The sequence below is a fragment of the Paramagnetospirillum caucaseum genome (genome assembly GCF_000342045.1).
Taxonomy (GTDB): domain Bacteria; phylum Pseudomonadota; class Alphaproteobacteria; order Rhodospirillales; family Magnetospirillaceae; genus Phaeospirillum; species Phaeospirillum caucaseum.
In genome coordinates this window covers 1-55,074 of record NZ_AONQ01000022.1, presented here as the reverse complement: position 1 = coordinate 55,074, position 55,074 = coordinate 1, and the positions used below count along the sequence as shown (strand labels likewise).

The window sequence follows — 55,074 nt, the reverse complement described above, 5'->3', positions numbered from 1 at the left end:
GGCGCTTCTCCCAAGACGGCCAGTGGTCCGTTCCGTGGCGGCCTTTCCGGCGGCTCGAAGGATCTCGGCGTCGGCGTGTGGCTGAATGGCGGATACTCCAACATCCAGTACAACAAGACCGGCTCTGAATTCAACGGTACCGTGTGGACCGGCATGGGCGGCGTGGACTACAAGTTCACGGATGCTCTGATGGTCGGTCTGGCCGCCGGTTACGAAGACACCCAGTTGAAGACGACCTTCAACAACGGCAACCTGAATGCCTCCGGTTGGACCATCGCCCCGTACGCTCTCTACAAGTTCACCAAGAACTACAGCGTCGATGTGAGCGGCGGCTATTCCGGGCTCAATTACACCATCGACCGCCTCGACCCCCTGGTCGCCACCAAGATCACCGGCAAGACCGACGCCGATCGCTGGTTCGCCGCCGCCAACCTGAATGGCGTGTGGAGCGAGGATGCCTGGCGCTTCTCCGCCAAGTTCGGCGGCCTGTGGGCGAATGAGAGCAAGAACGCCTTCAACGAGAGCAACGGCGTCGCCACCTCCGCCCTGAGCACCAAGCTCGGCTCCGTGAACCTGGGCGGCAAGGTCGGCTACAACCTCGGCTTCATCGAGCCCTACGTCGGCGGCACCGGCCGCAAGTGGCTGGGCGACGCCGACGACAAGGCCGACTTCCTGGCGCAGGCCGGCACCTTGCTGTATATCGGCGAACTGGCTGTCGGCACCATCGAGGTTTCGACCCCGCTGGGCGACTCCAACCTCCGGCAGATCAACGTGGTGACGAACATCCGGTTCGACTTCTAATCCCACCATGTTTTCTGGAAATGGGGCGGCCAGGGTTACCTTGGCCGCCCTTATTCTTTTCCTGTTGAACGGCTGCGCCGGCTCTCCGTTCGCCGACCGCGCGTCCTCGGCCCGCGCCATAGCGTCGGAAAAAGGATGGACCGGCCTTGTCCTGGCGGATTCCGCCTTCCCGTTGCAGGCCTATATGGCCCCGCCGCGGCCGACCGAACTCCTGACCATCTACATCGAAGGCGACGGGCTGGCGTGGCGCAGCCGCTACGTGCCGTCCGCCGACCCCACGCCGCGCGACCCTGTCGGATTACGGCTCGCCGTGGCCGATCCGGCGTCCGCCGTCGCTTATCTGGCCCGTCCGTGCCAGTACCAGACCTCCAGCATGTGCTCGGTCGCCGCCTGGACCAGCGACAGGTTCTCTCCGGCGGCGGTCGCCGCGACCAACAGCGCCATCGACCGCCTGAAGATCCTGTTCTCGGCCCGCCGGGTGCTGCTGGCCGGCTATTCCGGGGGCGGAGTGATGGCGGCGGTGGTCGCCGCCGGCCGGACCGACGTGGCGGGCCTGCTCACCATCGCCGCCCCCCTCGACGTGGGTGCGTGGGTACGCCATCACGACGTGGCCCCCCTGAGCGGGTCCCTGGACCCCGTCCAGTGTTGCGCCCCCCTCCTGGCGCGCCTCCCCCAGCGGCATGTGGTGGGGCTGAGGGACGATGTCGTGCCCCGTTCGGTGGTGGATTCCTACCGCCGCGCCCTGCCCGCCGCCGCCGCCGCCGGCGTTCTCGGGGTCGATTCCGACCATCATTGCTGCTATGTGACCGTGTGGCCCGGCCTGGCCCCCCGGCTGCGGCAGGCGATCCTGGCCAAGGAGGAATGATGAGCGCGGCGTCCGACTCCCATCCATCCCCCCTTGCCGAGGGACAGATGGCGGCCTGGGCCATCGCCGCCCTGCTGGCCGCCGGACAGTTCACCTTCCTGCTGGCGCTGGCCCCCCTGGCCGGTATCGGCATCTGGTTCCAGTCCGAACCGGTGAGCGCCGCCAATGCCGGGCTAGCCGGGCTGGTGCTGGCGATCCTTGCCCTGAACCGCGCCGGGACGCGCCGGCCGCCGCTCAGCGTGCTGGTTCTTCTTGCCATGGCCGGCTGGTCGGCGGCAGCCCTGCCTTTCGCCGTTTCCGCCGCGGGAAGCTGGCTGGGCACTCCCCAGAGCGGCCATGGCGTCGGCTGGCTCCTCACCGTGGCCGCCCTGGCCATGGGGGCCTCGTCCCTGCGGCACCGCAAAGCCCCCCAGGCCCTGCTGGTGGCGGCCATGGCGGCGGGGGCGGCCGTCATGATCGCCCTGAACCGTTGGGCCCCCATGGCCTGGCGCCCGCAGCACTTTACCGACGCGGGAGCCTTCAACGCCCTGTTCGCCTGGATGGCGATCATGGCCTGGCGGCCGCGCCGGCCACTCGTTGCCGGACTGGCCGGATTGGGCCTGGTCGGGCTCGTCTTCCTGTCCGACAACCGTAGCGCCTACCTGGCGCTCCTGGCCGGTGTCCTGTGTTTCGCCGGTGCCGCATGGGCCAACCGCAAGCCCTTCGGCCGATGGGCCATGGCGGCATTGCCGCCCCTGGCAGCGGTATCGCTGACCCTTGGCGTCTTCGTTCTTGGCCGCTACGGCATCCTGCACGACGTTCCCCATTCCTTGCGCGATACCGTGGTCTCGCGGGCCAATATGATCCGCGTGGTCGCCGAGGAACTGAGGATCGACCCCCTGGCCCTGCTGACCGGCCGGGGCTGGGGAAGCTTCGATGTGGCCCTGGCCCGCTCCATGGCCTTGGACCATGTGGCGCTGCAATCGGAAGCCAGCGACGAGTTCCTGTTCTGGGATGCTGCCCACCGCAACGACTTCCACCCCCACAACGAGGTGGTCGAGGCGACGCTGTCGGCGGGAGTGCCGGCCGGCATCGCCGTAGCGGCATTTCTCGGCCTGCTGGTTCATGGTGCGTCCCGCCGCTTCCGCCCCGCCGCCACGGGGTTTTCCGTCGCCCTGGCGGTCCTGTCCTGCATGTGGTTCCAATTGCCCACCTCGGTGCCGGCCTTTGGGGCCGCGGTCGGGCTGATCGGCCTGTCATGGCGGCGCGCGGGGCATGGGCAAGCGCTGCGCCGTGCCCTGGGAGCCGGCGCCGTCCTGCTGGTCGCCACCTCGGCAGCGTTATGGCTCCGCGCCGAGGCCGGCCGGCGGGAATTCGCCGCCATTCCCCCCGACGATTGCCGTCCCCTTCTGGCAGGACAGGCGCGCATTCATGCGGTCTGGCTGATCCAGACGCAATGGCACCATCTGAGCGACGTGATCAGCAGCAAGGCGCCAACCGACGAGGTCGCCGTCGCGGCCGAACACATGCGCCGGCGCCTGTGCGCCGCAGACACCATGGCCCTGGCGCGGGACGGCCTTCCCCTGGCTGTCGAGGGGACCATCATCCGCTCCGATCTCGCCGCCCAGTCATGGCCGGCGGCGAGCGCCGGGCACAGGGCCGAACTTCTCTCGCCCCTGAAGGACGGACTGGTGCGTACCTTGGCGATGGCGCCCCGGCGAAGCGATCTGGCGGCACCTTACCTGTCGTCCCTGCTTGCCGGAAAACGGGAGGCCGAGGTCTCCGAATTCGTCGCCCGCCATCTTCCGGCCGACGATCCGGTCGGCCTGTGGTACGCCGGCATCGTCATGCTGGGAAACCGGGAGAGCTTCCCCGAGGGTATCCGGAAGCTGCAGAAGGCCATGCATATGGGGGTGGAGCGCTTCATCATGATTCCGCCGGAATTGAAGACGCAGATCGCCAGTTACAGATAGGCGCCCCCGCCCCATCATGACCGACCATCAGGAGAAACCGACCATGGCTGACGAGAATCTGAGCCCCGGCAACATCGCCAAGGCGCTGGACGTGTCCGACGGCAAGGTGAAGAAGGCCATCAAGGATCTGGGCCTGGAGCCCGCCGCCAAGCGCGGCGTGTGCAGCTTCTACGCTCCCGATCAGGTGGCCAAGATCAAGACGGCCGTCGGGGCCTGAGCCCCGGACATCCCACCGGCGGGCGCCGAGGAACCGCTTATCCTCTCCCGCCCGGACGCGCCGTCCCCAACAGGCCGGCGACGAAGCCGCCCACGAACCACAGGGCCACCGGGGACTGCGCCGCAACCGCCAGGGCGGGGGCCGGACACAATCCCGCCAGCCCCCAGCCGGCGCCGAAGACCGCCGAACCGATCAGCAGGCGGGCGTCGAGACGCGACGGCGGCACGGCGGGCATCCCGGCACACAGCATGGGCCGACCCCGGCGGCGCAGCAGCCACTGGCCGAGCGCCGCCACACCGACGGCACCGCCCATGGTGGCGGTCAGCCGGGGGTCCCAATGCCCGAAGAAATCCAGGAAGCCGATCACCTTGGCCGGATCGGTCATCCCCGACAGGGCCAGTCCGGCGCCGAACACCACGCCGCACAGCAGGAAAAGCGCGGCGCGGCTCATGGCGCCGGCACTCCCGCCAGGGCAACCATTCCCGCTCCCACCGCGATGAACAGCACGGTGGCGACCAGCGAGCGCGGCGACAGCCGGGCGATGCCGCACACCGCGTGGCCGCTGGTGCAGCCGTTGGCCAGCCCGGCCCCGATTCCCACCAGCAGGCCGGCCAGGACCAGCCGCCCCGGCGAAGCGAAGGCGGTCACCGGCGGCGACGCCAGCAGGGCCTGGACCAGCAGGGCGCCCAACGGCAGGCCGAGCACGAAGGCGATGGCCTCGACCCGTCCCGCCAGGGCGTTGCGGACCAGCCCGCTGACCCCGGCCACCCGGCCGAAAGCCAGCATCAGGCCAGCCGCCGCCAGCCCGATCAATCCCCCGCCAGCCAGGGCAAGACCCCAATCGGCGGCCGACAGCGCCACCATTATTCGGCGGCCTGCTTCCTGACGGCGAACTGGTCATAGGCTTCCAGCGCCAGGGCGCCGTACATCAGCGATGGGCCGCCGCCCATGTACACCGACATGGCGATGGTCTCCATGACCTCCTCGCGGGTGCCGCCCAGTTCCACCACCGCCTTGGCGTGGAAGGCCAGGCAGCCGTCGCAGCGCGCCGCGATGCCCAGCGCCAGGGCGATCAGCTCCTTGGTTTTGCCGTCCAGGACACCGTCGGCGGTGGCCGCCTTGGCCATGGCGGAAAAGCCCTTCATCACCTCGGGCACCCCGCCGCGCACCTGTCCGACCATCTTGGACAGCCCGTTGGCCAATTCGTTCCAGTCCTTGAGCATCACGCACCTCGCCTTGGGAAGAATAATATTTTAGGTGAGGCTAATATATAGATACGGCGGCGGGTTTCAAGGGGAGGGTCCGCATGGCGGTACCGCCCGGCGGCCGGAGCGGGGCCGCCGGGGCGAAGGGAAGCCCTGTGGTCGACGTCAGTGACCCTGCGACCGGCTCGGCGGACGCGCGGACGGCGGCGGCGGGGCGCTGGGCGGCGGCCGGCGGACCGGCGGCACGTCGTCGGCATCCTCGTCCGCCACCTTCTGGCGGATCACGAACCCCTGCAGGGCCCAGCCGATCACGTAGAAGGTGCCCACGAAGAACCACAGTCCGGCCAGGGTGAAGATCACCGTCCGATGCAGCGCGTCGTCTCCCGCGCCGAACACCCCCAACGACCACAGCATGGGGGCTCCGAACAGAACAGCGACGGCTCCAGCCAATCCCAGCCGTGTCCACCCTGTCGAACGTATATACGATATCCTGTATGCCGACATGGCCTCAGTCCTCCCCCGGCCCATTCCCCATGGGTCCGTCAAGGATTCTGGACGTTTGCGCAGCGAACCGCAACCCGGCTTATCTGCATGCCTCCCTGGAGACTATTCGAATAATCCCGTGACACAGTGTGTCGCCAATGGTTATTTTTCTTGAATACGTCCAGAACTGGAGGGTTCGGGCGAGAAACAAATATAAGTGGCGGGCGAGGACCAGAATGGTCTCAAGTCGAGAAAATTTCGAGGTTCAGGTCAACAAGGGCGGCCGGTGGGCGACCGAGACGGTCGTTCCCAAGGAAGTGGAAGCGCGGGCGCTGGCCAAGAAGTTCCTGGCCGACAAGAAGTGCGAGGGCGCCCGGATCGTCCGCAACTGGATGCGCTCCGACGGCACCATGGACGAGACCGAGATCTTCGCCCAGACCCGGGCGGGCGCCGATGACGGCCCGGTCCGCATCTCCCAGATCGACGAAGTCCCGGAAAAGTGCGAGACCCCGGAAGAGTTCATGGGGCCGCAGGGCCGCAATACGGTCAACCGCATCTTCCGCAGCTATCTCGACAAGGCGATCCTGACGCCCACCGAGCTGATGCACAATTACAAGGAACTGAAGCGGCTTCAGGACAAGGATACCCTGGTGCCCTCCGCCGTGGACCGGGTGTCCCAGTTGCAGACCAAGGATTCCGAGCAGGATTCCAAGTCGCGCAGCCAGGAGATCTTCAAGTCCATCGACGACATCTCGGCCCGCGCCAAGCGGGTGGAGAACGTCAAGCTGCCCAAGCTGGACGGCTGTTTCTCCGACGCCATCAAGGAAATCCGCGCCCAGGCCGGGGGCGAGGACGTCGATTACCTGGCCATGGTGCTGCTGTCGCGCGACCTGATCAACGCGCGCTCCTGGGTGGGCAAGCTGGAGTTCCTGTGCAAGCTGGCGGTGGAGGATTCCGATCCCCATGCCGTGGAATTGCTGGACGGCGTCATCGCCGACGTGCTGGGCTCCGCCGTGGTGCAGGAGATCCTGGGCTGGCAGCCGGGCCTGGGCGCCGCCATCTGCCGCATGTTCGATCTGGCAGACGGCAAGTTCCCCACCGAGAAGAGCGAGGCCGGCGAATCCGCCGAAATCCTCAACCGCCTGTTCGCCGAGAAGAAGCTGCCCATCAGCCGCGCCTGCATGCTGGACCGCGCCCACCGCCAGATCAGGTCGCCCAATCCGCTCTACCGCAGCGAAAGCGGCAAGGAACTGGAGGAGCTGAAGAAGCTGGTCGAGCGCACCATGACGCCCACCGGTTTCATCTCGGGCTCCGAAACCGCCGAGGCGTTGACCATCCGCTATTCCCGTCAGATCGAGCAGGGCGGCGCCCCCGGCCGCAAGGCCACCGTCAACGGCCTGTTCCGCATGCTGCCCGACCGGGCACAGGGCCTGGTCTATCTCTGCGACCTGGCCGGCTCGCCCTGGGGCGGCACCGCCACCCCGGAAATCGCCGAGCTGGTGGATTACTGCCTGTCGGCCCGCCATCTGGGCGATTTCTGCGTGCGCTCGCTGCCGCCCAAGGAAAAGATGCTGCGCGCCACCCTGGCGCACAAGATCGCCGCCGCCGCCGCCTTTCCGCCGGCGGTCCGCGAGAAGATCTGCGGCTTCATCGACACCATGCTGGAGGCCTATCTGGTCACCGAGCAAATCGTCGAGAAGCTGGACCACCAGGATTCCCACCTGCGCGACCGCGCCGTCCGTCTGGTGCAGTTCTGCGCCGCCGGCGTGCTGCCCGAGGGCAAGGCCATGAACCGCGCCCGCCAGCGCATCCTGTCGCTGCTGCGCCAACCCAATTTCGACGCCCATTTCATCGACGGCTTCACCGACCCGGTGCGGGCCCAGAAGGCGCTGCGCGACTTTCACATCCTGCTGGTCAAGGCCGGCTTCGGCTGACCGGGCGGACCGGAATGCGGCCGGGACGGCCGCGTTCCGGGAAAGAGGGCGCCTTGGAGCGCCCGCTCAATCCTCTTCCGGATGGGAATGCGGCCCCCGCAGCGGCTTGGCGCAGTGGGGGCATACGTGCCCCGTCTCCACCGACTGCCGCAGGATCAGCGACGCCTCCTCCTCGGACAGCTGCAGGGTGCGCCGGGTGCGGTCCAGCAGGCGGCGCTCCGAACGGTTGATGGAGCCGTCCTCCAGGGCCTTCTCCACCGCCTCGCGGTATTCCTCGCGGCGGATGCGCATCTGCTCGGAAAAACCCGAGGCCAGCACACCGGCGGGCAGGGCGATCATGCCGACGCCCAGGATGGCGGTCAGCGCGCCGAGCAGCCGGCCCAGCGGGGTGATCGGCACCATATCGCCATAGCCCAGCGTGGTCAGGGTCACCACCGCCCACCACATGGCGGTGGGGATGTCGCTGAACACGTGGGGCTGGGCCCGGTGCTCGAACAGGTAGATCAGGCTCGACGTCAGGACCAGGATCACCGCCATCACGAACAGCACGGCGCTGATCGAGCGCGCCTCCTGGCGCGCCACCGCCGCCATGACGCTCATGGCCAGGGAATAGCGCCCCAGCTTGAAGACCCGCAGCACGCGCAGCACCCGGATCGCCCTGAGGTCCAGTTCGACGAACATGCCCATGTAGAAGGGCAGCACCGCCAGCAGGTCGACGATGGCCATGGGCGACACCGCCCAGCGCAGCCGCCCCCACAGGGGATGGCGGAAGCGGGGATCGTCGATCTCCACCGCCGTCCACAGGCGCAGCAGGTATTCCAGGCTGAAGATGGCCACCGAGGCCAGGTCGAAGGCGTGGAAGACCGGCCCGTGGGCGATGGACAGATGCTCGATGGATTCCAGCACCACCGCCACCACGTTCAGCACGATCAGGGCGATCAGGAAGGCGTCGACCACCTTGACCAGCAGGTCGGAATGGCCTTCGCCGCCCAGCATGTGGTAGACCGTGCGCCGCAAGGTGCGCCGCCGCCGCACATGCCGCGGGCCCGGATGCGGATGCCCCGGTTGCGGTTGTGACGGCTGCGGATGGGCGGAATGGCTTTGGGTCACAAAATGGCCGATGTTAAAGACGCTATTTTGCGCCACCATATCCGAGCAGCCCCGGCGAGGGAAAGGGCCGGACGGTGACGGAATTTCATGGCGCCGACCGGATGCGTTACTTTAGTGTATATTAATATAATAGAGCCGGAGACACGATGAGCGTGGCCACGCTGGATACCAGGGCTGGAGATGCCAAGGCTGGACGGGTTTTTCTGATCGGTGCGGGGCCGGGCGACCCCGACCTGCTGACCGTCAAGGCGCTGCGCCTGATCCAGGGCGCCGCCCTGGTGGTCTATGACCGACTGGTCAGCAAAGAGATCATGGAGCTGATTCCCGCCGCCGCCGAGCGGATCTATGCCGGCAAGGCGCTGGGCAACCACCATCTGGTCCAGGACGAGATCAACGACCTGCTGCTCCGTCTGGCGCGTTCGGGCCGCGACGTGGTACGGCTCAAGGGCGGCGACCCCTTCGTCTTCGGGCGCGGCAGCGAGGAGGCCCTGCATCTGGCCCGCCACGGCATCGCCTTCGAGGTGGTGCCGGGCATCAGCGCCGCCGCCGGCTGTTCCACCTATGCCGGCATTCCCCTGACCCATCGCGGGCTGGCCACCGGGGTGCGCTTCGTCACCGGCCATCTGCAGGGCGAGCGCTCCCTCGACCTGGACTGGACCAAGCTGGCCGATCCCGAGGTCACCCTGGCGGTCTATATGGGCCTGCAGGCCCTGCCGGAGATCGCCGCCCGCCTGATGGCCGCCGGCCTGCCGGCCGACACCCCCGCCGCCGCCGTCGAGAGCGGCACCACGCCGCGCCAGCGCCGGGTGGTCGGCACCCTGGCCACCCTGCTGGACCTGACCGCCGCCGCCGGCCTGCAGGCCCCCACCCTGCTGATCATCGGCCGGGTGGTGGGGCTGGCCGACGAGTTGGACTGGTTCGGCCCGTCATGACCCTTTCCGATTCGGCCCTGGTCCTGGTGGGACATGGCTCGGGTAATTATCCCGACGCCGCCCGTCCCATCCTCGCCCTGGCCGAATCCATCCGGCGCCGCCGGCTGTTCGCCGAGGTGGCGGCGGTGTTCATGAAGCAGAACCCGCCGCTGGCCGCCGCCCTGTCCCTGGTCGCATCCCCGACGGTCTACGTGGTTCCGGTCTTCGCCGGGCGCGGTTTCTATACCGGCACCCTGATCCCGCGTGAAATTGGACTGACCGGTCAGGTTACAGAGCGCGGCGACCGCCGGGTGATCTATACCGAGCCGGCCGGCACCCATCCCCGCCTGCCGGGCTTGCTGGCATGCCGCGCCGACGGGGTGTCGCGGGGCTGCGGCTGGAGTCCGGCGGATACCAGCCTGCTGCTCATCGCCCACGGCTCGGCCCGGCCGGGCGGCGCGGGCGAGACTCCCCGCGCCATCGCCGCCGCCCTGGAGGGTATGGCCCATTTCGCCGAGGTAAGGCTGACTTTCCTGGAACAGGAGCCCTTTGCCGGCCAATGGCCGGAGATGGTCCGGGGCCGGCGCGTGGTGGCGCTGCCCCTGCTGGTGGCGCAAGGGATGCACGCCGGCCGCGACATTCCGCCGCTGTTCGGCCTCGCTCAGGGTGAAACCGGCCCGGTGACCAGCCATGGCCGCCAAGTGGCCCTGGGCACCGGCCTGGGCGCCGAACCGGAACTGGAAGAAATCATCCTCGACCTGGTCAGGGGACGGTAGCGGCAACCGGCCGCGCCGCTGCCGCCTCGGCCATGGCGACGCCGTTGCGTCCCGCCTGCTTGCGCCGGTACATGGCGGCATCGGCGGCCGTGGTCAACTCGTCGGGCGATGCGCCGTGATCGGGATAGAGGGCGATGCCGACGCTGGCGCCGATATGGGCCACGTTCCGGCCGATCACGAAGGGCTCGGACAGCCGCGACACGATCTTCTCGGCGATGGCCAGGGCGTCGGCCTGGCGGTGCAGGGCGGGTATCACCACCGCGAACTCGTCGCCGCCCAGGCGCGCCACCACGTCGTCGGCGCGCACCACCTCGTGCAGGCGCTTGGCCACCACGATGAGCACCGCGTCGCCGGCGGCGTGGCCCATGGTGTCGTTGACCGCCTTGAAGCCGTCCAGGTCGATGTAGAGCAGGGCGAGACCGTCCTGCCTGTCGCGGACCTCGGCCACGGCCACCGCCAGCGAGGTCTCGAAGCACGAACGGTTGGCCAGGCCGGTCAGGGCGTCATGCTCGGCCTGCCAGCGCATGCGGGTTTCGCGGCGCTTGCGCTCGCTGATGTTGCTGAAGGTGGCCACATAGCCCTGGGCCTGGCCGCCGCGATCCTTGATGGCGGTGATGGACAGCCATTCGGGATAGGTTTCCCCGCTCTTCGAGCGGTTCCATATCTCGCCGTTCCAGGTGCCGGTCTTGGCCAGATGCTCCCACATGGCGGTGTAGAAGGCATCGTCGTGCCGCCCCGAGGCCAGGATGGACGGCGACCGGCCGATCACCTCGTCGGGACCATAGCCGGTGATACGGGTGAAGGCCGGATTGACCAGCTTGATGTGGTTGCGGGCGTCGGTGACCATCACCGCATCGCCGATCAGGTTGAAGACGGTGCCGGCCTCGCGCAGGACGCAGTCGTGGGCCTCGCGGAACTGCTCCTTCTCGGCCAGATGCCGCTTGAAGGCGGCCATGGCCCGCATCAGTTCCCCCACCTCGTCGGCGCGCGAGGTTTCCGGCACCCCCACGTCCTGCCCCGAGGCCAGCCGGGTCATGTGGCGGGTGATCTGGCTAAGCGGCCGGGTGATGGTCGACCCCACCAGCCAGACCACCAGCGCACTGGCCAGCCCGGCCAGCAGGGCGAACAGGCCGAAGCGCCGCGCCGCCGCGTCATAGGCGGCGTCGATGTCGTCCACATAGACGCCGGACCCCACCGTCCAGTCCCAGGGCGCGAAGCCCTCCACGTACGAGATCTTGAGGCGCGGCACGTCGTCGTTCACCCGTGGCCACTTGTAGGTCACCGTGCCGTGGCCGCTGGCGGTGCTGATGCGGATGAACTCGCGGAACAGCGGGCGCCCGTCCGCGTCCCTGAGGTCGCCCACATTGCGGCCGACCATGGCCTCGATGGGATGGGACAGCACCACCGGACGGGAATCGTTGACCCAGACATACTGGTCGGGACCGTAGCGCAGGGTATCCGCCGCCCGCAGCGCCATCTTCTGCGCCACCTCGCGCGAGATGACGCCGTCCAATTCCATGGCGTGGAAGCGGACGATCTGGGTCAGCGCGCCTTGCACCATGATGCGGGTCTGGCTCTGGCGCTCGGCCAGCAGGCGGTCGCGAATCTCGTGCAGGGCGTAAAACGACACGCCGGCCAACGCCGCCAGCAAGATGACGACGATCAGGGACAAACGGATGCCGATGCGCAGATTGACGATCACTCAGATGCCCCCGAAATGCATCTTTACCAAGCGGCGCACAATACACGGAAGCATCGGAAAGTTAAGCGATATTCACTCAATACAAGGCATGGCAAAGGGCAATACTTTGCCATTACCGCCTATGCCACAAGTAGGCATAGCCACGGCAACAGACTGTTATAAAACGACTTTCAAGACATCACGTTCGGCGATACCCCATGGTGCCCCGAATAAAATTCATCAACCGATGATTTAGATAGAAGCCGACAGCGATAACCCTGGGGAGATATTTCCAGACTTCCAAGAGTAGCTGCCGCCACCACCAAATTATGGCCGATGATTTTTCATTCCGCGGCGCCGAGTGGTCTTACCATTTACATGGATATCTTGCCCAAGGCCGCCTGGGTGGCCGCCGCCTTTTCGCGGGCCTTGGCCAGATCGGGCTCGGCCGCCCCTTCCTTGGCCATCTTCAGCGCGGCCTGCAGGGCCGGCATCTTGTCCATGGGGGCGTCGGGAATGGCCCCGAACCCCTGATCCTTGCAGGGATTGGCCTGGGCGGGATCGAATCCCTCGCCGGCCGGGCCGACCAGGCAGTTGATCACGTGCTGGAGATGGCCCTTGACCATCTTCATCTCGGCAGAGGCGGCCGCCATGCCGGCATGGGCGGCGGCGGTGGCCGCCTGCTGCTTGACGTCTCCGGCGGCGGCGGGAAGGACAAAAAGCGCCAGCGCGCCGGCTGCCACGATCGTGGCCGACAGTTTCCGGATCGTAATCATCGTGATGCCTCCCAAGGAGGAATTACCCCAACCAACCCTGACCTAAGCCGTCCCAATCTCCCTTTCAACCGGCATATACCACCGCATAGGGGAAATCGCCGCCGGGTTCCGATCGCATATTGAAGCCCGGCCGATTCGCGTCCATATTCGAAGAGAATTGGAAGCATAAGGAGATGTTCCATGCGTAACCGGAAGGCTCGTGCCCGCGTTGCCGCGCAGGACAACTCCCGCTTCATCTTCGCCGCCGCCGCCGCCCTGGTGGTACTGGCCGCCGCCGCCCTTTCCCTGGCCGGATAGGCGAGAATTCTCTTGGCCGGACGGCCCCTGGCGAGTCACCATGCCCGCCCCCGTCCCGGCCTGTAGAGAATCATGAAGAAGAGCACCCGCATCCTCCATGCCGGCCGCAAGCCGGAGCTTTTCCACGGCGCCGTCAATCCGCCGGTCTACCACGCCTCGACCATCCTCCACCCGTCGGTGGAGGCCATGGAGAAGAGCGGGAGGACGCCGTTCGAGGGCGTGCGCTACGGCCGCTTCGGCACGCCGACCACCTTCGCCCTGGAAGAGGCGGTGGCCGAGCTGGAGGGCGGGCACCGCAGCGTCGCCACCTCGTCGGGGCTGGCGGCCATCACCGGCGCGCTGCTGGCCTTCCTCAAGGCCGGCGACCACCTGCTGATGGTCGACACCGCCTATTTCCCGACACGCAAGTTCTGCGACACCGTGCTGAGCGGGCTGGGTATCGAGACCACCTATTACGACCCGCTGGCCGGCGCCGGCATCGAAGCGCTGATGCGGCCCGAGACCAAGGTTGTATTCACCGAAAGCCCCGGCTCGCTGACCTTCGAAGTGCAGGACATCCCGGCCATCGCCGAGGTGGCGCATGCCAAGGGCGCCATCGTCATGATGGACAACACCTGGGGCGTGCTGCACTTCCAGCCCTTCACCAAGGGCGTCGACATCTCCATCCAGGCGGCCACCAAGTACATCGTCGGCCACGCCGACGCCATGCTGGGCACCATCACCGCCGCTACGCCCGAGTTGTGGCTGGCCGTCAAGACCTCGCTCGCCGCCTTCGGCGCCTCGCCGGGGACCGAGGAGATGTATCTCGGCCTGCGCGGCTTGCGCACCCTGCCCGTCCGCCTGCGCCAGCATGCCGAGACCGCCCAGCGGCTGACCCGCTGGCTGGAGGCGCGGCCCGAGGTGGAGCGCGTGCTCTATCCGCCGCTGGAAAGCGACCCCGGCCATGATTTGTGGAAGCGGGACTTCACCGGCGGCTGCGGCCTGTTCGGGGTGATCCTCAAGCCGGCGGCCAAGGCGGCGGTGGATGCCATGCTGGACGGCTATTCCCACTTCAAGCTGGGCTTTTCGTGGGGCGGCTTCGAAAGCCTAGTGATTCCCACCTCCGGCCATTCCATCATCCGCACCGCCAGCCCATGGTCGCCCGCCGGCCCCTCGCTTCGCTTCCACGCCGGGCTGGAGGATGCCGACGACCTGCAAGACGACCTGGAACGCGGTTTCGGACGGTTGGCATGCGCCGCCTCCTGATCCTTCTGCTCTTGGCCCTGCCCGGCCCGGCCCTGGCCCATCCCCATGTGCTGGTCGACGTCCACGCCCTGGTGGAGTTCAAGGACGGCAAGATCGTCAGCCTGTTCATGGGCTGGAAGTTCGACGCGGTGTTCAGCGCCTCGCTGCTCAAGGATTTCGACAAGAACGGCGACAACCGCCTGGACGCCGCCGAGATGGCCGACCTGGAGCGCGAGGCCTTCCGCGACACCAAGCCCCAGGCCCATTTCACCTATGCCCGCATAGGGACCGACCCGGTCGTCTGGCCGGACGCCACCGACTTCCGGGTGGTCGCCGTCAAGGATACGCTGATGTACGCTTTCCGCCTGCCCCTGCCCCGCCCGGTGGACCCGCGGCGGGAGGCGTTCAGCGTCACCACCTATGAAGAGACCTTCTACATCGACATGGACTTCCCCACCGACAACGCGGTCACCCTGACGGGCGAAGGGTCGGCCGGGTGCAAGGCGACCATCGCCCCCGACCACGGCAACACCATCTTCGGCGGCGCGGTAACCCCGAAGCGGGCCACCATTATATGCGGCTGATCCTCTTGGTCCTGTCGCTGCTGCCCGCCTCGGCCTGGGCCGCCCTGGTACCGGGCGGCGGAGCGCCGGCCGCCGGCTCCGACCTGCCCGAGCCGCTGCGCAGCATCGCCGCCTGGGGCTTCGCCCTGCAGCGCAGGCTGACCGGCGAATTGCGCGAGCAACTGACGGTGATGAAGGACACCGGCTCGTGGGAACCGGCCGCCGCCATCATCCTGGCCGCCTTCCTCTACGGCGTGTTCCACGCGGTCGGCCCCGGCCACGGCAAGGTGGTGATCGGCGGCTGGTTCGCCACCCGCCGCGCCCGCATCGTCCACGGTCTGGCCGCCAGCCTGATCGCCGCCATGGTCCAGGCCGGTTCGGCCATCCTGGCGGTCGGCATCCTGGCCGGAGTGCTGAGTCTGGCGCCGCGCGCCGTCACCGCCGGGGCGGCCTGGCTGGAACTGGGCTCGTTCGCCATGATCGTCGCCATCGGCGCCCTGATGACCTGGCGGACCCTGACCGGCAAGGGCTGCGGCCATGATCATGGCCATCATGAACATGCGGATCACCATCATGACGGCACCTGCTGCGGCCATCACCACCATCACGAGGCGGGGGCCGCGGGCGGGAAGGCCGAGCGCAACGCCCTGTTCGCCATGGCGGCGGCGGTGGGCTTCCGCCCCTGTTCCGGCGCCATCCTGGTGCTGCTGTTCTGCTTCGCCAACGGCATGATCCTGATCGGCGTGCTGGCCACCCTGGCCATGGGAATCGGCGTCGCCGTCACGGTGGCGGCCATCGGGCTGGGAGCACTGGGCCTCAACCGCCTGGTGGAGCGGGGTTTCGGCGGTTCCAGCCTGGGCGGACGCATCCGTTTCGCCCTGGCCCTGGCCGGCTCGCTGTCCATCACCGTGCTGGGTGCGGCGCTGCTGATCGGCACCATCGTCAACGGACCGACAGCAACCGGCTAGAAAATTGAGAAATAATCAAATTCGTCACAATCCGTTCACACCAAGGGAGCCAATGTTAGAACGGTCTGATATGATAATCATTTCAGCCCACTGCGCCGCAGCAATCGTGCCGCCCGATCCCCAGGAGGGCGGCGCCGGGATACCTTCGCATAGGTAACAACCCGAATGGGTTAAGGGGGGGGCCCGATTGTTGAGCGCCCGATCTCCAGCTTAGAATCCCCTCATCGCCAAAGGGATTCAGATGCGATTGGAGATGGCCATGGCCCCGCTGGATTGCACGATGGATCAGACATCAAAACTCGCCTGCAAGCAGATCAGCTACCGCTTCTTCACCGGAGCGCAAGCACCGCTCAAGGCGGACCTGTTCTTCGACCGCAAGACCTTCCGCCTGGACATCCCGCCGACGGCCCCCAAGCCGGAATGGGCCAAGCTGGAGCACCACCGCTGCCCCAACTGCACCCTGTCCGACGATTGCGCCTATTGCCCGGCGGCTCTTGGCATCGCCATGTTCCTGCCGACCTTCAAGGATTGCGTCTCCCACACCAAGGCGGTGGTCGAGGTGGATACGGACAACCGCACCATCGTCGCCAAGACCACGCTGCAATCGGGGCTGGGCTCGCTGATCGGGCTGGTCTGCGCCACCTCGGGCTGCCCGCTGACCCGCTTCCTGCGGCCCATGGCCCGCTTCCACCTGCCCTTCGCCGACGAGCAGGAGACTCTGTTCCGCTCGTTCTCGTCCTGGCTGCTGTCGGCCATCGTGCAGCAGCGCATGACCGGCACGGACGGGCCGGTGACCCTGGACGGGTTGAAGCAGCACTACCAGGACCTGTCGGTGATGAACTCGCACCTGGCCGAGCGCATGCGCAACAGCGTCAGCCGCGACGCCCTGCTCAACGCGGTGATCATCCTCGACCTGTTCGCCCAGATCGCCCCCGACAACATCGACGGGGGCTTCGAGGACATCCTGGACGCCTTCACGGTCGAGGATGAGTGACCGTCACGCCAGCTTGAGGCCGGCGATGCCGGCGACGATCAGGGCGATGCAGCCCAGGCGGAGCGCATCGGCCGGCTCGGCGAACAAGATGATGCCGGCGATCACTGTTCCCACGCTGCCGATGCCGGTCCACACCGCGTAGGCGGTGCCGAGAGGCAGAGAGCGCATGGCCATGCCCAACAGCACCACGCTGCCCACCATGGCGGCGCCGGTCAGCACCAGGGGGATGGGCCGCGACAGGCCGTCCACGTATTTCAGCCCCACCGCCCAGCCGATTTCCAGCAACCCGGCCAGCAACAGATAAATCCACGGCATTTGGCAATGCTCCGTCCAGCCCGGGCCGTCCCGGAAGTGAGGAAAGAGAGAGCCGGGTCGTCCCGGCCCTACCGCTGATCGAACCTGATCTCGATCCGGCGGTTCTTGGCGTAGGCCGCCTCGTTGTCGCCATTGTCCACCGGCTGGAACTCGCCGAAACCGGCCGCCGCCAGCCGGTCCTTGGGGACTCCGTTGGCGGCCAGGGTGCGCAGCACGGTGATGGCGCGGGCCGTAGACAATTCCCAGTTGGAGGGATAGCGGCCCGAGACCATGGGACGCTTGTCGGTGTGGCCGTCGATGCGCAGCACCCAGTTGACGCCCTGGGGCATGGTCTTGGCGATGTCCTTCAGGGTGGCGGCCAGACGGCGCACCTGCTCGACGCCCTCGGTCCCCAATTCGGCCGAGCCGGTCTGGAACAGCAGTTCCGACTGGAAGACGAAGCGGTCGCCCTCGATGCGGATGCCGGGATGGTCGCCCAGCACCTTGCGCAGCCGCCCGAAGAATTCCGAGCGGTATTTCTGCAGCTCCTCGACCTTGCCGGCCAGGGCGACGTTAAGGCGCTTGCCGAGATCGGAAATCTGGGCCTTCTGCTCCCTGTCGCGGGCCTCGGACGCCTCCAGCGCGGCGGTGACGCGGGCCAGTTCGTCGCGCATGGCCTCGATCTGGCGGCTGAGCAGGGCCAGTTGGGCACGGCCCTCGTCCGAGATCTTCTTCTCGGCGGCCAGTTCGGCCTCCTTCTCGTCCTTCAAGGCCAGCAGCGACGCCATGTCCTGGTTGACCCCCGCCGCCCAGGCCTCCAGCTTGTCCTTCTCCGCCCGGCTGCTGACCAGTTCCGCTTCCAGGGCGGCGTTGGCCCTGGTCTGCAGGTTGAGCCTCTCGGCCAGGGCGGCCATCTCGCGTCCCAGATCGTCCAGGGCCTTCTGCCGCCCCGACAGCGCCTGTCCCAGGAAGAACTGGGCCAGCACGAAGATCATCAGCAGAAAGACGATGACCATGACCAGCGTCGCCAGGGCATCGACGAAGCCGGGCCAGATATCGACGGATCGGCGGGCGCGGCGGGCCAGCGGCATGGGCTAGCGCTCCAGCGGTTCCTCGGCGATGGCGGCGATGGTGCGCGCCAGCAGCCGGATTTCCGAGCGCAGTTCCGCGGTCAGTTGCTCGCGGCTGACCACGGTTTCGTCCACCAGCCGTTTCAGCGAGCCGTCCAGGCTGCGCAGATGGTTGCGGCTGGCGTCGTCCATGCCGCCGCCGGTGCCGCCCTCGACCATGCGGGCCATCAGGGAGCGGGTCTCCAGTTGCCCCTCGCCCAGCTTCAGCAGCAGCGACTGCTCGACCTTCATGTGGTCGGTCAGCGTCGAAAGCTTCTCGGTCAGCTGGGTCAGCGAGGCGTTGACGCTGCCCCGGTTGTCCTCGCCCCGTGCGATGACCCGCTGCAGGTTGTCCAGGCTGTCGGCGGTCTGCTCCAGCAGGGCCTGGATATAGGCGGGTACCGACTGGCCGCCGCCGCCGTCCTCGGCCGAGGTCAGGGGGCCGCCGCTGCCCAGACGGGTCTGCCCGGCCAGCCATTCCTCCAGCTCGTTGTAGAAGGCGTTCTGCGCCTGGCCCGCATTGAGGTCGAGGAAGCCCAGGGCCAGCGACCCGGCCAGACCGAACAGCGAGGTGGAAAAGGCAGTGCCCATGCCGGCCAGCGGCTTGGCCATGCCGGCCTTCAGCCCCTCGAAGGCGGCGGCCGGATCGGCGCTGCCCACCGCCAGCGAGGCGATCACCTCGCCCACCGAACCCACCGTCTGCGACAGTCCCCAGAAGGTGCCGAGCAGGCCGAGGAAGATCATCAGCCCGACCACGTAGCGCGACAGGTCGCGCTGTTCCTCCAGACGGGCGGCGATGGAATCCAGCACCGAGCGCAGCGCCATGGCCGACAGGCTGACCCGGCCCTGGCGCTCGCCCAGCATGCCCGCCATGGGGGCCAGCAGACGCAATTGCCCGGACAGAGCCGGCTGGCCCTTGCGCCAGGTATCCAGCCACTCGACCTCGGGGGTGAGCAGGATCACCTGACGGAAATTCAGCACGATGCCCACCACGAACACTCCGACCAGCAGGGCGTTGAGCGCCGGATTATGGGCGAAGGCGGCCAGCAGCCCCTCGTGCAGCAAGGCGGCGATCGCCGCGACCATCACCAGAAAGGCGGCCATGCGCAACAGGTAGCGGGTGGGACGGATCATGGGCGGCACTCGGTCATGGGCGGCGGGCGGAAGGGCTCGCGCGCCGCTTACCCTGGCACGCGATCATGTCCGAAATAGGGCGGATGGCCGCCGCTCAGCGCGCCACCAGCATGGCGTCGACGCGGTCGGCGGCACCGCCCTCCACCTTGTTGCCCAGGGCGCGGACCTCGATGCGGGTGGAGCGCACCCCCATCTCCATCAGGTACTTGCGCACCTCCAGCGCGCGGGACAGCGACAGGCGGCGCGCCTTGCTGGCGTTGGCCTCGTCGCCGGCGGCATAGGCCAGCAACTGGAGATTGAGGTTCTCGTCCCGGTCCATGCGCTGGGCCAGGCGGTCCAGTTCGGCGCGGGCGGCCTCGGGCAGATGGGAGCTGTCGGTGGCGAAGGGCACTGTCAGGTTGTCGCCCTTGCGGCTGGGTCCCGCAGCCGCAGCCGGGGCGACAGCAACCGGCACGGCGGGCGGCAGGGCCGCCACCTGGGGCAACGGAGCGGGCGCGGCGGCGGGCGGCGGGGCCACCGGCAACGGCGGAGCGACCGGAGCCTGGACGACGGGGGCGGGAACCGCCGGAGCGGGCGGCGGGGTCTTGACGAACTGGACGGCGGAGGGAGCCTCGGCCGCCTTCACGGGTTCGGGGGCCTTGGGAGCCTCGGCCGCCTTGACCGGCTCCGGCGCCTTGACCGGTTCGACGGCCTTGACGGGTTCGGAGGCCTTGACCGGCTCGGGGACCTTGACCGGCTCGGGGACCTTGGGGGCCTCGGTCACCTTGACCGGCGCGACCTTGGCGGGTACCGGCACCTCGGCGACGATGTCGGGCTTGGCCGGCTTGGGGGCCGGTCCCGACGCCTTGGGCGCCTCGGCGACCTCGACAGGCTTGGCGGCCTCGACCGCCTTGGGCGGCGCGGCCACGGGAATCTCCGCCTTGGGAACGGCCGGAACGGCCTTGGGGGCGGCGGCAACCTTAGGAGCCGCCTCGGCATAGGGCTTGAAGCCCGAGGGCGCCTTGGCGGCGGCGGCGGGACGCGTCACCGGGCGCGGCACCCCCGGCACGGAAGCCGATGGCGGACGGGTCACCAAGCCGGGCAGGGTGGGTTCCGGGCCCAGCTTGTCCAGTACGTCCCAGTTGACGTCGACGCTGGGGCGGTACTCTCCCACCACCACCTGGGCGGATGCGGGCGCGGCCACGGCGGAAACAAGCGCTCCCAGCGCCAGTAACGCGACCTTTCTCCCCCTGTTCATCACGCCACTCTCCCGGCTGGAATCCCTCGTTTTTCTCGCGACCAAGAATCTAGCCGAACCGGAGTCCGGCCACAACCCTATCCCCGCGCCGTCTTCAGCAGTTTCAGCAGCGGCTGGTGCAGATGATCATTGGCCGCCAGCACTTCGCCGTTGTCCAGCATCTTCGAGCCGCCCTGGAAGTCGGTGACGTAGCCGCCCGCTTCCTTGACCAGCACGATGCCCGCCGCGATGTCCCACGGCTTGATGCCGGTTTCCCAATAGCCGTCGCAGCGCCCCGCCGCCACATAGGCGAGGTCGAGAGCCGCCGAGCCGAAGCGGCGGATACCCGCCACCTGGCCCATCACCGCGCCCAATTCCTTGAGGAAGGTCTCGTGGCCCGGGCGGCCGATGAAGGGGATGCCGGTGGCGATGACGGTCTCTTCCAGCTTGCGCCGGGCCGAGACGCGCAGGCGGTGCTCGTTCAGGAAGGCGCCGGCGCCCTTTTCCGCATGGAACATCTCGTCGCCCAGCGGCTGGTAGACCACGCCGGCGACCAGTTCGCCGTCACGCTCCAGCGCGATGGAGATGCAGAAATTGGGAATGCCGTGCAGGAAGTTGGTGGTGCCGTCGATGGGGTCGATGATCCAGCGCTGGCTCTTGTCGTCGCCGGCGACCTCGCCACCTTCCTCGAGCAGGAAGCCGAAGCCGGGGCGGGCCTTCTTCAACTCGGCGCGGAGCGTCTTCTCGGCCCGAAGATCGGCCGAGGAGACGAAATCGGCGGGGCCCTTCTTGGACACCTGCAACTGCTCGATCTCGCCGTAATCGCGCACCAGGTTACGGGCGGCCTTGCGGGCCGCCCCCATCATGACGTTGAGCAGTGCGGAGCGAATGATCACCGCTCAGCCCTTGAACCGCTCGACATAGGTGCATTCGGTGGTGTTGACCCAGATCACCTCGCCCTCTTCCAGGAAGGGGGGAACCAGGATCTTCATGCCGTTTTCCAGCTTGGCCGGCTTGTAGGACGACGACGCGGTCTGCCCCTTCACCACCGGGTCGGCCTCGACCACCTTCATCACCACCTTTTCCGGCAGGGTGATGGAAACCGGCGAACCTTCGACGAAGTCCACCTCGACCACCATGCCGTCCTGCAGGAAGCCGATGGTGTCGCCCAGGGTGTCGTTGGGCATGGTGAACTGCTCGAAGCTCTCGGAATCCATGAAGGTCATGATCGAATCGTCGCGGAACAGGAAGGTGCACTCCTTGGCCTCGACGTTGCACTTCTCGACGGTGTCGGCGGTGCGCCAGCGCTCGTTGGTCTTGTTGCCGGTGCGGATGTCGCGCATCTCGACGGTGATGAAGGCGCCGCCCTTGCCGGGCTGGACGATCTGGATCTTCAGCACGGCGTACTGGCGGCCGTTGTGTTCGAGAATGTTGCCGGGACGAATCAGGTTGGCATTGATCTTCATGGGAGTTCCAACAGGGCTGACGGAAATTTGGCGCGGACCCTATCAGGTCACCCACGGGAAGGCAAGAATACCCGTCATTCCGGCGGATAGCGGTGCGCCCCGCCCGCCGGATCGGTAACCGTCCCCCCTCCCCGTCCCAGTAGCCGGGTCCCACCGGCACCTTGCCGGCGCCGCCGGGAATGTCGAGCACGTAGGTGGGCTGGGCGATGCCCGACAGGCGGCCGCGCAAACGACGCATCAGCGCCTGGCCCTCGGCGACGGACGGGCGGAAGTGGGCGGTGCCGGGCGCCAGGTCGGGATGGTGCAGGTAATAGGGCCGCACCCGGTTGCGCACCAGGGCGCGGAACAGTTCCTCCAGCACCTCGGCCCGGTCGTTGACGCCCTTGAGCAGCACGGTCTGCGACAGCAGCGGCACCCCGGCCCGCGCCAGCCGCTCCAGGCCGGCGGCGGCCAGGGGAGACAACTCGCGCGGGTGGTTGACGTGCACCGCCAGCCACACCGGCTTCGCCCCTCCCCCCCAGCACACGGGCCAGCCCGGGCGTGACCCGGCGGGGATCGCTGACCGGCACGCGGGAATGGATGCGGATCAGTTCCACATGCGGGATGGCGTTGATACGGCCCAGCAGCGCCGCCAGCCGGGCGGCGGGCAGCATCAGCGGATCGCCGCCGGTCAGGATCACCTCGCGGATTTCCGGACGCTCCGCCACATAGGCCAGGGCCGCCTCGATCTCCGCCTCGCCCATGGTGGCCCCGGAATCGCCCACCCGGGCACGGCGGAAGCAGAAGCGGCAATAGACCGGGCAGACCAGCAGCGGGGTCAGCAGCACCCGGTCGGGGTAGCGGTGGACGAGGCCCTTCACCGGGCTGTAGGCTGCGTCGCCGATGGGGTCGGCCCGTTCCTCCGGCGCCGTGGCCAGTTCCTCGGCCGACGGCACGTATTGCCGGGCGATGGGATCGTCGGAATCGGCGGGATCGATCAGGTCCACCACCGCCGGAGTCAGCGCCACGGCATAGGCCTCGGCAACCCGCTCCACCGTCCCGGCGGAGCGGATCAGCCCGGCGTCAAGCAGGTCTTGGGCGGTGCGAAGGGTGCGGCGGCGGGACATGGGCCACTTGATAGAGGAAAAGGCCATGACAGGTAAAGAATGGTGGCGGCCCGAGGTGTTCGCCGCCCGCAAGGCGAACCTGGAACTGCGCGCCCGCGCCGTCAATGCCCTGCGCGCCTTCTTCGCGGCGCGGGACTTCGCCGAGGTTGAGACGCCCTGCCTGCAGATCTCGCCGGGACTGGAGCCCCACCTCAAGGCCTTCGCCACCGCCTTCGCCGACCCTTTCGGCGGGCCGGACCGGCCGCTCCATCTCCACACCAGCCCGGAATTCGCCATGAAGAAGCTGCTGGTGGCCGGCGTGCCGCGCCTTTACCAATTGGCCAAGGTGTTCCGCAATGCCGAGCGCTCGCCCACCCACCACCCGGAATTCACCATGCTGGAATGGTACCGGGCCGGGGCCTCGCTGGAGGAGTTGATGGCCGATACCGAGACGCTGGTCCGGGACTGCGCCCGCGCCGCCGGAGTGGAACGGCTGCGGCGGGGCGGCGCGGCGTGCGATCCCTTCGCCCCCTGGCGGCGGCTGTCGGTGGCCGAAGCCTTCGCCGAATACGCCGGCATCGACCTGCTGGCCACCGCCCCCGACCCCTGGTCGCCCGACCGGGCGCGCCTCGCCGCCGAGGCGGTCCGCATCGGCCTCTCGGTCAGCCCGTCCGATACCTGGGAGGACGTCTTCTTCAAGGTGATGCTCGACCGCGTCGAACCCCATCTCGGCTTCGACCGGCCGGTCATCCTGCATTCCTATCCGGTGTCCATGGCCGCCCTGTCGCGGCCCTCGCCCGCCGACCCGCGGGTGGCCGAGCGCTTCGAGGCCTATGCCTGCGGCGTGGAATTGTGCAACGCCTTCGGCGAACTGACCGACGCGGCCGAGCAACGCCGCCGCTTCACCGCCGACATGGATCTCAAGGAGCGGCTTTACGGCGAGCGCTATCCGCTGGACGAGGATTTCCTGGCGGCGCTGGAATACGGCATGCCGGACGCGGCGGGCATCGCGCTGGGCTTCGACCGGCTGGTCATGCTGCTGGCCGGGGCGGAGCGCATCGACGACGTGCTGTGGGCGCCGGTGGCCGACTGAATATTTTCCGCCCTCATCCCGGGCGAAGTCAGGGGATCTCATCCTGCTCCGGCAGAGCCAGTCCTGAAGGGCCGTGCCAGGGCGCCCCCCGGCTTCACTCGGGATGACGGGAATACGGGGCCTACTTCTTGCCCTTGCCCTTGGGGGCTGAGGGAGCCATTTCGCCGCCCAGGCTCTGCCACAGCTGGGTCACGATCTCCATGTTGCGGCTTACCACCGCCTGCAGGATGGCCGGCTGGGCGGTGACGAATTGCTGCGGATCGCGAATGGCGGCCAGTTGCTGGAACGCCTTGGCGTTGTTCTCGGTGATCTCGCGGGCCGCCTCGAAATTGGCGCGCTGGAACTCGGCCACCTTGCCCAGGAAGGACGCCGGATCGGCGGTAAAGGCCTCGAACATCTTGGGATCGAACGTGGGGAACATCGGGCCCTCCTCTCCTGAACGGGAACCATAGGAAGTTTGTCACGTTTCCAAGTCGGCGGCAACGGATGCGCGGACGCGGGCTATTCCGCCCCCTGCAGCTCGGTGGCGAGGCGCTGCTGCAGGGTCTGGGCCTCCTGCTGGCGACGCCACATGGCGGCATAGTGGCCGCCGGCTTCCAGCAATTGGGCGTGGCGGCCGCGCTCGACGATGCGGCCGCCGTCCAGCACCACGATCTCGTCGGCGTCGACCACGGTGGACAGCCGGTGTGCGACGATCAGGGTGGTGCGGTCCCGCGACACCTCGCGCAGGGATTCCTGGATTTCCTTCTCCGTCTGGGTGTCGAGCGCGCTGGTCGCCTCGTCGAAGATCAGAATGGAGGGGCGCTTGAGGATGGTCCGCGCGATGGCGACGCGCTGCTTCTCGCCGCCCGACAGCTTCAGGCCGCGCTCGCCCACCCGGGTGTCGTAGCCCTGGGGCAGGCTTTGCACGAAATCGTGGATGCGGGCCAGCCGGGCGGCCTCCTCCACCTCGTCCTGGGCCGCGCCGGGGCGGCCATAGGCGATGTTGTAGCGGATGGTGTCGTTAAACAGCACGGTGTCCTGGGGGACGATGCCGATGGCGGCGCGCAAGGACCCCTGGGTCACCTGGCGGATATCCTGGCCGTCGATCAGGATGGCCCCGCCGTTGACGTCGTAGAAGCGGAACAGCAGGCGCGACAGGGTGCTCTTGCCCGCCCCCGACGGCCCGACGATGGCCAGGGTGTTCCCGGCGGGAATGGTGAAATCGACGCCGCCCAGAATCCGGCGGTCGGGATTGTAGCCGAAGGTCACGCCGTCGAAGCGCACCTCGCCGCCGGCCAGGGCCAGGGGCTTCGAGCCGGGAGAATCCTCGATCTCGGCGTTTTCGCGCAGCAGGCGGAACATGGATTCCATGTCGGTCAGCGACTGCTTGATCTCGCGGTAGACGAAGCCCAGGAAATTGAGCGGCAGGTACAGCTGGATCAGATAGGCGTTGACCAGGACGAAATCGCCCAGCGTCATGGTGCCGTCGGCGACCCCTTCGGCGGCGCGGATCATCACCAGGGTCAGACCGATGGCGATGACGGCGCCCTGGCCCATGTTGAGCAGCGACAGGGTCACCTTGCTCTTGCTGGCGGCGTATTCGTAGCGGGCCAGGGCCTTGTCGTAGCGCCCGGCCTCGTGGGCCTCGTTGCAGAAGTACTTCACCGTCTCGAAGTTGAGCAGCGAGTCGATGGCCTTGGTCGAGGCCTCGGAATCCGTCTCGTTCATGGCGCGGCGGAACTTGGTCCGCCACTCGGTGACGCCCAGCGTGAAGGCGATGTAGACGGCGATGGTCGCGGCGGTGATCAACGCGAACACCCCGTCGTAGAGCCCCCACAGGATGGCGGTGACCAGCCCGATCTCCAGCAGGGTGGGCAGGATGTTGAACAGCATGAAGTTCAGCAGGAACTCGATGCCCTTGGTGCCGCGCTCGATGGCGCGGGACACCCCGCCGGTCTGGCGGTCCAGGTGGAAGCGCAATCCCAGACGGTGCAGGTGGGTGAACACCCCCAGCCCGACCTTGCGGATGGCGCGCTGCGCCACCTTGACGAAGACGATATCGCGCAACTCGGCGAAGCTGCCGGCCATGACGCGCGCCGCGCCATAGGCCGCCAGCAGGGCCAGCGGCACCAGGACCGGCGACACCGAGAGGACATCCACCGCCTGCTTGTAGAGCAAGGGAATGCCGACGCCCACGCCCTTGGCCGCCACCAGGAGGATCATGGCCATGACCACCCTGAGGCGCAGTTCGGGCTCGCCCGGCGGCCACAGATAGGGGAACAGGGTACGCAGCGTGGACCAGTCGGCGCCCGGCCCCTGGCCGCGCCCCTTGTCCCACGAGGAGGGATCGCGTCGTCTCATCCGCTTAAGATGAGGGCTTGGCGGCCCTGCCGCAACCTCGGAACGGGGGCACCAAAGGTTCATCGGCGGTTCATGTTTGCGCGGCTAGGGTCGGCGAACCCCACCAACCCGGAGAAATACACCATGTCCCGTATTCCTGCCCTTGCCGTTCTGCTGGCCGTCTTGGCCGCCTCCCCCGTGCTGGCCGCCTCGCCGTCCCACGATCACTCCCACGAGAAGGCGGCCCCGGCGGCGGGCAAGCTGACCCTCGACCATGGGCGGAAGTGGCAGACCGACGCCCCCCTGCGCCAGGGCATGGCCGCCATCGGCGGCGAGTTGCGCGCCGCCCTGGGGCCGGTGCACGACAAGCGCTACAAGGCGGCGGAGTTCGACGCCCTGGCGGCGTCCATCGGGCGGCACATGGACGGCATCGCGGAGCAGTGCAAGCTGCCCGAGGCGGCCGACGCCCAGATTCATATCGTGCTGGCCGACCTCATCGCCGCCACCGACGCCATGAAGGGCAAGGGCGGCGACCGGAGCCGGGGCGTGGTCGCGGCGGTCAAGGCGCTGGACCGCTATCAGGCGCATTTCGACCATCCCGGCTGGGCTCCGGTCCGCCACTGACGCACAGCCGCCAGATTACGGCACTCTTCGACGATTGCTCCCGCCCGGGCCTATGACTATTGTAGCCGGGCGGGAGAGATGAGGGCTCATACGTAGATGCGGCATCCGACGGCGACACAGTCGGTCGAGGGCACCGACTGGAAGAAGGTCAGGGTGCTGGTGTTCGGCCTGGACGATCAGTTCCGGTTCCTCGCCCGCCAGACCTTTCGCAAGCTGAACGTGCGCGAGGTGGCGTCCTTCGACCAGCCGGGCGATCTCGGCCGGCTGCTGGCCCAGGGCTTCGACATCCTGCTCATCGACTTCGCCGCCAAGCCCGAGGAAGGCCTGCGGGTGCTGGAAAGCGTGCGCCGGCCGCCGGGCAATCCCAACGAGACCCTGCCGGTGCTGGCGGTGGCGCCCTCCACCCTCAAGGATATTATCGACCGGGCCAAGATTCTGGGGATCGAAGGCGTGGTGCCAAAACCCATCTCCGGCCATGAACTGGGCCACCGGGTGGGCGAGACCCTGGCCAGGCCCGAGCGCATGGCGCCGCCGGCCCGGCGGGACGACGCGCCCAAGCGCAACTTCATCAAGGAGGCCGATCCGTTGCCGGAACTGGCCGGCGACGACGCCGAGCCGGCCGTATCCAGGGCCACCCCGCCCGAGGCCATTCCCGAGGTGGCCGCCCTGATGGCGCGGCTGGAGGCCAGGACCGGCGTTTCCGCCTCGCCCTCCGATCCGCGCCCGTCGCGCAATGGCCCGGCCATGGCCCTGACCAGCCCCCCGCCCACCGCCTCTCCGCCCGTTCCCGCTCCCAAGGCGGCCCCTGCCGTCGCCCCCGCGCCCGCCCCCAAGGCCACGCCTGTCTCCGCGCCCGGTCCGGTCGGGAGTGGCCGTGGTTTCGCCTCCGCCTCGGGCGAGGCGCCGGTCCGCCGGGTGTCGGGAGGCAAACTGTCCGATGACGACCTGGCTCCGGCCCGCAAGCTGTCCGACGGTCCCATCGAGGTGGCCGGCCTGCGCCCCGATCCCGATGCCGAGGAGGCCAGGCGCCGTGCCGCCAAGCGCCGCAAGCAATGGGAAGAGGCCATGGCCCAGGCCGGACACAAGGCGCGCAAGGGCCGCGACGTGGCGACGCTCGACGTTTCCGCCGTGGTCGCCGAGCACGGCAAATGGCTGCAGACCAAGGGGGCCGAGGGCAAGCGCGCCACCTTCACCGGCATGGACCTGGCGGGGGTCGATCTGTCGGGGGCCGTTCTCGCCAACGCCACCTTCCGCGAAGTGGATCTGTCGGATGCCTGCCTGGCCGAGGCACGGCTCGACGGCTCGGACTTCCGCTATGCCACCCTGTCGGCGGCCAATCTGGGCGGGGCCAATCTTGGGGTGGCGGCATTGCGCCACGCCAAGCTCGATCTCAGCAACCTGGAAGGCGCCACCCTGCGCGGCACCGACCTGTCGGGGGCCTCGTTATGCGGCGCCCGCACCGCCGGCGCCGATTTCAAGGGCGCCATCATGATGGGCGCCGATCTCCGCGATGCCGACCTGTCCCGGGCCGAGAACCTGACCCAGGCACAGGTCGACAAGGCCATCTGCGACAAGGCGACCAGGTTGCCGCCGGGAGTGTTCCGCCCGCTCGCCGAAGGGGAGCGCCTTTCGTAGGCGCATCCAGTTAAGAGTGCGTTTCACTGGCGCCGGACTGCGCCACTTGAATTCCCACGCGCCACCTACAACATTAAGCCTGCTTGGCAGCGCGACCTTTGTATGGTAGGTCGCCGTCTGGAAAAGGGTTGGGGGACCTTTATCCACAAAGTTCACGTGTGGAGGCTTGCCCATGATCCGGCTGACCGATATCAGAATTTCGGCGAAGATCGCCCTGTCGTTCCTCTTCCCGATCATCCTGATTCTCGGGCTGGCGGGCTATGTCATCAGCGACAAGGCGCGGGTGGTGTCGGAAACCTCGACCCTGGCCGGCATCGCCCCGCTGACCGCCGACATCAGCGCCCTGGTGCACGAGGTGCAGAAGGAGCGCGGCGCCTCGGCGGTCTATATCGGCAGCAAGGGCGAGAAGTTCCGCGACGAGATGCAGGCGCAGCGCAAGCTGACCGACGAGGCCCGCGCCCGGCTGGTCCGTTCGCTGGCCGGCGTCGACCTCGCCGCCCTGGGCTCGAGCTTCCCCCCCAAGGTCGAGGCGGCGGCCAAGCGGCTCGACGCGTTGATCGCCACCCGCGGCGCCATCGATTCGCTGGGCATCGACGGCCGGACCTCGCTGGGCAACTTCACCGAGACCATCCGCTTCCAGTTGGACGTGGTCAACCAGATCGCCCTGCTGTCCAGCGATATCCGGGTCGGGCGGATGATCGGCGCCTATCTCAAGCTGATGGAAGGCAAGGAGAAGGCCGGGCAGGAGCGGGCCACCGCCGCCGGCGCCTTCGCCGCCGGAAAGTTCGAACCCGACGTCTATCGCCGCTTCGTTTCCATCGTCGCCGAACAGCAGTTGTTCCTGGGCGAGTTCCTGACCAATTCCGCCGCCGCACAGGCTGAATTCTACCGCGCCACCCTGGAGGACGAGGCCAGCCGTACGGTGGAGCGCATGCGCAAGGTGGGGCTGGACAGCACCGCCACCGGCTCCATCGGCGACGTCACCGGCCCGGCTTGGTTCGCCGCCTCGACGTCACGCATCAACCTGCTGAAGAAGGTCGAGGACCGCATGGCCGCCGACGTTCAGTCCCTTGCCGCCCAGGTCAACGGCGACGCCAGGGGCGTGCTGATCACCACTATCGTCGGCGTTGTCGCCGCCCTGGTGATCGCCCTGGCGGTGGGCTGGACGGTGGTGCGTCAGATGACCTCGGCCATCGGCTCGCTGGTCGGCACCATGGACCGCCTGGCCGCCGATGATTTCTCGGTCAGCGTCGGCGGGACCGAACGCGGCGACGAGATGGGGGCCATGGCCCGCTCGGTGCAGATCTTCAAGGACGCCATGATGCGCGGCCACGATCTGGCCGACAAGCAACTGGCCGAGGCCCATCAGCGCGAATTGCGCGGCCAGGCCATCGAGACGCTGGTCAACCGCTTCCAGGGCTCGGCCGAGCGCATGGTCGAGGCTGTCTCCGCCGCCGCCCAGCGGCTGCAGGGCACCGCCGCCTCCATGAGCCGTGCGGCCAGCGACACCAACAACCGCGCCACCGTGGTGGCCGGCGCCACCGAACTGGCCTCGGCCAACGTCCAGACGGTGGCCGCCGCCGCCGAGGAACTGACCTCGTCCATCCAGGAAATCGGCCGCCAGGTTCACCGCTCCGCCGAGATTTCGGTCAACGCGGTGGCCGAGGCCGGCGAGGCCCAGGGCACCGTCACCGGCCTGGCCACCATGGTCGGCAAGATCGGCGAGGTGGTGACCCTGATCAACGATATCGCGTCGCAGACCAACCTGCTGGCGCTGAACGCCACCATCGAGGCGGCGCGGGCCGGCGAGGCGGGCAAGGGCTTCGCCGTGGTGGCGGGCGAGGTGAAGAACCTCGCCAACCAGACGGCGCGCGCCACCGGCGAGATCGGCCAGCAGATCGCCTCGGTGCAGCAGCAGACCGAGAAGGTGGTCCAGGCCATCTCGGACATCGTCGCCATCATCCGCGAGGTGGGGGAAATCACCGCCGGCATCGCCAGCGCGGTGGAGGAGCAGAGCGCCGCCACCCAGGAGATCGCCCGCAGCGTCGAGCAGGCCGCCGCCGGCACCGCCGAGGTCTCGGCCAATGTGGGCGGGGTCCAGGACGCCGCCGGCCGGACCGGCGCCGCCGCCGACGAAGTGCTGGACGCCTCGAAGGCCATGGGGAACGAGGCGGTGCGCCTCAAATCCACCATCGACGGCTTCCTGGGAGAAATCCGGGCGGTTTAGGGTCTTCCCGCCATCGTTGTCCCGGCCTTGGGCCGGGACCCGGGCCTCAGCGGTGCTTTTCCACCAGCTTGATCATGGTATCGAGCGTGATGGAGGCGAAGGTGGCGCGGGCCGTATCCTCGATCTCCATCAGCACCTGGCACAGCCCCTTGCCCTCGGCGGTATCGTCGCCGTCTTCCCGCTCGCCGTTGCGGATGGGGTCGATGGTCTCGAACAGCTGGATGATATCCAGCAAGGTGGTGCGCCGCCGGTTGCCGGAAAAGCGGTAGCCGCCGCCGGCGCCACGCACCGCCTCGACCAGTCCGACCCGGCCCAGCGAGCGCAGCACCTTGGCCAGATGGTTGGTGCTGATGCCGTACTTCTCGGCGATCTCGTTGGCCGACAGCTGGCGATCCTGGCCCGAGGCCAGCTCGAGAATGGCGAACAGGGCGCAGCGGGTGGCTTTCTGGAGCTTCATCAGAGATCCTTCTCGAACTGGATGAAGGGACCGGCCATCATGCCCTGGCTGCGGAAGAAGCTCATGATCAGGGTGTCGTCGCGCGCCAGCATGGTGCGGACCTTGGAGACGCCCGCCTTGCGCAGACGGTCGTTCAGCGCCTCGAGCAGCGTGTGGCCGACACCGCCCTGGCGGATGTTGTTGCGGACACCCACCGCGAAAATCCAGCCGCAGGGCGGCGAACCGAACTCCCAGGCGCGGACTTCACCGATGATGAATCCAAGAACGGTATCCCCGTCGCAGGCCACCAAGAAAAATCGGTACCGTTTTACGGATTTAGGTTGGGCATCATCATCCATATCATTCGAGCGGTTGTTGTAACGCTCGAACAAATCTTCCCAATACTCGGCCTTGGATAGACCAGTATTCTCCGTATCGATGGCAATCACTTGCGGAATGTCTGTCGCCTTTGCGAGACGGACAGTAGGTTTTCTTTCGGATTGCCTAGCCTGTGGATTTGCCATCGAGACCGCCTTCAGTACTGGTAAAACCGTTCTACTGCAGCATTCCGATGATTACAACGCCATTTCTAATTATGCATCTTCAAGCCCAGCAATGACGTCCTTTCAGCCATGAGCCGGTGGCGGGCGTCGCCGACATGTGCCGGGTTGGCGAATGTCCTCGCCGGGTGTAGGCTTTTTGAGCCTGGTCAAATCCGGGCACCGGCCGTGAACGGGTGGGGAGAACTCGAATGCCCAATGGCAATTCCAACGGCTCTGGCGACAGCGCCGTGGTAGAGGCGGCCCTGCTCCGCCACGGGGGCGACGGCACCCGGCTGATGCAGATTCTGCGCGAGATTCAGGAACAGACCGGCTGGCTGTCGCCCGACATCCTGACCAGGGTGGCCGAGGGCACCAGACTGCCCCGCGGCCGGATCGAGGGGGTGGCCGGCTTCTACCACTTCTTCCACACCGAGCCCCTGGGCCGCTATCGCGTGCTGTGGAGCGACAACATCACCGACCGCATGGCCGGCAACGCCGATCTGATGGCCCGCATGTGCAAGAAGCTGTGGCTGAAGCCCGGCCGGGTATCCGAGGACGGGCTGGTCAGCGTCGACACCACGTCGTGCACCGGGCTGTGCGACCAGGGGCCGGCCCTGCTGGTCAACTACCGCCCCGTCACCCGCATGACCGCCGAGCGGGTCGATCAGATCGTCGAACTGATCCGCCACCAGACACCCCTGGCCGAATGGCCGGCCGAGTTCTTCACGGTGGAGGACAACATCCGGCGCAAGGACGCCCTGCTGGGCGCCGATTTCCAGCCGGGCGACGCCCTGAAGGCGCTGAAAAGTCCGCAGGAAGTGCTGGATGCCGTCAAGGAATCCGGTCTGCGCGGGCGCGGCGGCGCCGGCTTCTCCACCGGCCAGAAGTGGGATTTCTGCCGCGCCGCACTGGGCAGCGGGGCCAATCCCGCCCATTACGTGGTGTGCAACGCCGACGAGGGCGAGCCCGGCACCTTCAAGGACCGCGTCCTGCTGTCCTCCTACGCCGACATGGTGTTCGAGGGCATGACGGTATCCGGCTACGTCATCGGGGCGAAGAAGGGCCTCGTCTATCTGCGCGGCGAATACCGCTACCTGCTGGAGCCGCTCAACGCGGTGCTGGAGAAGCGCCGCGCCGCCAAACTGCTGGGGCAAAGCATCCTGGGCCGCACCGGCTTCGACTTCGACATCGAGATCCACATGGGGGCCGGCGCCTATGTCTGCGGCGAGGAAACCGCCCTGCTGGAAAGCCTGGAGGGCAAGCGCGGCGTGCCCCGCAAGCGTCCGCCCTTCCCCGTCACCTCGGGCTATCTCGGCCAGCCCACCGCCGTCAACAACGTCGAGACCCTGGCCTCGGCGGCGCTGATCACCGCCAAGGGCGCCGCCTGGTACAAGGCCATCGGCACCCCCAAATCGGCGGGCACCAAGATTCTCTCCATCTCCGGCGATTGCGAGCGGCCGGGGATCTACGAGTACCCCTACGGCGTCAAGGTGAGCCAAGTGCTGGCCGATTGCGGCGCCCGCGACACCCAGGCCTGCCAGATCGCCGGCGCCTCGGGCCTGTGCGTGGCGCCCAACGAGTTCGGGCGACGCATCGCCTTCGAGGACATTCCCACCGGCGGCTCGTTCATGGTGTTCGACAACACCCGCGATATGTTCCAGGTGGCGCGCAACTTCGCCCACTTCTTCGTGCATGAAAGCTGCGGCTTCTGTACCCCCTGCCGGGTGGGCACCACGCTGCTGGCCAACGCCATGGACAAGATCGACGAGGGCCACGGCGGCGAGTACGACATCAACGATATCTGGCGGGTCATCCGCACCCTGAAGACCGCCAGCCATTGCGGCCTGGGCCAGACGGCGGGCAATTGCGTCGCGGACACCTTGCAGAAGTTCCGCCCCTCCTACGAACTGCGGCTCAACGTGCGCGACTTCGAGCCGGCCTTCGATCTCGACAAGGCGCTTTCGAAGATGCGCGAGGTGACGGGCCGCGACGATCCCGGCGCCCACTTCCACATTGCCCACCGCAAATCCCGGGCCGGTCTCGGCACCAAGGCGGGAGACCCCTCATGAGCGATCCCAAGACCTTCTTCCTCGATGAAGAGGAAATCCCCTTCGAGGAAGGCCAGACCATCATCCAGGCGGCGCTGAGTGCGGGTAAATTCATCCCGCATCTGTGCTACCACCCGGAGTTCAAGCCGCACGGCTCGTGCAAACTGTGCACGGTGCGCATCGATTCCCGCACGGTGACCACCGAGGACGGCCAGAGCGTCAAGATCCCCGGCCGCGCCGCCGCGTCCTGCACCACGCCGGCCCAGGAAGGCCAGCACGTGGAAAGCGAGGTGCCGGAAATCCTCGACCTGCGCCGCACCCTGGTGCAGATGCTCCTCGTCGAGGGCAACCATTACTGTCCCTCTTGCGAGAAGAGCGGCAAGTGCATGCTCCAGGGCCTCGCCTACGATCTGGGGGTGATGGACCCGCACTTCCCGCAATACTTCTCCAAGCGCGAGGTGGACGCCAGCCATCCCGACGTGCTGCTGGACTTCAACCGCTGCATCCTGTGCGAGCTGTGCGTGCGGGCCAGCGCCGAGGTGGACAAGAAGAACGTCTTCGCCCTGTCGGGCCGCGGCAACACCAAGCACCTGATCTGCAACAGCGAGAGCGGCAAGCTGGGCGACACCAATCTGGCCGCCACCGACAAGGCCGCCAATGTCTGTCCGGTGGGCGTCATCTTGCACAAGCGCCACGGCTTCGAGGTGCCCTACGGCCAGCGCCGCTTCGACATCGCCCCCATCAGCGACAATCCGGTGCAATACGCGCCCGTCAAGGAGCAGGTGTGATGAACGCTCCCCTCCCCAAACGCAAGCTCAAGGTCGCCACCACCTCGCTGGCCGGCTGCTTCGGCTGCCACATGTCGTTCCTCGACATCGACGAGCGCATCCTCGATCTGGTGGAACTGGTGGAATTCGACCGCTCGCCCATCACCGACATCAAGCATTGCAGCCCCGATTGCGACATCGGCATCATCGAGGGCGGCGTGTGCAACGCCGAGAACGTCCATGTGCTCCACGAGTTCAGGAAGAACTGCAAGATCCTGATCGCCATGGGGGCCTGCGCCATCAACGGCGGCCTGCCCGCCCAGCGCAACAGCCTGGACATCAGGGACATCCTGGCCGCCGTCTACGCCCAGCCGGGGCGCGGCGTGCACATTCCCAACGATCCCGAGATTCCGCTGCTGCTGAACGAGGTCCACCCCCTGCACGAGGTGGTGCGCATCGACTACTTCCTGCCCGGCTGCCCGCCATCCGGCGACGCCATCTGGAAGTTTCTCACCGACCTCCTGGCCGGCCGCACGCCCACCTTGGGCCACGGCCTGATCCATTACGACTGAAGGAACGCCCGCAATGAGGCACCAATTCGAACTGGAAACCGCCAGGAACCCCGAGGCGCTGAAGCGCATCGTCATCGAGCCCGTGTCCCGGGTCGAGGGCCACGGCAAGGTCACCATCCTGCTGGACGACGACAACCAGGTGCATCAGGTACGCCTGCACATCGTCGAGTTCCGCGGCTTCGAGAAGTTCATCGAGGGCCGCCCCTATTGGGAAGTGCCGGTGCTGGTCCAGCGCCTGTGCGGCATCTGCCCGGTATCGCACCACCTGGCCGCCTCCAAGGCCATGGACATGATCGTCAACGGCGGGATTCTGACTCCCACCGCCGAGAAGATCCGCCGCCTGATGCATTACGGCCAGATGCTGCAGAGCCATGCCCTGCACTTCTTCCACCTGTCCTCGCCCGACCTGCTGTTCGGCTTTGATTCCGACGTGGCCAGGCGCAACATCGTCGGCGTCGCCGCCGCCAATCCCGACGTGGCCAAGATGGGCGTGCTGCTCAGGAAGTTCGGCCAGGAGGTGATCCGCGTCACCTCAGGAAAAAGGGTTCACGGCACCGGTTCCATCCCCGGCGGCGTCAACAAGTCGCTGAGCCTGGAGGAGCGCGACTATCTCCTCAAGGATGCCGATCAGATGATCGCCTGGAGCCGCGACGCGGTGCGCATCATCAAGACGCTGCACCGTTCCAACCCGGCGCTCTACGACGTGTTCGGCGACGTGCCCACCACCATGATGAGTCTGGTGGACGACAAGGGCGACCTGGACTTCTACCACGGTGCCCTGCGGGCGCGCGACAAGGACGGCGAGGTGATCTTCGATCAGGTCAGCTACCAGGGCTATTCCTCCCTGCTGACCGAGGGCGTCAAGCCGTGGAGCTACATGAAGTTCCCCTACATCACCACCCTGGGTGAGGAGAAGGGCTGGTACAAGGTCGGCCCCCTGGCCCGCGTGCAGAATTGCGACCGCATCCCCACGCCCCAGGCGGAGGAAGAGCGTCTGGAGCTGATCGCCCACGGCAACGGCAAGCCCATGCACGGCTCGCTCGGCTTCCACTGGGCGCGGATGATCGAGATGCTGTGCGCCGCCGAGACCATCAAGGACCTGCTGCTCGATCCCGACATCATGGGCGCCGAACTGATGGCCACCGGCCCCCGGCGCGAGGAGGGCATCGGCGTGATCGAGGCGCCGCGCGGCACCTTGTTCCACCATTACCGCGTCAACGCCGACGACGTGGTGACCTACGCCAACCTGATCGTGTCGACCACCAACAACAACACCGCCATGAACGTGGCGGTCAGGGACGTGGCCAAGAACTACCTTCAGGGGCACGAGATCACCGAGGGGCTGCTGAACCACATCGAGGTAGCCATCCGCTGCTTCGACCCCTGCCTGTCCTGCGCCACCCACGCGCTGGGCAAGATGCCGCTGGAGGTGACGCTGGTGGACGCATCGGGCCGCGAGATCGACCGCATGACCAAGGATTCCGAGGGGCGGGTGGGCAAGGGGGCGGCGTGACCGCCCCCACCCTGATCTTCGGCTGGGGCAATCCGTCGCGCGGCGACGACGCCCTGGGTCCCGCCTTGCTCGACGCCGTCGAGGCCTTGCGCGACGCCCATCCCGAATGGGGGCCGGTGGAGCTGCTTACCGACTTCCAGTTGCAGGTGGAGCATGCCCTCGACCTGGAGGGCCGCGACCGGGTGCTGTTCGTCGACGCCTCCGCCGCGCCGGATGATGCGCCGTTCCGGGCCGCTCCCATCCTGCCGGCCAAGGATGCTTCGTTCACCAGCCATGCCCTGTCGCCCCAGGGCGTCATGCACGTTTTTACCGAGATCAAGCGAATGCCGCCACCGCCCTGCACCCTGCTGGCCATCGCCGGCGAGGCGTTCGAACTGGGCGAACCGCTGAGCGCGGCGGCGCAAGCCCATCTCGACGCGGCCCTGGCCTGGACGAAGGCCTGGCTTGCCGCCGAATGACGGAGCGCGGCCGCCCCGGCCGCAAGGCCCCGCCTGAAAGGGTTGGGAAATCCATTCCCTGCATGGCCGACCGGTTCATAGAACACGGGCATGCCGCCCGGTGCGGGACTATGCTGGCGACGCATTCAAACAGGGGTATTCCATCATGTCCGACACCGACCTGATTTCCCGCCTGCAGGGCTTTCCCGCGCCGACCTGCCGCTGCGCCTCGGCGGCAGAGACCGGGCGGCATGACGGCAATTGCCTGGCCGGCATGCTGGCCGAGGCGACGGCCGAGATCGGACGCCTTCGGGCCGAGAATTCCCGCCTGTCCGCCATGACGGTGACCGGCGCGCCGGGACGCGGCGGCGATCGCCAGGTCTGGGTGCGCCTGATGTGCTATTACGGCTCGGACGGGGTGTGGAACAGCGACGACGAGACCGCCGAGCCGGCCCCGGTGCTGCTGTCGCCCGGCCTCAAATCCGAAATCGTGGCGTGGAAGCAATCGCTCGACCGGGTCGAGGCGGTGACGCCGGCCGTGACCGAGGCTTTCCAGACCCGGGCGCTGAACATCGCCCGCCGCATCAAGGAAGAGATGCCGGGCTGGAAGGTGGTCTATATCGACCGCACCAAATCCGGCGCCGACATCCGCAACAAGGACTACTTCGAACACGAAGTGACGCTGTGACGCCCCCCATCGGCCATTGCGGGCGGGACGCTCGCACTCTACAAAGTTCCGCTGTTGCGGAGCGCGGGCGGGACGCCCGCATCCCCCGTGAAGGTCGGACTGCACGCCGAGGCGCCGCCCAAGCCGGAATACGGCGCGATGTGCAACGGCTGCGGCCTGTGCTGCGCCGTGGCGACCTGTCCCCTGGGAATTGTGCTGTTCCGCTGCCGCAAAGGCCCCTGCCCCGCCCTGCACTGGCAAGACGGGCGCTATGTCTGCGGCGTGCTGGCCGAGCCGGCCCGCTTCGCCCCCCTGCTGCCCCGCCGCTGGGCGGCAAGGCTGGTGGCGCGCTGGATCGCCGCCGGCCAGGGCTGCGATTGCCGCCACCAGATGGAGAGCCGCTAGTCGTCGCGACGGTTCTTGCCGCGTCCGGGATTGTCCTGGGCACCCCGCCCGTCGCGGCGGTGCTCATAGGATTTGCCGGGGGCATCACCGCGGTCACGGTCGCGGTAGTCACGACGATCGCGGTCGCGGTCGCGGTCGTCACGGCGGTCCCGATCATCGCGGGCGTCACGGCGGTCGCGGTCATCGCGACGGTCGCGGACGTCCCGGTCACGGTCGCGGCGGTCGCGGACATCGCGATCCCGGTCGCTGCGCGGCGCCGTCTTGTCGATGGTGTCGCGGGCCGCCTGCCCGGCGGCGTCGGTGGCGGCATCCTTGAGGACGGTCCCCAATCCGCCGCTATCGGCGGCGGAGACCTGGCCAACGGCCACACCCAGCATCAGGGGAACCAGCAGGAACCAGACTTTCATGGACGGCCTCCATTGGTTGCTATGCCCCAAAGCCTACGACGTTTCTCCATGACGGTATAGGACCTAATCCACAGACGCCACGTCACCCCGTGCGATGGTCAGGGCCTTGATCAGGGCATGGACCCGCATGCCCGGCATCAGGTTCAGCTGGGCCTGGGCCAGGGCGGTGATCTGCACCCACAGCCGGGTGGCGCCGCAGGCCAGCACCACGTCCACCAGGAAGGCGTCGGCCGCCGCCACCGAGACCACGCTGGCCGGCAGCACGTTGCGGATGCTGACCCGCTCGGGCGCCTCGATGGCGATGGCCACGTCGCGGGCATGGATGCGCACCCGGACCTTCGCCCCCACCGCCAGTTCCGAACGGCCGACGATCAGGGTGCCGCCGTCGAAGGCCAGGCGGCTGATGCCGAATCCGGCATCGTGGCCGGCCACCACGGCGGCGATCACCGCGCCCGCCTCGTAGCGGCCGGTCAGCGGGCGGAGGCCCGGATCGCCCATCAGGCTTTCCAGCGGCCCCGAGGCCGCCACCGCGCCACCATCCATCAGGGCCAGGGTATCGGCGAGGCGCAGCACCTCGTCCATGGAATGGCTGACATAGAGGATGGGAACCCCGAACTGCCGGGCCAGTTGGGCGATGAACGGCAGCAATTCCGCCTTGCGCGCCGGGTCCAGCGCCGCCAGCGGCTCGTCCATCAGCAGGATGCGGGGGCTGGCCAGCAGGGCGCGGCCGATGGCGACGCGCTGCTTCTCGCCGCCCGACAGCCTGGCGGGACGGCGGTCCAGCAGGTGTTCGATCCCCAGCAATTGGACGACCTTGTCGAAGGATTGGGTGCGCTCGGAGCCGGGCAGCAGCCTTTCCCCGAATTCCAGATTGCCGCGCACCGACAGATGGGGAAACAGCCGGTGCTCCTGGAAGACGTAGCCCAGGCGCCGCGCCTCGGGAGCCAGATCGATGCCGGCCCGGGAATCGAACAGCATCCGCCCGTCCACGCGGATCACCCCCTCGTCGGGGCGCGCCAGCCCGGCCACCATGTTGATCACCGAGGTCTTGCCCGAGCCCGAGCGGCCATAGAGCGCCGTCACCCCCGGCCCGGCCGAGAGGCGGACATCCAGGTTGAAGTCGCCCTGGCGGCGGCGGACGTCCAGTTCCAGCACGCGCCCCTACCCTTTCAGCCGGGCCTGGACGCGGCGCGCCAGGAACTCGGAGGCCAGCAGGGCGGCGAAGGCCACCACCACCGAGATGACGCACAGCCGGAACGCCGCCTCGTCGCCGCCCGGCACCTGGGTCAGGGCATAGAGCGCGATGGGCAGCGTCCGGGTCTCGCCGGGAATGTTGGAGACGAAGGTGATGGTGGCGCCGAACTCGGACAGCGAGCGGGCGAAGCCCAGGATCACCCCGGTCAGCACCCCGGGCAGCATGAGCGGCAGGGTCACCGACCAGAAGGTGCGGACAGGGCCGCAGCCCAGCGTGCGGGCCGCCTGTTCCAGGCCGCGGTCGACGCCTTCCAGGGCGAGGCGGATGGCGCGGACCATCAGGGGAAAGGCGATCACCGCCGAGGCCACCGCCGCCCCCTTCCAGGTGAAGGCCAGGGTGATGCCGAACCAGTCGTGCAGCCAGGCCCCCACCACGCCGCGCCGGCCCAGCACCACCAGCAGGCCGTAGCCCACCACCACCGGGGGCAGCACCAGCGGCAGGTGGATGATGCCGTCCACCACGGCCTTGCCGGGAAAGTCGAGGCGGGCCAGCACCCAGGCGCAGCCCACCCCGAACGGCAGCGACGCCGCCACCGCCCAGAACGACACCAGCAGAGACAGGCGCAACGCCTCGATCTCGAGCGGCGTCAGGGTGAACATACCGGTCTCCATCCCTTGGGTTACGGGGCGGAGGCTAGGACATCACGCATCCAGCGGATAGACAAGCCGTTCCGGCATCTCATGGAAGCCGAAATTGTTCTTGCCCGATCCCTTGACCGTGTACATGGCCCGGTCGGCCAGACGGATCAGCAGAGCGGCGTCGTCGGCGTCGTCGGGGAAGACGGCGATGCCGACGCTGGCCTGGACGCCGGCATTATGGCCGTCCAGGTCGAAGGGCTCGGCCAGCCGCGAGACCACCTTGGCCGCCACGTTGCCGATCTCGTTGCGCCCCTCCACGTCGTGGAGGATCACCGTGAACTCGTCGCCCGACAGCCGGGCCACGGTGTCCGACGAGCGCACCGACAGCAACAGCCTTGCCGCCGCCTCCTGCAGCAGCAGGTCGCCCACCGCGTGGCCGAAGGTGTCGTTGACCGACTTGAAGCCGTCCAGGTCGATGAACAGCAGGGCGAAGCGGGTCTTGTCGCGCTTGGCCGCCTTGACCGCCTGGCCCAGGCGGTCGAGGAACAGCGAGCGGTTGGGCAGGCCGGTCAGGGCGTCGAAATTGGCCTGGCGCCACACCTGCTCCTCGTCCTCCTTGCGCGCCGTGATGTCGCTGAAGATGCCCAGCATGTGCGACACCGCCCCGAAGGCGTCGCGCACCGTGGCGATGGACAGCCACTCGATGAACACCTCGCCGGTGCGCCGCCGGTTCCACACCTCGCCCTGCCACTGGCCGGTGTCGAGGATGGAGCGCCACATGTCGCGGTAGAAATCGTTGTCGTGGCGGCCGGACTTCAGGATGTTGGGTTTCCTGCCGATGGCCTCGTCCAGGGAAAAGCCGGTGATGCGGGTGAAGGCGGTGTTGACCGCCTCGATGGTGCCGTCGGGGCCGGTGATCATGATGCCCTCGTTGGCGGTCTCCACCACCTTGGCGGCCAGTTGCAGCCGCTCCTCCGAGTTCTTGCGGTCGGTGATGTCGTAGACCCAGGCCAAGTTGACCGGCTCGGTCCCGAACAGGGATTCGCGGATGGTCAGCAGCGTCCAGAACGGCGCGCCGTCCGAGCGGCGGAACTGCACCTCGGCATGATCGACGCTGCCGTGGCGCTTCATGTAGTTGATCACCGTGGCGCGCTGCTGGTCGTCGACGTAGTAGTCGCGGGCCTTGGAACCGATCACCGTGGCGCGCGGCACGCCGATCAGCTCGCAGAAGGTATGGTTGGCGAAGACGATCGCCCCGTCGCGCTTGCGCGATATGGAAACGCCGATGGGGCTGTCCTCGAGCACGCCGGCCAAACCGGAGGGGTCAAGTTCCGTCATTGCCACAACCAAGAATCACGATGACGCATGCTCTCCCCCCTCCTTCGGCTCCCCCCGGAGCCTCGGACTCTCGCCCGATGGGAATGCTCATCCCGAACCAACGACAATATATGGCGAATCCCCCCTCCAAGCCTATACGCATTGTTCGCAAGGGGCGTTTCCTGTTGACCGGACCGGCCGAGGGGGCATAGTCGGAGCCATCGGTCCACCACACGGAAAGCGGCGCATGCTCACCTATGCCCTGGTCGCCCTGGGAAGCGCCATCGGCGGCACGCTGCGCTACTGGCTGGCGGCGGTGGTTTCCGCGTCCGGCGCCGGCACCTTTCCCTGGGGAACCCTGGTGGTCAACGTCAGCGGCTCGGCGGCCATCGGCCTGTTCGCCACCCTGACCGCGGCGGATGGCCGCCTCTACGTCCCCAGCGAGTGGCGGACCTTCTTCATGGTGGGCATCTGCGGCGGCTACACCACCTTCTCGTCGTTCAGCCTGCAGACCCTGGCCCTGGCCCAGGACGGCGAATGGCTGGCCGCCGGGATGAACGTCATGGGATCGGTGGCGCTGTGCCTGGTGGCGGTGTGGCTCGGCCACGCGGCGGCCCTGATCCTCAACAGATAGGAGAGCGGCCATGCGCATTCCCAAGGACGCCACCCTGCTGCGGGTCTTCGTCGGCGAGCAGGCCCGCCACGACGGCAAGCCGCTGTTCGAGACCATCGTCCGGGAAGCCCGGCACGCCAACCTGGCCGGGGCCACCGTGCTGCGCGGTCCGCTGGGCTACGGCCATTCGTCGCGGTTGCACAGCGCCAAGATCCTCGCCTTGTCCGAGGACCTGCCCATGGTCATCGAGATCGTTGATTCCCCGGAAAAGATCGAGGCATTTCTCCCCATCCTCGACGTCATGATGGGCGACAAGGGCCTGATCACCCTGGAACGGATTCAGGTCCTGCGCTACGGCCCCAACCCATCGTCATAGACAAAAACCAGCGAAGTCAGGATGTCACGCCCGGTTTCCGAATGATTCCACAGGGTATCTGGACAAATTCGCCCATGGGTATAAGCTGAATGTCTAATGCGTGGGGTCACCACGACCCCATGGGGCATCGGGGGATGCGCATGAAGAAAGTCCTGATCGCACTGGGCGTGCTGGTCGTCGTGATCGTTGGCGCCCTCGTCGCCCTGCCGGCCATGATTCCGGCGGAGCGTATCCAAAGTGAAGTGGTCGCCGGCGTCAAGGGCGCCACCGGCCGCGACCTGTCCATCCAGGGCAAGGTCTCGGTGTCGGTATTCCCATCGCTGTCGGTGCAGGTGGGCAACGTCGCCCTGGCCAATCCGCCGGGCTTCACCACCAAGGACCTGATCCGCCTGGGCGCCGTCGACGTGCGGCTCAAGCTGATGCCGCTGCTCGGCGGCAAGGTCGAGGTGGACAGCTTCGTCCTGGTCGATCCGGTGATCACGCTGGAAACCGACCGCCAGGGCAAGGGCAACTGGGTGTTCGACACCCCGCCCGACGGCAAGCCGGCCGCCGCCGCCAAGCCCGCCGACAAGCCCGCCGCCGCGCCCTCCTCCTCCGGCCTCAACGACATCCGTCTGGGCGATGTGCGCATCACCAACGGCAAGCTGACCCAGATCGACGGCAAGACCGGCGCCAAGCAGGAGGTGAGCGAGATTAACCTCCAGGTGGCGCTGAAAAGCCTGTCCGAGCCGCTGTCGGCCAAGGGCAGCCTGGTGTGGAACGCCAAGAAGATCGAGCTGAACCTGGGCGTCGCCAGCCTGAAGGCCCTGATGGACGGCCAGAGCAGCGCGCTCGACATCGCCATCGCCTCCGAGCCGGTCAAGCTGGGCCTCAAGGGCAATGCCACCGGCGGCGCCAAGCCCGGCGTGGACGGCATGCTCGACCTCAGCGTGCCGTCGATCCGCAACCTGGCCGCCTGGGCGGGCTCGCCCATCACCATGGCCGGCAACGGGCTGGGGCCGCTGGCCATCAGCGGCAAGCTGGTCGCCGGGCCGACCCAGATCGCCTTCACCCAGGCCGCCATCGCCATCGACGCCATCAAGGCCAGGGGCGACGTTACCGTCAATACCGGCGGTTCCAGGCCTTCCATCAAGGGCCGCCTGGACGTGGACATGCTCGACGTCAATCCCTACCTGCCGCCGGAAGGCGGGCCGGCCAAGGGCGGCGACGGCAAGGCGGCGCCCGGCGGCGCGGCCCCGCCGGCCAAGGCCCAGCAGGGCTGGAGCGACGATCCCATCGACGCTTCCGGCCTCAAGGCCGCCGACGTGGACTTCTCGCTCTCCTGCGCCGGCATCCTGGTCCGGAAGATCAAGGTGGGCAAGAGCGCGCTGAAGCTGGTCATCAAGGACGGCAAGCTGGCCGCCGACCTCACCGAACTGGCACTTTACCAGGGCGCCGGCAAGGGCCGCGTGGCGCTGGACGGCTCGCAGGCGTCCATGGTGGGGGTCGACGCCTCGTTCCAGTTGAAGGGCCTGCAGGCCGAGCCGTTCCTGACCGACGCCGCCGATTCCGACCGCCTGTCGGGCACCGGTAATTTCGACGTCACCGTGGCGGGCCAGGGCAAGACCCAGCGCCAGATCGTCTCGTCCCTCAACGGCAAGGGGGCGCTGACCTTCCTCAACGGCGCCATCAAGGGCATCAACCTCGCCGCCATGGCCCGCAACGTCGCCACCGCCTTTACCGGCGGCGCCAAGTCGACCGAGAAGACCGACTTCGCCGAGCTGGGCGGCACCTTCACCATCACCAAGGGTATCCTCAGCAACAACGACCTGGCCCTGAAGTCGCCGCTGCTGCGCGTCGAGGGCAAGGGCACCGTCGATCTGCCCCAACGGAGCGTCAATTACCGCATCGACCCCAAGGTGGTCGCCAGCCTGGAAGGCCAGGGCGGCGGCAACGCGGCGGGGATCGTCGTGCCGATCCTGGTGAGCGGTCCCTGGGACAACCTCAGCTATCGCCCCGACCTGGAGGCCCTGCTCAAGCAGAACGTCCAGAACGTGGGCAAGGCGGTGGAAAGCCTGATTCCCGGTACCGGGGGCGGCAAGCCGTCGGGATCGTCGCCCACCGACGCCTTGAACCCCATGAAGCTTTTCGGACGCTGACGTATTCAATAAATCAATGAATTCAACGGAGACAACGACGATGAAGTTCCTGCATCTGGCCGCAGCCATCGGCATGACCGCCCTGCTGGGCGCCTGCGCCACTCCCTGGGAAGTGGCCGAGGTCAACGAGATCCTCGAAGCCCCGGCGCCCACCGCCGGCTCGCCCTTCACCAAGGCGCTGTTCACCGAGTACAAGGCCTATGCCAAGCACGAGGCGACCGTCGAGCACGAGTGGGATCACGCCGTGCTGTTCGCCCGCAAGGGCATGGCCGCCGCCCAGGGCAAGATCAGCGACCCCGAGGTGACCTCCGACTGGCCGCTGATGCCCGACCGGGTCAAGGAACTGGATGCCGCCCGCGCCCGCCTGGTCGGCTATTTCGGCAACGGCGCCCGCGAGCGCGTCCCCGCCGCCGCCGCCAAGGCCCAGGTGATGTTCGACTGCTGGATCGAAGAGGAGGCCGAGGGCGACACCAATTCCCAATGCCGCGCCACCTTCCTGAAGACCGAGCCGGAACTGCAGGTCAAGGCCGCCGCCCCCGCCCCCAAGATCGTCAAGACCTTCATCGTCTATTTCGACTTCAACAAGTCGAGCCTGACCAAGGAGGCCCTGAAGACCCTCAAGGACGTGGCCGCCGCCGCCGGCGAGATCAAGCCGACCAGCATCTACGTCGCCGGTCACACCGATACCGTCGGCAAGGCCGGCTATAACGACAAGCTGTCAAACGCCCGCGCCGCGGCGGTCGAGAAGCAGCTGGCCAAGATGGGCATCAAGTCCATCGACGCCAAGTCGTTCGGCTTCTCCAAGCTGGCGGTGCCCACCAAGGCCAACACCAAGGAAGCCAAGAACCGCCGCGTCGAGATCTACTTCGAGAAGTAGGACCGGCCGGCGCTCCTGAACGCCAAGGCCCCCTTCCCGATCGGGAAGGGGGCCTTTTCCTTAAGAAGAGGGGCGAGAGGAACAGGGATGCGCGAAGGGATGAATCCTTCGCGCCCTTTCCTACAGCCTCAGCAGCTGAACAGAACCGGGATGCTGGCGTGGGCCAGGATGTGGCGGGTACCGGCGCCGGCCTTGCCGGAGAACGACAGGGTCTTGCCCACATGGCCGCCGATGACCAGCAGATCGGCGTCGATGTCGTAGGCCCGCGACAGCAGCGAGTCCATGACGCCCAGACCCTCGGTGTTGACCCGCTCGCCGGTGACCGGCAGCCCGTGGACGCGCAGGTGGTCGATGATGTCCACCTGGGGCATGGTCTTGTCCATGGGGGAGAAGCCGCGCACCGAGGCGACCAGCACCTGCTCGGCGCCGTCCACCAGGGGCAGGCAATCGTGCAGGGCGCGGGCCGCCTGCTTGCCGGAACGCCAGCCAATCACCACCTGCTTGCCCAGCGGACGGTGGGTGTATTCCACCGGCACCACCAGGACGGGGCGGCCGGAATTGAGGATGATCTGCTCGACCATGGTCTCGGGGATGTTCTTGCCGTAGGCGGCGGGCTGGGAGACCACCACCAGGTCGACATAGTGGCTGCAGAACACCGCCTCGCTCAGCAGGTCGGCCTCGGCGCCGTGGACGATCTGCCACCAGCGGGTCTCGAGGCCGGCGGCGGCCGCCTCGAACGCCTTGCGGGCGGCGTCGGCCTGGGCCAGCAGGGTTCCGCTGGGCTGGCGCGCCACCATGGCGGTCGTGCTGATTTCCTTGCGGGCGAACAGGCCGGTCAGCCGGGCGCCGAAGCGCTTGGCCTGGGCTACCGCCAGGGCGAGAGTGCCGCTCTCGACGTTGTCGCCGTCCAGATGGACGAGAATGTCCTTGATCTTCATAGCCCCCACCCTGTTTACCCGGTCCGTTGATGTTGCCGGTCAGGATAGTTCACCCCCAGCCGGGCCGCGCGTCAAGCGAAATAAGTAAATCGGTATTGGTTTGCCGCTTTACGAAGACGCCCAGCCGCACCCCTGGAAAACCGCAAGCATATGCTCGGGGACCGGGGCCTCGGCACGGATGGGCGGCTTGCCCGCCGCCAGCGGCAGGACGATGGCGCGCGAGTGCAGCATCAGCCGGTCGCCGGCCAGGGTGCCGGTGCCGCGGCCATAGATGGCATCGCCCACCAGGGGATGGCCGATGGCGGCGCAATGGGCGCGGATCTGATGGGTGCGCCCCGTCAGCGGCCGGCATTCCAGCCAGGACAGCCGCCCGTCGCTGCCCCGCAGCCGCCATTCGGTCAGCGAGGCCAGACCGGAGCGGTCCACCTCCATGCGCCAGCCGAACTTCTTTTCCCGCTTCTTCAGGGCGTAGTCGATGGTTCCAGCCTCCTCGCGCGGCTTGCCCACCACCACCGCCCAGTAGGTCTTGCCGGCCAGTCCCGTGGCGAACAGCTCGCCCAGGGCCGCCAGGGCCTTGGCGGTGCGGCCCAGCACCAAGCAGCCCGAGGTCTCGCGGTCCAGGCGATGGGCCAGCTCGGGCCGCCGGTTCAGGCCGAAGCGCAGGGCGTCGAGATAGAGCATCAGGTGCTCGCCGCCCTTGGGTCCGGCATGCACCGCCAGCCCGGCGGGCTTGTCGATGACCAGCACGGCCGGGTCGCGATACAGCACGCGGGCTTGAAGGTCCTCAGGAATCATGGGTGGGGAGTTCTACGATCAGGCCGGGGTTGAAGTCTGGATTGATGCGATCAGGCCAGTATCCGCGCGGATTGGCAACCACTCTGGTGGAAAACACCGAATAATCCACGCTGTGGTGGACGTGGCCGTGCACCCACAGGGCCACGTGGCCGAAACGGATGACCTCCTCGAAATCGGAGGCGAAGGCCGGCGACAGGATGTCGGTACTGTAATGGGAGGAGATAGAGCGGAACGACGGGCCGGTATGGGTGACGATCATGGTTGGGCCGTCGAAGGGATGGATCACGATCTCCCACAGGTGGCGGATGGTGGATTCGCACACCGCCAAGGTATCGGCTGGCCGCAAGCGGTGCCAGGGCGCCCAGCCGGTGCGGATCATGCGATAGTCGGGCATGTGGGCCACCGCCTTCTCCATGGCCGCCGCCTGCGCCGTCTCGCCGTGCAGGGTGAAGTCGGACCATAGGGTGGCGCCGATCACCCGGACGGAAACGCCCCCCGCCTGGACGACCACGCTGTCCTGCTCGAGGAAATGGACGGGCAGGCCCCGGCGGCGGTAGCCCTCGGCCAGCCGCGCCGCCCAGCGCAGGCCCTTGGTTCCCTGGTGGATGTCGCCGGCCAGGACGATCAGGTCGGCGCCCTCGGTGCGGGGCCGGAAGACATCGGCCCCCGGCACCTCCATGTGCAGGTCGGACAGAACCAGTACGGCAACCGCCATGACATGCCTCGCACGCCCATCCCAAGGTCATGGTGGACCCGGGACGGGCTGGGCGCAACGGGGTTACTCGGCCGCCGCCGGAGCTTCTTCGGCTTCGGCTTCGGGCGCGGTGCGGCGCTCGGCGGCGACGAAGGTGTAGATCACCGGCAGCACGAACAGGGTGAACAAGGTGCCGATGGTCATGCCGGCGACGATCACCACGGCGATGGAGAAGCGCGACGCCGCCCCCGCCCCGCTGGCGAACAGCAGGGGGATCAGGCCGGCCACCATGGCCGCCGTGGTCATCAGGATGGGCCGCAGGCGCAGGCCGGCGGCGACCATCACCGCGCTGGCGCGGTCGAGGCCGTCGGCTTCCTGGCGCTCGCGCGCCACCTCGCAGATCAGGATGCCGTGCTTGGTGATCAGGCCGATCAGGGTGACGAGGCCCACCTGGGTGTAGATGTTCATGCTGGCCACGCCCAGCGCCAGGGGGATCAGGGCGCCGCAGATGGACAGCGGCACCGAGACCATGATCACCAGCGGGTCGCGGAAACTTTCGAACTGGGCGGCCAGCACCAGGAAGATGATGATCAGGGCGAAGACAAAGGTCATCGCCAGGGCGTTGCCCTCCTGCATGTATTGCCGCGACTGGCCGGCGTAATCCACCGTGGTGCCCTGGGGCAGCAATTCGGCGGCAAGGTTGCGCAGCAGCTCCAGGGCCTGGCCCAGGGTCACGCCGGGCATGGGAAAGGCCTGGATGGTCACCGAGTTCAGCTGGTTGAACTGGTTGAGCGAAACGGGGCGCACCATCGATCCCAGGCTGACCAGGGACGACAGCGGCACCGCCGCGCCCGAGGCGGCGCGCACGTGGTAACGGCCCAGTTGGGCGGGGTCCAGGCGGAACTCGCGCGGCACCTGGGGGATCACCTGATAGGAACGGCCCTGCAGGTTGACCAGATTGACGTAATTGCCCCCGGTCATGGTGCCCAGCGCGTCGCCGATCTGCTGCATGGAGATGCCGTAGGCCGCCGCCTTGTCGCGATCGATGATCACCTGGGTCTGGGGGCTTTCGATCTTCAGGTCGGCGTCGATGAAGGCGAACATGCCCGAGCCTTGAGCCCGCTTCATCAGCTCGCCCTGGATATCGTTGAGCTGCTGGTAATCGGCGATGGAGGACAGCACGAACTGCACCGGCAGGCCATCGACGCCGGGCAGCGGCGGCGGCGGGAACACCGAGGCCTTGACCCCCGACACCTCGTTGAGGGCCTGCTGGATGGCGGCGGTCAACGCCTTGGCCGAGCGGTCACGGTCTTCCCAGGCGGTCAGCACCGCGCCGCCGAAGCCCTGGCTGATGGCGCCCATGCCGTTGATCAGGAAGGTCTCGCTGGTTTCGGGAAAGGCCTTCAGCTTGGCGGAAATCTGGTGCGAGAAGGCTTCCATGAAGTCGGTATTGGCCGAGGCCGGGCCGTTATAGGCGGTGAACACCACGCCCTGATCCTCTTCCGGCGCCAGCTCGGTGGGCACCGCCAGGAACAGGAAGGGCAGCGAGCCCAGCACGATCAGGGCGAAGATCAGGGTGGTGGGACGGTCGGCCAGGGAGGCGGCCAGCCATCTCTCGTACTTGGCCCGCACCCGGTCGAAGGTGCGGTCGATCAGAGCGGGCAGGCCCTTCTTGTCGTCCTCGTGCTTGAGAATCTTCGAGCACATCATGGGCGACAGCGTGAGCGCGATGATTCCCGACACCACCACCGACCCGGCCAGGGTCAGGGCGAATTCCTTGAACAGCGAACCGGTCAGCCCGCCCATGAAGGCGATGGGGGCGTAGACGGCGGCCAGGGTGATGGTCATGGAGATCACCGGCCCGGCGATTTCCCGCGTGCCCACCAGGGCGGCGCGGAACGGCGGCAAGCCTTCCTCGATATGGCGGTGGACATTCTCCACCACCACGATGGCGTCGTCGACCACCAGCCCGATGGCCAGCACCATGGCCAGCAGGGTGAGCAGATTGATGGAGAAGCCCAGCGACAGCAGCAGCACCGCCACGCCGATCAGCGACAGCGGCACGGTGACCACCGGAATCACCACCGAACGCACCGAGCCCATGAAGAAGAAGATCACCACCATGACGATGATGGCGGCTTCCGCGATGGTCTTGGCCACCTCGGTGATGGCGGCGTCGATGAACAAGGTGGAATCATAGGCGATCTTGGCGGTCAGGCCGGGCGGCAGCTGGGCCTGCAGGGCCGGAAGGGCCTCTTCGCGCACCTGACGGATCACCGACAGGGGATTGGCTTCCGGCGTGGTGTAGATGCCGACGAAAATAGCCCGCTCGTTGCCGGCGAACACGCTCATGTCGTCGTTTTCCGGCCCCAGTTCCACACCGGCCACGTCGCCCAGGCGCACCAGCCGCGCGCCGTCATGCTTGACCACCAGCTGGCGGAACTCCTCGACGCTCTTCAGGTCGGTGGAGGCCTGGGTGTTGACCACGTCGTAGGCGCCCTTGGTCGAGCCCGAGGCCGAGGTGAAGTTGTTGCTGGTCAACGCCGCCTTCAGGTCGTCGGGCCCCATGCCATGCTGGGCCAGCTTTTCCGGGTCCAGCCAGATGCGCATGGAAAATTTCTGGCCGCCGAACACTTCCGGGTTGGCGACGCCGGGCACGGCGGCCAGCTTGGGCTGCACCACCCGCATGACGTAATCGGTGATCTGCTGCTGGGAAAGGCGGTCGGACGAGAAGGCGAGATAGGCCGAGGCGAAGCTTTGCCCGGTCTCCTTCTTGATGACGGAATCGTTGATGCCCTTGGGCAGCACCGAACGGACCTCGGCCACCTTGCTCATGACGGCGGTCATGGCGGTTTCCGGGTCATCGTTGAGGCGGATGAACGCCTTGATCTCCGACAGCCCCTGGATGGAGCGCGACGTCAGGTAGTTGATGCCCTCGGCCGTGGCCACCGCCTTCTGGATCGGCTGGGTGACGAAGCCCTGGATCATGTCGGAATCGGCGCCGGGAAAGCTGGTTGTGATGGTGATGACCGTGTTGGTCATCTCGGGATACTGGCGCACCGGCAGGCTCATCAGGGCCCTGAGGCCGATGAACAGGATCAGCAGGCTGACCACGGCGGCCAGGACCGGCCGCTTGATGAAGATGTCGAACATCACCGCACCGCCCCGGCCGCCGCCGTCTTCAGGGGATCGCTGGCCGCCACGCTGACCAGCGAGCCGTGCTCCAGCTTGACCTGGCCCGAGGTCACCACCACGTCGCCGGGGGAGATTCCCGACCGGATGACCACCATTCCGTCCTTGCGCTCGCCCAGCTGGACCACGGCGCGTTCGGCTTTGGACACCGTCTTGCCGTCGGGGCCGGCGTCCTCCCTGACCACGAACACCGCGTCGCCGTGCAGGTTGTAGGCCACCGCCGAGGCGGGCACCGTCACCACCGGGGCGCCGGACGGACGCTCGATCTCGATGCGGGCGAACATGCCGGGGCGCAGGTTCCCGTCGGCGTTGGGGAAACGGGCCTGGACCGAGACCATGCCGGTCTTGGCATCGACCAGCGGCTCGATGGCGGCCACCGTGCCCTCGAACACCACACCCGGCCAGGCGTCGGTGGTCATGCGCACTGCCTGTCCGATTCCCAGCAGGCCGAGATCCTTCTGCGACACCGAGAAATCGCACAGCATCAGCGACAGGTCCTGCAGGTTGGCCACCATCTGGCCCGGCTGGACATACTGGCCGAGATCGACCTTGCGCACGCCGAGCCGGCCGTCGAAGGGGGCGGCGATGGTCTTCTTGGCGATCTGGGCCTGCAGCCCGGCGACCTTGGCTTGGCGGACCTTCAACTCGGCCTCGGCCTTTTCCAGGGCCGCGACGCTGACCGTGTTGGACCTGAGCAGCGTGGCGCTGCGGTCGTAGCTGGTGCGGGCCAGGGCCAGTTCGGCCTGGGCGCTGCGCAAATCGCCCATCTCCACGTCGGTGTCCAGTTGCACCAGCACATGGCCCTTCCTCACGTCCTGGCCGGATTCGAAGGCGATGGACTTGACCAGCCCCGACATGGCGCCCGAGATGTCGACGCCGTTGACTGCCTGCAAGGTGCCCACCGCCGGCACCACCGCCCGCCATTCGGTCAGGCCCGCCTTGGCGATGGTCACCGCCACCACCGGCTTGGGCATGGTGGCGAAGAATTGCTTGATCATGTGGTTCTTGAAGGCGACGAAGCCGAACACCCCACCGAACACGATGGCGGAGCCCGCCAGCATGATAATTATCCGTTTGGCTTTCATGGCGAGGCTCCGTTACTTCAGAAGATCGAGGGCGTGCCGCTTGAGGCGCTCGGCCCCCTCGGCATCGCTGAGATTGATACCCATCAGGCGCTGGAAATAGACGCCGTCCATGGCGGTGCAGATCAGCCCGGCCCGTTCCAGGTCGGGGCTGTCGCTCTTGATGCGCTCCATCCAGCGGTCGTACATGGCCTGGATGGGGGCGACCAGATCGGGATTGACGGTGACGGCGGCCAGCAGGGCGCCGCCCACCGGGTCGAAAGCCGGACCGTTGGGATCGAAGCAGGCGTGCACCAGGGTGCGCGCCCAGCGATAGACCCCCTCCGGCTGGCGCTGGTAATGCTCGTGGTTGAGCTGGTCGCACTGCTCGATGAGGCGCTGGACCATGCCGCGGATCAGGTCGTCCTTGCTCTTGAAATGATAGAGCACGCCGCCCTTGCTGATTCCCGCCACCTTGGCGGCCTCGTCCAGGGTCAGCTTGGTCACGCCCTGGTCGCGGACGATGGCCATGGCGGAATCGATGATTCTCTCACGGGTGCTCATGGGGGGGACTCGGTTCCTTACTGTACCGGCTGGACGGTATAGGAAACTGAACTGCCGAGTCTAGTCAGACGGACGCATAGGGGGAATGCGGCCGGGACTATTCCGTTTGAAAAGTACGGCTTTGAAACGCTACGGCGCCTGATCCGGAAACAGCTCCGCGTGGATTTCTGCGGTCCGGCCGAAATACAGGGCGCGGCGGCCGGAGAAGGACACCATGTAGCCGGCGCAGCCGGCCGCCCGGACCTTCCGGCAAAAGCCGGCATAGGTGTAGCCTGCCGCCATCTGCTGCGCCTCGCGGATCGCGGCCTGGATGGCGACCGCGTCGAAGGCGGCGGCGACCGGCGTGCCGTCGCGGAGCATGGGCAGCACGACGCTGTCACCGTCGGGGCGGTAATAGGTGGCGCAGGACCGCCGGTAATCGACGGCATAGCCCTCGAACCCTTCCGACATCAGCATCGCCACGATCTGCGGAAAGGTCATGGTGCCGTCTTCGGCGCCGTTCAGGCATGTCTGGGCAATTTCGGCCCCGCGCACGTCCATGGGAGTCTCCTTCCTACCGTCAGTCAACGGGCATGGCCGTGAGGCCGAGCCGCGCCACCATGCCTTTCAAGATGAGTTCCAGGACCCGGCGCTCCTCCTCGGACAGATGGGCGAAACAGGCGGCATCGTTCAGGTCCGCCAGCACGGCCAGTTCGGGAACGAACGCCTCGCCCTTGGCGGTCAGCCCAAGGGTTTGCGCCCGCCGGTCATCGGGGCAGAATTCGCGGACGACCAGGGCCTTGGCGATCAGCCGCCCGGCAAGCCTGGTGACGGCGCCGCGCGTCAGCCCCATCCGGTCGGCCAGCCGACTGGGAGACATGGGCTCCTGGCCGTAGAGCATACGCATCAAGGCCCATTCGGCCACCGTCACCTCCTTCGCCGCCAGCCGGCGGGCAAAGGAGTGCGAGACATGGTTGGACACCTGACGGAGCCAATAACCAAGATGGTCGGTCAATTCGGACACAGCGGGCAGCATGGGCCTCCTCATCTGATTGACTAGGAAACTACCGCACAATGATTGCCTAGTCAATCAGATTGGCGCAACCGGCGGCGCAAGGACCGCCGGCCGTTCCGCCGGCTTATACCATATCCCGCTGATCGAAACCGATTAGCGGCGCCCTCAGCGGCGGGCGGGTTTCTCCGAAACCCTTGCCTTCCGCGGCAGAAGCCGCGCGGCCCCTTGGGCCTGACCAAATCCCGATGAGCTCGGCTCATTGGGATTTGGCATTACTACTTCTTCTGCTTGGCCTTGGCGAAGGCGGCGGCGAAGGCCCCGCCGCCGTCGTCCGGCTTGGGGGCCGGCTGCCGCTGCTGGGCCTGGGGGCCGGGCGGCGGTCGTCGCGGCGCGGCGCGGGACCGTCGTCCTTCCTGGCGGGGACCGGCTGGGCGTCCATGCGCATGGAGAGCGCGATGCGGTTGCGCTTCATGTCCACTTCCAGCACCTTGACCTTGACCAGATCGCCGGGCTTGACCACCTCGTGTGGGTCCTTGACGAAGCGGTCGGCCAGCACCGAGATGTGGACCAGCCCGTCCTGGTGCACGCCGATATCCACGAAGGCGCCGAAATTGGTGACGTTGGTGACCACGCCTTCGAGGATCATGCCGGGGGTCAGGTCCTTCAGGGTCTCGACGCCCTCCTTGAAGGCGGCGGTCTTGAATTCGGGGCGCGGATCGCGGCCGGGCTTCTCCAGCTCCTTCAGGATGTCCTTGACCGTCGGCTCGCCGAAGCGCTCGTCGGTGAATTCCCTGGGATCGAGGGAACGGATGAATGGCGCGTCGCCGATCAGCGCCTTCACCGGCCGTCCGGTGGCCTTGACGATGCGCTCGACCACCGGATAGGCCTCGGGATGGACGGCGGAGGCGTCGAGGGGATTGACACCG

General features: G+C 67.5%; 56 protein-coding genes and 2 pseudogenes (1 of these 58 only partly in view). 26 read left to right on the top strand and 32 right to left on the bottom strand.

Features of this window, described 5'->3' with window-relative positions:
• The 4 genes in view from H261_RS09910 to H261_RS25415 are tightly spaced (at most 47 nt apart) and all read left to right on the top strand, a layout consistent with a single transcriptional unit that may run on beyond the window.
• Positions 1-801: the 3' portion of an autotransporter outer membrane beta-barrel domain-containing protein gene (locus tag H261_RS09910; RefSeq protein WP_008616956.1), read on the top strand. 237 nt of this gene lie to the left of the window's left edge; the window shows 801 of its 1,038 coding nt (coding positions 238-1,038); its start codon lies beyond the left edge, outside the window; its stop codon occupies positions 799-801.
• Positions 802-841: 40 nt separating this feature from the next.
• Positions 842-1,666, top strand: a complete 825-nt coding sequence (locus H261_RS09905; RefSeq protein ID WP_008616955.1) for a hypothetical protein — start codon at positions 842-844, stop codon at positions 1,664-1,666.
• Positions 1,667-1,713: 47 nt separating this feature from the next.
• Positions 1,714-3,618: an O-antigen ligase family protein gene (locus H261_RS09900; protein WP_040476156.1), complete on the top strand. Its 1,905-nt coding sequence runs from the start codon at positions 1,714-1,716 to the stop codon at positions 3,616-3,618.
• A gap of 43 nt (positions 3,619-3,661) precedes the next feature.
• Positions 3,662-3,835 (top strand): hypothetical protein, encoded by a 174-nt coding sequence (locus tag H261_RS25415; protein WP_161625021.1) that lies wholly within the window; start codon positions 3,662-3,664, stop codon positions 3,833-3,835.
• 37 nt (positions 3,836-3,872) lie between these two features.
• Here the strand turns inward: H261_RS25415 and H261_RS09890 are convergent, their stop codons facing one another.
• From H261_RS09890 to H261_RS09875, 4 genes are all read right to left on the bottom strand, one after another.
• A complete protein-coding gene (locus tag H261_RS09890; protein WP_008616952.1) occupies positions 3,873-4,286 on the bottom strand; it encodes a DUF6691 family protein in 414 nt (137 codons plus the stop codon).
• Positions 4,283-4,699 (bottom strand): YeeE/YedE family protein, encoded by a 417-nt coding sequence (locus tag H261_RS09885; protein WP_008616951.1) that lies wholly within the window; start codon positions 4,697-4,699, stop codon positions 4,283-4,285. The genes H261_RS09890 and H261_RS09885 overlap by 4 nt, the downstream gene beginning before the upstream one ends.
• Complete coding sequence (locus H261_RS09880) at positions 4,699-5,058, bottom strand: carboxymuconolactone decarboxylase family protein (RefSeq protein WP_008616950.1); 360 nt, start codon at positions 5,056-5,058, stop codon at positions 4,699-4,701. The genes H261_RS09885 and H261_RS09880 overlap by 1 nt, the downstream gene beginning before the upstream one ends.
• Positions 5,059-5,205: 147 nt before the next feature.
• On the bottom strand, positions 5,206-5,454 hold the full coding sequence (locus H261_RS09875; RefSeq protein WP_008616949.1) for a hypothetical protein: 249 nt from the start codon (positions 5,452-5,454) through the stop codon (positions 5,206-5,208).
• 305 nt (positions 5,455-5,759) lie between these two features.
• Between H261_RS09875 and H261_RS09870 the strand changes: the two genes are divergently transcribed.
• Complete coding sequence (locus H261_RS09870) at positions 5,760-7,457, top strand: hypothetical protein (protein WP_008616948.1); 1,698 nt, start codon at positions 5,760-5,762, stop codon at positions 7,455-7,457.
• Between the two features lie 66 nt (positions 7,458-7,523).
• On the opposite strand, the gene H261_RS09865 is transcribed toward H261_RS09870, so the two are convergent.
• Positions 7,524-8,474 (bottom strand): ion transporter, encoded by a 951-nt coding sequence (locus H261_RS09865; RefSeq protein WP_200860249.1) that lies wholly within the window; start codon positions 8,472-8,474, stop codon positions 7,524-7,526.
• Positions 8,475-8,713: 239 nt separating this feature from the next.
• Between H261_RS09865 and cobA the strand changes: the two genes are divergently transcribed.
• Positions 8,714-9,499, top strand: coding sequence for a uroporphyrinogen-III C-methyltransferase (gene cobA, locus H261_RS09860; protein WP_008616946.1), 786 nt, complete (start codon positions 8,714-8,716; stop codon positions 9,497-9,499).
• Positions 9,496-10,254 (top strand): CbiX/SirB N-terminal domain-containing protein, encoded by a 759-nt coding sequence (locus tag H261_RS09855; protein ID WP_008616945.1) that lies wholly within the window; start codon positions 9,496-9,498, stop codon positions 10,252-10,254. Before cobA ends, H261_RS09855 begins: the two co-directional genes overlap by 4 nt.
• On the opposite strand, the gene H261_RS09850 is transcribed toward H261_RS09855, so the two are convergent.
• Both H261_RS09850 and H261_RS09845 read right to left on the bottom strand, forming a co-directional pair.
• Positions 10,241-11,956 carry a diguanylate cyclase domain-containing protein gene (locus H261_RS09850; RefSeq protein ID WP_008616944.1) on the bottom strand — a complete coding sequence of 572 codons (1,716 nt, stop codon included), beginning with the start codon at positions 11,954-11,956 and terminating at the stop codon, positions 10,241-10,243. The genes H261_RS09855 and H261_RS09850 overlap by 14 nt on opposite strands.
• A 353-nt stretch (positions 11,957-12,309) precedes the next feature.
• On the bottom strand, positions 12,310-12,711 hold the full coding sequence (locus H261_RS09845; protein WP_008616943.1) for a hypothetical protein: 402 nt from the start codon (positions 12,709-12,711) through the stop codon (positions 12,310-12,312).
• 369 nt (positions 12,712-13,080) lie between these two features.
• Between H261_RS09845 and metC the strand changes: the two genes are divergently transcribed.
• From metC to H261_RS09825, 4 genes are all read left to right on the top strand, one after another.
• Positions 13,081-14,253, top strand: coding sequence for a cystathionine beta-lyase (gene metC / locus H261_RS09840; RefSeq protein ID WP_008616942.1), 1,173 nt, complete (start codon positions 13,081-13,083; stop codon positions 14,251-14,253).
• Positions 14,238-14,816, top strand: coding sequence for a DUF1007 family protein (locus H261_RS09835; RefSeq protein WP_008616941.1), 579 nt, complete (start codon positions 14,238-14,240; stop codon positions 14,814-14,816). Before metC ends, H261_RS09835 begins: the two co-directional genes overlap by 16 nt.
• Positions 14,807-15,763, top strand: a complete 957-nt coding sequence (locus H261_RS09830) for a nickel/cobalt transporter (RefSeq protein ID WP_008616940.1) — start codon at positions 14,807-14,809, stop codon at positions 15,761-15,763. Before H261_RS09835 ends, H261_RS09830 begins: the two co-directional genes overlap by 10 nt.
• 280 nt (positions 15,764-16,043) lie before the next feature.
• The gene (locus tag H261_RS09825; RefSeq protein ID WP_235062911.1) at positions 16,044-16,757 is read left to right on the top strand and encodes a DUF6901 family protein; all 714 of its coding nucleotides are present in this window, start codon (positions 16,044-16,046) and stop codon (positions 16,755-16,757) included.
• Positions 16,758-16,760: 3 nt separating this feature from the next.
• Here the strand turns inward: H261_RS09825 and H261_RS09820 are convergent, their stop codons facing one another.
• From H261_RS09820 to H261_RS26850, 8 genes and pseudogenes are all read right to left on the bottom strand, one after another.
• Entirely contained in the window at positions 16,761-17,072 is a 312-nt protein-coding gene (locus H261_RS09820) for a DMT family transporter (protein WP_008616938.1), read from the bottom strand.
• A gap of 68 nt (positions 17,073-17,140) precedes the next feature.
• Positions 17,141-18,142: a peptidoglycan -binding protein gene (locus H261_RS09815; RefSeq protein WP_008616937.1), complete on the bottom strand. Its 1,002-nt coding sequence runs from the start codon at positions 18,140-18,142 to the stop codon at positions 17,141-17,143.
• Positions 18,143-18,145: 3 nt separating this feature from the next.
• On the bottom strand, positions 18,146-19,294 hold the full coding sequence (locus H261_RS09810) for a hypothetical protein (RefSeq protein WP_008616935.1): 1,149 nt from the start codon (positions 19,292-19,294) through the stop codon (positions 18,146-18,148).
• A gap of 94 nt (positions 19,295-19,388) precedes the next feature.
• Positions 19,389-20,531, bottom strand: coding sequence for an OmpA family protein (locus H261_RS09805; protein WP_081608890.1), 1,143 nt, complete (start codon positions 20,529-20,531; stop codon positions 19,389-19,391).
• 77 nt (positions 20,532-20,608) lie between these two features.
• Positions 20,609-21,406 carry an inositol monophosphatase family protein gene (locus H261_RS09800; protein ID WP_008616930.1) on the bottom strand — a complete coding sequence of 266 codons (798 nt, stop codon included), beginning with the start codon at positions 21,404-21,406 and terminating at the stop codon, positions 20,609-20,611.
• 3 nt (positions 21,407-21,409) lie between these two features.
• Positions 21,410-21,976 carry an elongation factor P gene (gene efp / locus H261_RS09795; protein ID WP_040476155.1) on the bottom strand — a complete coding sequence of 189 codons (567 nt, stop codon included), beginning with the start codon at positions 21,974-21,976 and terminating at the stop codon, positions 21,410-21,412.
• Positions 21,977-22,157: 181 nt separating this feature from the next.
• Positions 22,158-22,214: pseudogene (locus tag H261_RS26855) on the bottom strand (hypothetical protein); the annotation flags it as partial.
• Between the two features lie 400 nt (positions 22,215-22,614).
• A pseudogene (locus H261_RS26850) lies at positions 22,615-23,082 on the bottom strand (radical SAM protein); the annotation flags it as partial.
• 25 nt (positions 23,083-23,107) lie between these two features.
• On the opposite strand from H261_RS26850, the gene epmA reads away from it, so the two are divergent.
• Positions 23,108-24,154, top strand: a complete 1,047-nt coding sequence (gene epmA, locus H261_RS09785; RefSeq protein ID WP_040476153.1) for an EF-P lysine aminoacylase EpmA — start codon at positions 23,108-23,110, stop codon at positions 24,152-24,154.
• 121 nt (positions 24,155-24,275) lie between these two features.
• Here epmA and H261_RS09780 read toward each other — a convergent pair whose 3' ends face one another.
• Positions 24,276-24,575, bottom strand: a complete 300-nt coding sequence (locus H261_RS09780; protein WP_008616917.1) for a phasin family protein — start codon at positions 24,573-24,575, stop codon at positions 24,276-24,278.
• 80 nt (positions 24,576-24,655) lie between these two features.
• Entirely contained in the window at positions 24,656-26,497 is a 1,842-nt protein-coding gene (locus tag H261_RS09775) for an ABCB family ABC transporter ATP-binding protein/permease (RefSeq protein ID WP_008616916.1), read from the bottom strand.
• Positions 26,498-26,620: 123 nt separating this feature from the next.
• Between H261_RS09775 and H261_RS09770 the strand changes: the two genes are divergently transcribed.
• The 3 genes from H261_RS09770 (at position 26,621) to H261_RS09760 (ending at position 30,962) form a co-directional block, all read left to right on the top strand.
• Positions 26,621-27,100, top strand: a complete 480-nt coding sequence (locus H261_RS09770; protein ID WP_008616915.1) for a hypothetical protein — start codon at positions 26,621-26,623, stop codon at positions 27,098-27,100.
• Positions 27,101-27,196: 96 nt separating this feature from the next.
• On the top strand, positions 27,197-28,735 hold the full coding sequence (locus H261_RS09765) for a pentapeptide repeat-containing protein (RefSeq protein WP_008616914.1): 1,539 nt from the start codon (positions 27,197-27,199) through the stop codon (positions 28,733-28,735).
• A 172-nt stretch (positions 28,736-28,907) separates the two neighbouring features.
• Positions 28,908-30,962 (top strand): methyl-accepting chemotaxis protein, encoded by a 2,055-nt coding sequence (locus H261_RS09760; RefSeq protein ID WP_008616913.1) that lies wholly within the window; start codon positions 28,908-28,910, stop codon positions 30,960-30,962.
• A gap of 46 nt (positions 30,963-31,008) precedes the next feature.
• On the opposite strand, the gene H261_RS09755 is transcribed toward H261_RS09760, so the two are convergent.
• A complete protein-coding gene (locus H261_RS09755) occupies positions 31,009-31,419 on the bottom strand; it encodes an Rrf2 family transcriptional regulator (RefSeq protein WP_008616912.1) in 411 nt (136 codons plus the stop codon).
• A complete protein-coding gene (locus H261_RS09750) occupies positions 31,419-31,847 on the bottom strand; it encodes a GNAT family N-acetyltransferase (RefSeq protein ID WP_235062910.1) in 429 nt (142 codons plus the stop codon). The genes H261_RS09755 and H261_RS09750 overlap by 1 nt, the downstream gene beginning before the upstream one ends.
• Before the next feature lie 302 nt (positions 31,848-32,149).
• Between H261_RS09750 and H261_RS09745 the strand changes: the two genes are divergently transcribed.
• The 7 genes from H261_RS09745 (at position 32,150) to H261_RS09715 (ending at position 38,349) form a co-directional block, all read left to right on the top strand.
• The gene (locus tag H261_RS09745) at positions 32,150-34,009 is read left to right on the top strand and encodes an NAD(P)H-dependent oxidoreductase subunit E (RefSeq protein WP_008616910.1); all 1,860 of its coding nucleotides are present in this window, start codon (positions 32,150-32,152) and stop codon (positions 34,007-34,009) included.
• Entirely contained in the window at positions 34,006-34,776 is a 771-nt protein-coding gene (locus H261_RS09740) for a 2Fe-2S iron-sulfur cluster-binding protein (protein WP_008616909.1), read from the top strand. Before H261_RS09745 ends, H261_RS09740 begins: the two co-directional genes overlap by 4 nt.
• Positions 34,776-35,327 carry an NADH-quinone oxidoreductase subunit B family protein gene (locus tag H261_RS09735; RefSeq protein ID WP_008616908.1) on the top strand — a complete coding sequence of 184 codons (552 nt, stop codon included), beginning with the start codon at positions 34,776-34,778 and terminating at the stop codon, positions 35,325-35,327. Before H261_RS09740 ends, H261_RS09735 begins: the two co-directional genes overlap by 1 nt.
• Positions 35,328-35,340: 13 nt before the next feature.
• Positions 35,341-36,840 carry a Ni/Fe hydrogenase subunit alpha gene (locus H261_RS09730; protein WP_008616907.1) on the top strand — a complete coding sequence of 500 codons (1,500 nt, stop codon included), beginning with the start codon at positions 35,341-35,343 and terminating at the stop codon, positions 36,838-36,840.
• On the top strand, positions 36,837-37,298 hold the full coding sequence (locus tag H261_RS09725; RefSeq protein WP_008616906.1) for a hydrogenase maturation protease: 462 nt from the start codon (positions 36,837-36,839) through the stop codon (positions 37,296-37,298). The genes H261_RS09730 and H261_RS09725 overlap by 4 nt, the downstream gene beginning before the upstream one ends.
• Before the next feature lie 145 nt (positions 37,299-37,443).
• A complete protein-coding gene (locus H261_RS09720; RefSeq protein ID WP_008616905.1) occupies positions 37,444-37,965 on the top strand; it encodes a hypothetical protein in 522 nt (173 codons plus the stop codon).
• An 87-nt stretch (positions 37,966-38,052) separates the two neighbouring features.
• Positions 38,053-38,349, top strand: coding sequence for a hypothetical protein (locus tag H261_RS09715; RefSeq protein WP_008616904.1), 297 nt, complete (start codon positions 38,053-38,055; stop codon positions 38,347-38,349).
• On the opposite strand, the gene H261_RS09710 is transcribed toward H261_RS09715, so the two are convergent.
• The 4 genes from H261_RS09710 to H261_RS09695 form a co-directional block, all read right to left on the bottom strand.
• Complete coding sequence (locus H261_RS09710) at positions 38,346-38,756, bottom strand: hypothetical protein (protein WP_008616903.1); 411 nt, start codon at positions 38,754-38,756, stop codon at positions 38,346-38,348. The two genes, H261_RS09715 and H261_RS09710, sit on opposite strands and share 4 nt — an antisense overlap.
• Positions 38,757-38,819: 63 nt before the next feature.
• Positions 38,820-39,911 carry a molybdenum ABC transporter ATP-binding protein gene (modC, locus tag H261_RS09705; protein WP_008616902.1) on the bottom strand — a complete coding sequence of 364 codons (1,092 nt, stop codon included), beginning with the start codon at positions 39,909-39,911 and terminating at the stop codon, positions 38,820-38,822.
• A gap of 6 nt (positions 39,912-39,917) precedes the next feature.
• Positions 39,918-40,610, bottom strand: a complete 693-nt coding sequence (modB, locus tag H261_RS09700; RefSeq protein WP_008616900.1) for a molybdate ABC transporter permease subunit — start codon at positions 40,608-40,610, stop codon at positions 39,918-39,920.
• Positions 40,611-40,652: 42 nt separating this feature from the next.
• On the bottom strand, positions 40,653-41,927 hold the full coding sequence (locus H261_RS09695; RefSeq protein ID WP_040476151.1) for a diguanylate cyclase domain-containing protein: 1,275 nt from the start codon (positions 41,925-41,927) through the stop codon (positions 40,653-40,655).
• Between the two features lie 226 nt (positions 41,928-42,153).
• Between H261_RS09695 and crcB the strand changes: the two genes are divergently transcribed.
• The 4 genes from crcB to H261_RS09675 all read left to right on the top strand — a co-directional run bounded on the left by crcB (position 42,154) and on the right by H261_RS09675 (position 45,910).
• Positions 42,154-42,540: a fluoride efflux transporter CrcB gene (gene crcB / locus H261_RS09690; RefSeq protein ID WP_008616897.1), complete on the top strand. Its 387-nt coding sequence runs from the start codon at positions 42,154-42,156 to the stop codon at positions 42,538-42,540.
• A gap of 10 nt (positions 42,541-42,550) precedes the next feature.
• Positions 42,551-42,895: a DUF190 domain-containing protein gene (locus tag H261_RS09685; RefSeq protein ID WP_008616895.1), complete on the top strand. Its 345-nt coding sequence runs from the start codon at positions 42,551-42,553 to the stop codon at positions 42,893-42,895.
• A gap of 140 nt (positions 42,896-43,035) precedes the next feature.
• Positions 43,036-45,033, top strand: coding sequence for an AsmA family protein (locus H261_RS09680; RefSeq protein ID WP_008616894.1), 1,998 nt, complete (start codon positions 43,036-43,038; stop codon positions 45,031-45,033).
• A 40-nt stretch (positions 45,034-45,073) separates the two neighbouring features.
• Positions 45,074-45,910 (top strand): OmpA family protein, encoded by an 837-nt coding sequence (locus H261_RS09675; RefSeq protein WP_008616893.1) that lies wholly within the window; start codon positions 45,074-45,076, stop codon positions 45,908-45,910.
• 128 nt (positions 45,911-46,038) lie between these two features.
• Here H261_RS09675 and H261_RS09670 read toward each other — a convergent pair whose 3' ends face one another.
• The 9 genes from H261_RS09670 to H261_RS09630 all read right to left on the bottom strand — a co-directional run.
• Complete coding sequence (locus H261_RS09670) at positions 46,039-46,848, bottom strand: universal stress protein (RefSeq protein WP_008616892.1); 810 nt, start codon at positions 46,846-46,848, stop codon at positions 46,039-46,041.
• 108 nt (positions 46,849-46,956) lie between these two features.
• A complete protein-coding gene (locus H261_RS09665; RefSeq protein ID WP_040476147.1) occupies positions 46,957-47,643 on the bottom strand; it encodes an RluA family pseudouridine synthase in 687 nt (228 codons plus the stop codon).
• On the bottom strand, positions 47,633-48,358 hold the full coding sequence (locus H261_RS09660; protein ID WP_008616890.1) for a metallophosphoesterase family protein: 726 nt from the start codon (positions 48,356-48,358) through the stop codon (positions 47,633-47,635). Before H261_RS09660 ends, H261_RS09665 begins: the two co-directional genes overlap by 11 nt.
• A gap of 63 nt (positions 48,359-48,421) precedes the next feature.
• Positions 48,422-51,490 (bottom strand): efflux RND transporter permease subunit, encoded by a 3,069-nt coding sequence (locus H261_RS09655; protein ID WP_008616888.1) that lies wholly within the window; start codon positions 51,488-51,490, stop codon positions 48,422-48,424.
• Positions 51,490-52,590: an efflux RND transporter periplasmic adaptor subunit gene (locus tag H261_RS09650; RefSeq protein ID WP_008616885.1), complete on the bottom strand. Its 1,101-nt coding sequence runs from the start codon at positions 52,588-52,590 to the stop codon at positions 51,490-51,492. Before H261_RS09650 ends, H261_RS09655 begins: the two co-directional genes overlap by 1 nt.
• A 36-nt stretch (positions 52,591-52,626) precedes the next feature.
• Complete coding sequence (locus H261_RS09645) at positions 52,627-53,154, bottom strand: TetR/AcrR family transcriptional regulator (protein ID WP_008616884.1); 528 nt, start codon at positions 53,152-53,154, stop codon at positions 52,627-52,629.
• A gap of 129 nt (positions 53,155-53,283) precedes the next feature.
• Positions 53,284-53,694 carry a DUF1398 domain-containing protein gene (locus H261_RS09640; RefSeq protein WP_008616883.1) on the bottom strand — a complete coding sequence of 137 codons (411 nt, stop codon included), beginning with the start codon at positions 53,692-53,694 and terminating at the stop codon, positions 53,284-53,286.
• A gap of 19 nt (positions 53,695-53,713) precedes the next feature.
• The gene (locus H261_RS09635; RefSeq protein WP_008616882.1) at positions 53,714-54,169 is read right to left on the bottom strand and encodes a MarR family winged helix-turn-helix transcriptional regulator; all 456 of its coding nucleotides are present in this window, start codon (positions 54,167-54,169) and stop codon (positions 53,714-53,716) included.
• Positions 54,170-54,404: 235 nt separating this feature from the next.
• On the bottom strand, positions 54,405-55,074 hold a 670-nt coding region (locus H261_RS09630), incomplete at its 5' end, for a S1 RNA-binding domain-containing protein (RefSeq protein WP_008616881.1).

Excerpts from the sequence above, each read along its gene's own strand:
- H261_RS09900 (WP_040476156.1), top strand. The coding sequence starts at position 1,714 with ATGGCGGCCTGGGCCATCGCCGCCCTGCTGGCCGCCGGACAGTTCACC.
- H261_RS25415 (WP_161625021.1), top strand. The coding sequence starts at position 3,662 with ATGGCTGACGAGAATCTGAGCCCCGGCAACATCGCCAAGGCGCTGGAC.
- H261_RS09890 (WP_008616952.1), bottom strand. The coding sequence starts at position 4,286 with ATGAGCCGCGCCGCGCTTTTCCTGCTGTGCGGCGTGGTGTTCGGCGCC.
- H261_RS09885 (WP_008616951.1), bottom strand. The coding sequence starts at position 4,699 with ATGGTGGCGCTGTCGGCCGCCGATTGGGGTCTTGCCCTGGCTGGCGGG.
- H261_RS09880 (WP_008616950.1), bottom strand. The coding sequence starts at position 5,058 with ATGCTCAAGGACTGGAACGAATTGGCCAACGGGCTGTCCAAGATGGTC.
- H261_RS09875 (WP_008616949.1), bottom strand. The coding sequence starts at position 5,454 with ATGCTGTGGTCGTTGGGGGTGTTCGGCGCGGGAGACGACGCGCTGCAT.
- H261_RS09870 (WP_008616948.1), top strand. The coding sequence starts at position 5,760 with ATGGTCTCAAGTCGAGAAAATTTCGAGGTTCAGGTCAACAAGGGCGGC.
- cobA (WP_008616946.1), top strand. The coding sequence starts at position 8,714 with ATGAGCGTGGCCACGCTGGATACCAGGGCTGGAGATGCCAAGGCTGGA.
- H261_RS09855 (WP_008616945.1), top strand. The coding sequence starts at position 9,496 with ATGACCCTTTCCGATTCGGCCCTGGTCCTGGTGGGACATGGCTCGGGT.
- H261_RS09845 (WP_008616943.1), bottom strand. The coding sequence starts at position 12,711 with ATGATTACGATCCGGAAACTGTCGGCCACGATCGTGGCAGCCGGCGCG.
- metC (WP_008616942.1), top strand. The coding sequence starts at position 13,081 with ATGAAGAAGAGCACCCGCATCCTCCATGCCGGCCGCAAGCCGGAGCTT.
- H261_RS09835 (WP_008616941.1), top strand. The coding sequence starts at position 14,238 with ATGCGCCGCCTCCTGATCCTTCTGCTCTTGGCCCTGCCCGGCCCGGCC.
- H261_RS09830 (WP_008616940.1), top strand. The coding sequence starts at position 14,807 with ATGCGGCTGATCCTCTTGGTCCTGTCGCTGCTGCCCGCCTCGGCCTGG.
- H261_RS09825 (WP_235062911.1), top strand. The coding sequence starts at position 16,044 with ATGGATCAGACATCAAAACTCGCCTGCAAGCAGATCAGCTACCGCTTC.
- H261_RS09820 (WP_008616938.1), bottom strand. The coding sequence starts at position 17,072 with ATGCCGTGGATTTATCTGTTGCTGGCCGGGTTGCTGGAAATCGGCTGG.
- H261_RS09815 (WP_008616937.1), bottom strand. The coding sequence starts at position 18,142 with ATGCCGCTGGCCCGCCGCGCCCGCCGATCCGTCGATATCTGGCCCGGC.
- H261_RS09810 (WP_008616935.1), bottom strand. The coding sequence starts at position 19,294 with ATGATCCGTCCCACCCGCTACCTGTTGCGCATGGCCGCCTTTCTGGTG.
- H261_RS09805 (WP_081608890.1), bottom strand. The coding sequence starts at position 20,531 with ATGAACAGGGGGAGAAAGGTCGCGTTACTGGCGCTGGGAGCGCTTGTT.
- efp (WP_040476155.1), bottom strand. The coding sequence starts at position 21,976 with ATGAAGATCAATGCCAACCTGATTCGTCCCGGCAACATTCTCGAACAC.
- epmA (WP_040476153.1), top strand. The coding sequence starts at position 23,108 with ATGACAGGTAAAGAATGGTGGCGGCCCGAGGTGTTCGCCGCCCGCAAG.
- H261_RS09780 (WP_008616917.1), bottom strand. The coding sequence starts at position 24,575 with ATGTTCCCCACGTTCGATCCCAAGATGTTCGAGGCCTTTACCGCCGAT.
- H261_RS09775 (WP_008616916.1), bottom strand. The coding sequence starts at position 26,497 with ATGAGACGACGCGATCCCTCCTCGTGGGACAAGGGGCGCGGCCAGGGG.
- H261_RS09770 (WP_008616915.1), top strand. The coding sequence starts at position 26,621 with ATGTCCCGTATTCCTGCCCTTGCCGTTCTGCTGGCCGTCTTGGCCGCC.
- H261_RS09765 (WP_008616914.1), top strand. The coding sequence starts at position 27,197 with ATGCGGCATCCGACGGCGACACAGTCGGTCGAGGGCACCGACTGGAAG.
- H261_RS09760 (WP_008616913.1), top strand. The coding sequence starts at position 28,908 with ATGATCCGGCTGACCGATATCAGAATTTCGGCGAAGATCGCCCTGTCG.
- H261_RS09755 (WP_008616912.1), bottom strand. The coding sequence starts at position 31,419 with ATGAAGCTCCAGAAAGCCACCCGCTGCGCCCTGTTCGCCATTCTCGAG.
- H261_RS09745 (WP_008616910.1), top strand. The coding sequence starts at position 32,150 with ATGCCCAATGGCAATTCCAACGGCTCTGGCGACAGCGCCGTGGTAGAG.
- H261_RS09740 (WP_008616909.1), top strand. The coding sequence starts at position 34,006 with ATGAGCGATCCCAAGACCTTCTTCCTCGATGAAGAGGAAATCCCCTTC.
- H261_RS09735 (WP_008616908.1), top strand. The coding sequence starts at position 34,776 with ATGAACGCTCCCCTCCCCAAACGCAAGCTCAAGGTCGCCACCACCTCG.
- H261_RS09730 (WP_008616907.1), top strand. The coding sequence starts at position 35,341 with ATGAGGCACCAATTCGAACTGGAAACCGCCAGGAACCCCGAGGCGCTG.
- H261_RS09720 (WP_008616905.1), top strand. The coding sequence starts at position 37,444 with ATGTCCGACACCGACCTGATTTCCCGCCTGCAGGGCTTTCCCGCGCCG.
- H261_RS09710 (WP_008616903.1), bottom strand. The coding sequence starts at position 38,756 with ATGAAAGTCTGGTTCCTGCTGGTTCCCCTGATGCTGGGTGTGGCCGTT.
- modB (WP_008616900.1), bottom strand. The coding sequence starts at position 40,610 with ATGTTCACCCTGACGCCGCTCGAGATCGAGGCGTTGCGCCTGTCTCTG.
- H261_RS09695 (WP_040476151.1), bottom strand. The coding sequence starts at position 41,927 with ATGACGGAACTTGACCCCTCCGGTTTGGCCGGCGTGCTCGAGGACAGC.
- crcB (WP_008616897.1), top strand. The coding sequence starts at position 42,154 with ATGCTCACCTATGCCCTGGTCGCCCTGGGAAGCGCCATCGGCGGCACG.
- H261_RS09685 (WP_008616895.1), top strand. The coding sequence starts at position 42,551 with ATGCGCATTCCCAAGGACGCCACCCTGCTGCGGGTCTTCGTCGGCGAG.
- H261_RS09680 (WP_008616894.1), top strand. The coding sequence starts at position 43,036 with ATGAAGAAAGTCCTGATCGCACTGGGCGTGCTGGTCGTCGTGATCGTT.
- H261_RS09675 (WP_008616893.1), top strand. The coding sequence starts at position 45,074 with ATGAAGTTCCTGCATCTGGCCGCAGCCATCGGCATGACCGCCCTGCTG.
- H261_RS09670 (WP_008616892.1), bottom strand. The coding sequence starts at position 46,848 with ATGAAGATCAAGGACATTCTCGTCCATCTGGACGGCGACAACGTCGAG.
- H261_RS09665 (WP_040476147.1), bottom strand. The coding sequence starts at position 47,643 with ATGATTCCTGAGGACCTTCAAGCCCGCGTGCTGTATCGCGACCCGGCC.
- H261_RS09660 (WP_008616890.1), bottom strand. The coding sequence starts at position 48,358 with ATGGCGGTTGCCGTACTGGTTCTGTCCGACCTGCACATGGAGGTGCCG.
- H261_RS09655 (WP_008616888.1), bottom strand. The coding sequence starts at position 51,490 with ATGTTCGACATCTTCATCAAGCGGCCGGTCCTGGCCGCCGTGGTCAGC.
- H261_RS09650 (WP_008616885.1), bottom strand. The coding sequence starts at position 52,590 with ATGCTGGCGGGCTCCGCCATCGTGTTCGGTGGGGTGTTCGGCTTCGTC.
- H261_RS09645 (WP_008616884.1), bottom strand. The coding sequence starts at position 53,154 with ATGAGCACCCGTGAGAGAATCATCGATTCCGCCATGGCCATCGTCCGC.
- H261_RS09640 (WP_008616883.1), bottom strand. The coding sequence starts at position 53,694 with ATGGACGTGCGCGGGGCCGAAATTGCCCAGACATGCCTGAACGGCGCC.
- H261_RS09635 (WP_008616882.1), bottom strand. The coding sequence starts at position 54,169 with ATGCTGCCCGCTGTGTCCGAATTGACCGACCATCTTGGTTATTGGCTC.